Here is a 57,280-nt window from a genome sequence, read left to right as displayed (position 1 = left end):
CCGCCTCCGCGATGGAGCCGGGCATGACGGCTGCGTTCTTCGGTTCGGCTGTGGGCTTCGAGGATTGCGCCATGGCGGGCGCCGCGGCGATGCCGGTCACCGCTGCCGCGGCTCCGGCGATGGCGGTGCGGTTGATGAAGTCACGGCGTGACAGGTGGTCGGTTCCGGTCGGGTGCCGGTTCGCCCCGGTCTCGGTCATTGCGGTCTCCTCCTCCTGTGTTGACGCTTTTAAGGCGAAAACAGTATCGGATTATGAGTCGTAATGAACCGCTTTCCGAGACGATCTACTCCAATGCGTTCCCACCGGCCCGCAGCGACTTCAGCCGCTCGGCCAGTTCGGACCAGCGGTAGGGTTTGGTGATGAAGGCGGCGTTGGCGAGGCCGGCGAGTTGGGGGGAGGTGGCGGGGATCGGGTAGCCGGAGGCGAGGATGACCTGGAGCCTTGGGCGCAGGCGGCAGGCTTCGCGCGCCAGATCCAGGCCGTTGATGCCGGCGGGCATGACGACGTCGGTGAACAGCACGTCGATGCTGTCCGGGCGCTTCAGCACATCCAGCGCTGCGGCACCGTCGGTGGCGGTCAGGACCGAATAGCCCAGCGCGTGGAACAGCTCCACGGCGATCTCCAGCACCTCCGGCTCGTCCTCCACCACCAGCACGGTGCCATAGCCCCCGAACGCGGCGCCGTGTTCGGGCGCGTCGTCGGCGTTCACGACCCCCTCGCCCAGCGGCAGGTAGAGGCTGACCGTGGTGCCCTGGCCAACGGTGCTGGCGATCTCCATCTGGCCGTTGGACTGGCGCACGAAGCCGTAGACCTGGCTGAGGCCGAGGCCGGTGCCGCGCCCCATCTCCTTGGTGGTGAAGAAGGGTTCCAGCACCCGCTCGACGATCTCGGGCGCGATGCCGGTGCCGCTGTCGGTGACATGGACGGCGACGAAGTGGCCGGGCTTCACTCCCCAGCCCTCGGCGCGCTCGGCGTCCACCTCCAAAAGGCCCGACGCGACCGTCAGCCGGCCGCCGTCGGGCATGGCGTCGCGGGCGTTGACCACGAGGTTGAGCAGGGCCGCCTCGAACTGCGGCGCGTCGATCTCCACCGGGGTGGGACGGTGGACGAGATCCACCCGCAAGGCCACCGCCTCGCCGCAGGCGCGGCGCAGGATCGGCTCGAAGCCGCGGATCAGCGTGTTGACGTCGTGGCTGGCTGGGGTCAGCGCCTGCCGGCGGGCGAAGGCGAGGAGCTGCTGGGTCAGCCTGGCGCCGCGCTCCGCCGCGCGGTGGGCGTTGTCCACCAGCCGCAGGTCGCGCGCATCCTTGGCGCGCCGGCGCAGCAGATCCAGGCTGTTGACGATCACCGTCAGAAGATTGTTGAAGTCGTGCGCGATGCCGCCGGTGAGCTGGCCCAGCGCCTCCATCTTCTGCGACTGGAACAGCGCGATGCGCGCCTCCTCCAGCGCCTCCCGGGTGCGGCGCTGCTCGGTGATGTCGCGGGTGATCTTCGCGAAGCCGATCAGGTCGCCGCTCTCGTTGCGGATCGCGTCGATGACGACGCTGGCGTAGAAGCGGGTGCCGTCCTTGCGGACGCGCCAGCCCTCGGTCTCGTAGCGGCCCTCGCGGCGCGCGGTGTCGAGGCTGTGGGCGGGGGCGCCGGCCGCGCGGTCCTCTTCCGGGTAGAAGCGGGAGAAATGCTGGCCGACGATCTCGTCGGCCGTGTAACCTTTCATGCGCTCCGCGCCGGCGTTCCAGTTGGTGACCCGGCCATCGGTGTCCAGCAGATAGATGGAATAGTCGATCACCCCCTGCACCAGCAGCCGGAACCGCTCCTCGCTCAGGCGCAGCGCCGCCTCGGCCTCAAACCGCTCGGTGATGTCGCGGGTGATCTTGGCGAAGCCGAGATGCGCGCCGTTCTCGTCGCGGATGGTGTCGACCACCACGCTGGCACGGAAGCGGCTGCCGTCCTTGCGGACGCGCCAGCCCTCCGTCTGGTAGCGCCCTTCCTTGAAGGCCTTCGCCAGCATGCGCTGCGGCAGCCCGTCGCGCCGGTCCTCCGCCGGGAAGAAATGGGAGAAGTGTTCGCCGATGATCTCGTCGGGGCTGTAACCCTTCAGTCGTTGCGCGCCAGGGTTCCAGCTGACCACGTAACCTTGCGGATCCAGCATGTAGATGGCGTAGTCGTGGATGCTATCGACGAGAAGCTGGAACCGCCTTTCGCCGGACAACTGGATTGGAGCGGCACCGGCGGGCAAAGTATCCAAAACTGATCTCCGGAAGGCCGCGCTGTCGGCACGACGCAGACATCGAATAGTTGACCCGGCGATTGCAGAACGTCAATCGCCCAAAGGATTTATTCGGATCGGCGTTCCGGGGAACTGTGCCGATGCGCCGGCACGCCCCTTCGTTGACAGGGGAGCCGCGACCGGACCAGACTGTCTGAAAATCCGCGCCGCGGCGGGTCCCGCCCGGCTGACGACAAGCCGACAACAGGGGGTAACGGCGATGACGATCGCACGCTGGATCGCGACGGGGATTCTGCTGGCGGGAACCGTGCTGCAACCGCTGGCCACGCAGGCGGCAACGCCGCGCGACACGGTGGTCATGGCCAAGCAGATCGACGACATCATCACCTTCGATCCGGCCGAGTCCTTCGAATTCTCGGGCAGCGAGGCTGTCGGCAACATCTACGACAAGCTGCTGACCTTCGATCCCGGCAACGTGGCGGACATCCGCGGGCAATTGGCCGAACGCTGGACCGTGTCGGAGGACGGGAAGACCTACACATTCACCCTGCGCGACGGCGTGAAGTTCCATTCCGGCAACCCGGTCACGGCGGAGGATGCGGCCTTCTCGCTCCAGCGCGCGGTGCTGCTGGACAAGCAGCCGGCCTTCATCATCGCCCAGTTCGGCTTTACCAAGGATAATGTGCGCGAGCGCATCCGGGCGACGGACGGGCGCACGCTGGTGATCACCACCGACAAGCCCTACGCCCCGACCTTCTTCTTCTACTGCCTGACCGCGTCGGTCGGCGGCATCGTCGACAAGGCGACGGTCCTGAAGAACGAGAAGGACGGCGACCTGGGCAACGGCTGGATGAAGAGCAACTCCGCCGCCTCCGGCCCCTACCGGCTGCGGCGCTGGGAGCCCAAGGAAAGCTACACGCTGGAGGCCAACGCCGATTACTGGGATGGTGCTCCGAAGAACAAGCGGGTGGTGGTGCGCCATGTGGCGGAGGCGGCGGCGCAGCGGCTGCTGCTGGAAAAGGGCGACGTGGACTTCGCCCGCAATCTGGAGAAGGACCAGATCGCCGGCATCGCCGGCAACGCCGACCTCGCCGTGCAGGAGGGGGTGAAGGGCACGATCTTCTATCTGGGCCTGAACCAGAAGAACGAGACGCTGCGCAAGCCCGAGGTGCGGGAGGCGCTGAAATGGCTGGTCGATTACCAGGGCATCCAGGACAATTTGCTGAAGGGCAAGTACCAGGTGCACCAGGCCTTCCTGCCCAAGGGCTTCATGGGCGCGATCGAGACCAAGCCCTACGGCTTCGACCTGGAGAAGGGCAAGGCGCTGCTCGCCAAGGCGGGCGTGCCCGACGGCTTCGCGGTGACCATGGATGTGCGCAACGTTTCGCCCTACACCGACGTGGCGCAGGCGATCCAGGCCAATTGGGCGAAGGCCGGCATCAAGCTCGACCTGATCCCCGGCGACGGCAAGCAGACGCTGACCAAGTACCGCGCCCGCAACCACGACATCTACATCGGCGAGTGGGGCCCCGACTATCAGGACCCGCACACCAACGCCCAGACCTTCGCCATGAACCCGGACAATGCGGACGAGGGCCGCACCAAGACCCTGGCGTGGCGCAACGCCTGGGACATCCCGGCGATGACGAAGGAGACCGAGGCCGCGGTGGTCGAGCGCGATGCCGCCAAGCGCGCCGCCGTCTACGAGGACATCCAGCGCCGCCACCAGACGGAGTCGCCCTTCGTCATCATGTTCCAGCAGATCGAGGTGGCCGCCCGCCGCAAAGGCGTGGAGGGCTTCATCCTCGGCCCCAGCTTCGACAACAACTACTACCGCGGCATCGAGAAGAAGTGAGTTCGCCGGAGTTCCTCCACCCGATCGGCCGTCTGCTGCTCCGCGTCACCGCCACCCTGGCCGGGGTGGGGGTGACGCTGTTCGGGCTGCTGCTGGTCACCTTCGTCATCGCACGGGTGGTGCCGGTGGACCCGGTTCTGGCGGTGGTGGGGGACAACGCCGGGCCGGATCTGTACGATCGAACGCGCGTCGAGCTGGGGTTGGACCGGCCGCTGTACGTGCAGTTCGGGCTGTACGTGTCGCAGGTGGCGCGGGGCGATTTCGGCATGTCGGTGCTAACGTCGCGCCCGGTGACGGAGGACATCGCGCGCTATTTCCCGGCGACGCTGGAACTGGCGACGGCGGCGACGCTGATCGGGGTCCTGCTGGGCGTGCCCATGGGGGTGCTGGCGGCGGTGCGGCAGGGGCATTGGATCGACCACCTCGTGCGGGTGATCGGGCTGGCCGGCTATTCGATCCCGGTGTTCTGGCTGGGGCTGATGGGGCTGCTGCTGTTCTACGCCGAGCTGGGCTGGGTGGCCGGGCCGGGGCGGCTGTCCATCGGCTATGAGGACATCGTGGAGCCGGTGACGGGGCTGCTGCTGCTCGACGCCGCACTCGCGCGGGAATGGGAGGTGTTCGGCAACGCCGTCAGCCATCTGGTGCTGCCGGCCGGGGTGCTGGGCGTCTTCTCGCTGGCCTACATCGGCCGCATGACGCGCAGCTTCATGCTCGACCAGTTGCGGCAGGAGTACATCATCACGGCGCGGGTCAAGGGGGTGAGCGAGGCGCGCATCGTCTGGCGCCACGCGCTGGGCAACATCATGGTGCCGTTGGTGACGGTGATCGCGCTGTCCTACGCCCATCTGCTGGAGGGCTCCGTGCTGACGGAGACGGTGTTCGCGTGGCCGGGGCTGGGGTCCTACATCACCAGCTCCCTGCTGAACGTGGACATGAACGCGGTGCTGGGCGGCACGCTGGTGGTGGGGGTGGTGTTCGTGGGGGTGAACCTGCTGTCGGACCTGCTCTACCGCCTGTTCGACCCGAGGGCGCGATGAGCCTGACCGCGTGGCTTCTGGAGGAGGCGCCGCGCTCGCGGCTCCAGGCCCGGCTGGGGCAGGGCTACGCCGGCTGGCGGCTGTTCAGCCGGAACCCGCTGGCGATGGCGGGGCTGGCGATCGTCGCCGGGCTGGTGCTGGTGGCCGCCGCCGCACCCCTGTTGGCGACCCATTCGCCGGTGGCGCAGGATCTGGCGGCGCGGCTGACCCCGCCGGGGGCGGCGGGGCACTGGCTCGGCACCGACGATCTGGGGCGGGACATCTGGTCCCGGCTGGTGCATGGCGCGCGGATCACGCTGGCGGTGGTGGCGTTGACCATGGTGCTGGTGGCGCCGGTGGGGCTGGCTGTCGGCTGCGTCGCCGGCTACCGCGGCGGCTGGGTGGACGCGGTGCTGATGCGCGTCACCGACGTGTTCCTGGCCTTCCCCCGGCTGATCCTGGCGCTGGCCTTCGTCGCGGCGCTGGGGCCGGGCATCGAGAACGCGGTGATCGCCATCGCCGTCACGAGCTGGCCGCCCTACGCCCGCATCGCGCGGGCCGAGACCATGACCATCCGCAACAGCGACTTCATCGCCGCCGCAAGGCTGCAGGGGGCGTCGGCCGCGCGCATCCTTTGGGGGCATGTGGTGCCGCTGACCCTGTCGTCGGTGATCGTGCGGGTGACGCTGGACATGGCGGGCATCATCCTGATCGCGGCGGGTCTGGGCTTTCTGGGGCTGGGGGCGCAGCCACCCTCGCCGGAGTGGGGGGCGATGATCGCCGGCGGGCGCAAATACATCCTCGACCAGTGGTGGGTTGCCGCCATGCCTGGGGTGGCCATTTGCGTGGTCAGCCTGGGCTTCAACCTGCTGGGCGACGGCCTGCGCGACGTGCTGGACCCCAAGCAGCGATGACCGGTGCCCCCCTGCTGACTGTGGAGGATCTGCGCATCCGCTTCCGCACCGAACGGCGGACGGTGGAGGCGGTGCGCGGCGTGGGCTTCACGCTGGGGCGGGAGCGGCTGGGCATCGTCGGCGAGTCGGGGTCCGGCAAGTCGCTGACCGGGCGGGCGCTGCTGCGGCTGACGCCGCCGGCCGCCGAGGTGACGGCGCAGCGGCTGGCGTTCGACGGCATCGACCTGATGGCCGCGGACGCACGCACGCTGCGGAGGTTGCGCGGGCGGCGCATCTCCATGGTCATGCAGGACCCGAAATTCTCCCTCAACCCGGTGATGACGGTGGGGGCGCAGATCGCCGAGGCGTTGCGGGTGCACGGCGGCGTCGGCCGGCGCGAGGCGCGGGAGCGGGCGCTGGCGATGCTGGAGGCGGTGCGCATCCGCGAGCCGGCGCGTGTCTACGGCCTTTACCCCCACGAGGTGTCGGGCGGCATGGGGCAGCGGGTGATGATCGCGATGATGCTGGCCCCCGACCCCGACCTTCTGATCGCCGACGAGCCGACCTCGGCGCTCGACGTGTCGGTGCAGGCGCAGGTGCTGTCCATCCTGGACGACCTCGTGTCCAGCCGCGGCATGGCGCTGATCTTCATCAGCCACGACCTCGACCTTGTGGCGTCCTTCTGCGACCGCGTGCTGGTGATGTATGGCGGCCGGGTGGTGGAGACCTGTCGGGCCGCGGATCTGGCCCAGGCCAGCCACCCCTACACCCGCGGCCTGCTGGCCGCCCGCCCGCGCATCGAGGCGGAGCCGGCCGACCTGCCGGTGCTGCGGCGCGACCCGGCCTGGCTGGAGGAGGGGTCGTGATCGACGTGCGGGACCTCACCGTCCGCTTCGGCGGCGGGCGGAGTGCCGTCACCGCGGTGGCGGGCGTGTCCTTCCGCGTGGCGGAGGGGGAGTCCTTCGCGCTGGTGGGTGAGTCCGGGTCCGGCAAGTCCACGGTGCTGCGCGCCATATCCGGGTTGAACCCGGACTGGACAGGCCGCGTGCTGGTCGGCGGGGCGGAGCAGGGGCGGCGGCGCACGGCGGCCTTCCACAAGGCTGTGCAGATGGTGTTCCAGGACCCCTACGGCTCCCTGCACCCGCGCCACACGGTCGACCGCATCCTGGCCGAGCCGGTCGCCATCCAGCGGCTGGGCGACGCCGAGCGGCGCATCGAACGCGCGCTGGAGGAGGTCGGGCTAGGCGGCGGCTTCCGCTTCCGTTATCCGCACCAGCTCAGCGGCGGGCAGAGGCAGCGCATCGCCATCGCCCGCGCGCTGATCCTGGAGCCGCGGGTGCTGCTGCTGGACGAGCCGACCTCCGCGCTCGACCTGTCGGTGCAGGCGGAGATCCTGAACCTGCTGCGCCGGCTGCGGGCGGAGCGAGGGCTGACGCTGCTGCTGGTCACCCACAACCTCGCCATCGTCTCGCTGATGTGCGAGCGGCTGGCGGTGATGCAGGCCGGGCGCATCGTCGAGACGATGGACGTTGCCGATCTCCGCCGCGGCGAGGCGGCCGACGGCTACACGCGGCACCTCATCGAGGCCAGCCGTGGTTACCGGCGCGTGACGTCAGCCTGACGGCTTCGGTCCCCACAGCTCCTCCAGCCGCTTGTCGCGCCCGCACGCGTAGCGGTAGTAGGTGTAGCGGACCGGATTGTTCTGGTAGTAGTTCTGGTGGTAGTCCTCGGCCGGGTAGAAGGTCTCGGCCGGGCCGATGGTGACGGCGATCGGCTTGGCGAAGCGGCCGTCCAGCGCCTTCTTGGATTCTTCGGCAAGCCGGCGCTGCTCCTCGTCGTGGACGAAGATGGCCGGGCGGTACTGGCTGCCGCGGTCGCAGAACTGGCCGCCGCCGTCCACCGCATCGACGTTGTGCCAGTAGGTGTCGAGCAGCGTCTGGAAGGACACCCGTTTCGGGTCGTAGCGGATCTCCACCGCTTCCGTGTGGCCGGTGCCGCCGGCCGACACCTGCTTGTAGCTGGGATTCACCACCGATCCGCCGGTGTAGCCGGAGATGGTGGAGACCACACCGTCCAGCTTGTCGAAGGGCGGCTCCATGCACCAGAAGCAGCCGCCGGCGAAGGTCGCCACCGCCAGTCCGTCGGCCGCCGGCTTCGTATCCTGGGCCAGCGCCGGGGCGGCCAGGGCGGTCATCGCGGCCAGGGCCGCCGCAAGGGTTGCCGTTCGCAGCATGCGCATCTCCCATTGTCGGTGGTCGACACGATAGTCGCCCTGTGCGCCCCGCGGTGTCACGGGCGCGTGAGGGGCGGGTCACGTTGCGGTGAGCGGCGGTCGGCGCTACCCTCGCCCGGCGAACGAGGAGGAAACGACCATGGACTGTTTCGCGGCGCCCGGACCCGCCCCGCAGACGCTCGACGAGGCGCTGGCTCGGGTGATGCGCGACTACGGCCCGGTGACGGGAACGGAGACGGTGCCGCTCCCCCGCGCGCTGGGACGCGTGCTGGCCGTGCCGGTGGAGGCGCCGGGCGATGTGCCGCCGTGCGCGGTGTCGGCGATGGACGGCTACGGGCTGAATGCGGGCGGCGCGGATGCCGAGGCCGGCGCGCGCTTCACGGTGATCGGGCGGGTGCCGGCGGGGTCGGTGTTCGACGGCAACGTCGGGCCGGGGCAGGCGGTGCGCATCTTCACCGGGGCCGCGGTGCCGGCGGGCGTGGACACGGTGGCGATGCAGGAGGACTGCGAGGCGGCGGACGGCGCGGTGACGCTGCGCGAGGCCGTCCGCTGCGGCGCCAACATCCGCCCGGCGGGGGAGGACATGCGGGCCGGCACGCGGGTCCTGGCGCCGGGCCGTCGGCTTCGCGCGCAGGAGGTGGGGATGGCCGCCTCCTGCGGGCGGGCGGAGCTGCTGGTGCGCCGCCCGCTGCGCGTCGTGCTGCTGTCCACCGGCGACGAGCTGCGCGAGCCGGGCGGGCCGAAGCCGGCCGGCACCATCTACGACAGCAACCGCTACACGGTCGGCGCGCAGTTGACGGCGCTGGGGGTGGAGCTGCGCGACCTCGGCATCCTGCCCGACCGGCTGGACGCGGTGCGCGACGCGCTGGCCGGTGCGGCCGGGGAGGCCGACCTGATCGTCACCTCCGGCGGTGCCTCGGTGGGGGAGGAGGACCATGTGAAGGCGGCCGTCACCGCGCTGGGGTCCATCGATTTGTGGAAGCTGGCGCTGCGGCCGGGAAAGCCGCTGGCGCTCGGCCGCGTCGGCGATGCGGTGGTGTTGGGGTTGCCCGGCAACCCGGTGTCGGCCATGGTGACCTTCATGCTGGTCGGCCGGCCGCTGGTGCTGCGGCTGAGCGGTGCCGACCGCGTCTTCACCCCGCGCGCGCTGGCGGTGTCCGGTTTCCGCTTCCGCAAGAAGGCGGGGCGGCGGGAATTCCTGCGCGTGACGCTGGAGATGGGGGAGGACGGCCGTCCCGTTGCCCGCAAATTCCCCAACGACAGCTCCGGCGTGCTGACCTCCATGGTGGAGTCCGACGCGCTGGTCGATGTGCCGGCCGAGGCGACGGCGATCGAGCCCGGCGACATGGTGACCGTCATCCCCTTCACGGGGCTGTTCGGGTAAGCGGTTGCTCCCTCGCCCGCCTCCGGCGGGAGAGGGAAGGGGACCACGCCTCCGGCGTGGGAAGGGTGAGGGCTAGGTTTGCCGGGAAGACCCAGCCCTCACCCTCCCGCTTCGCGGGTCCCTCCCTCTCCCGCCGGAGGCGGGAGAGGGTTTCAGCAGCGTTACTTCTTCACATGCCCGCTGATTTCGGCGTGCAGGGGCTTGGTTTCCTCGAAGACCTTCATCTGCTCCGGCGTGGCCTCGGCCTGGTGCAGGGTCTTCCATTCCGAATAAGGCATGCCGTAGACGGCCTCCTTGGCTTGGTCGTCGGTCATGGACAGGCCGCGCTCCAGCGCCGCGGCGCGGTACCATTTGGACAGGCAGTTGCGACAGAAGCCGGCGAGGTTCATCAGGTCGATGTTCTGCACGTCGGTGCGCTTCTGCAGATGCGCGACGAGTCCGCGGAAGGCGGCGGCCTCCAGCTCCGTGCGCGTGCGGTCGTCCATGGTGGGTCCTCGTTCGGTTCAGGATGGTCGTGCTGGAAGGTGAGGGCGCTGACGGCGCCACTCAAGGGGTACGGAGCGTCACCATGCGGCCAAGGGGATGGAACTGGCGCGAGGAGCCGCCGCCGAGGATGACGCCGGCCACCCCCTCCCGGTCGGTGGCGACGAAGCCGCACAGCGCGTCGATGCCATAGGCGAACAGCCGCGGCGTCAGCGGCGTGCCGGGGCCGACCAGGGCCAGCCGGCCATGCGGGGCGGCGGTGATCAGGCGGGGCAGGCTGCGGTTCATCAGCGCGGACGCGGTGGCGATCACGCCGCCGGCCGCGGGGATCAGCCAGTCGGCGGCGGTGTCCGGATACTCGCCGGGCTTCGGGTCCATCTCGATCACCCGCGCGTCGGGGCGGCGCTCGCGGATCTGGGGGAAGCCGCCGACCACCACCAGCGGCCCGTCGGCCGCGTCGAACAGGTCGAGCCCGTTGACCGCCGGCCCCTCGACGCCCGCGTGGTTGTAATGGGCGTTCAGCGCGGCCACGGCGACCGCCACCTCCAGCGCGTCCCAGCCGGCGGCGGCCGGGGCGGCGAGGTCGCGCAAGCTCCGGCCGGCCCAGAATTCCGGCGGCGGCAGCGCCCGCCCGCGGGTCTGCGGCGGGCGCGACGCGAGGCCCATGGCGCGGCCGGTCTCCACGAACACCCAATGCTCGCCGATGCCGACGCGGTGCACCCCGGCGTCCTCGATCCCCTGCAGCAGGTCGGGGTAGAGGCGGTGCGGCCCCCACCAGCGCCACAGCGCGGCCATGGACGGCGCCAGAAGGTCGGTGTGCCCGCCGGTGGCGGTCAGCCAATCGTCGGTGTAGCGGCTGCCGACGCTGGTCAGCACCGGCACCCCCTCCGCCATGGCGGCCAGCAGTTCCTGCACCAGCCCGCCGCCGCCGGCCTCCAGCCCGCCGAACTTGTTGACCACCAGCAGATCGACCCGCTCCGCCACGCCGCGGCGCACCGCCTCGCTCGCCTCGGCCACGCCAGTGGGATCGACGCGGCAGGACTGCGAGCCGGGGCCGAGCTTCTGGGTGATGTCGTAGACCCGGCCGCTGCCGAGGTCGACCAGCGTCATCAGCTCGGCGCAGCCCTCCCGCGGGGCCTCGTTGCGCTGGATGACGCCGCCGACGCGGAAGCCGCGGGCTGTCAGTTCGCGGGCGAAGCCCTCCAGCAGCGCGTCGGTGGCGGCGGAGCCGGGGCCGTGCAGCACCGCACCGGGGCGCAGCGGCGGCGGGACCGCGGGGTGCCGGCTGTCCATGGACGGTTCCTCACGCACCGCGGCGGATGCGGTAGACGAACACGCCATCGCGCGTCTCATAGGCCAGCAGCTCGTTGCTGGTGATGTTGCAGAAATGGCGGAAGTCGATGACCGACGCGGGGTCGGTCACATAGACCACCAGCTCCTCCCCCACCGCCATGAGGTCGAGCGTCTTGCGGGTCCGCAGGATCGGCAGCGGACAGTGGAGACCCTTGACGTCCAGTTCACGCGCCGACACGCCCATCCGCTCCTTCGCACCGCAGCATCCGCCGGCGACGACTGTAGCGCGGGACGGGGGCCGGAATGAAGGGGATCCTGCGCTTCCGTGGCAGGCGGGACCTTCCCGGCGGCGGCCTTGTTGTAGGACCGGGACGAACAACGCGACGGATCGTCAGTCATGGCCGAAGAGCTTCGGGACAAGGTGGTCGTCATCACCGGCGCGTCGAGCGGGATCGGGCGCGCCACGGCGCTGGCCTTCGCCGCCGAGGGGGCGGCCGTGGTGCTGGCGGCGCGGCGTCAGGCGGCGCTGCACGAGGTGGCGGAGGACTGCATCGACGCCGGCGGACGGGCCATGGTGGTGCCCTGCGACGTCACCGACAGCGAACAGGTGGAGCGTCTTGCCCGGCGCGCCGTCGAGGCGTTCGGCTGCATCGACGTTTGGGTGAACAACGCCGGGGTGATCGCCTTCGGCCGCTTCGAGGAGACGCCGCCCGACGTGTTCGGGCGGGTGGTGCAGACCGACCTGTTCGGGGTGGTCAACGGCTGCCGGGCCGTGCTGCCGTACTTCCTGGATCGCGGGGAGGGGGTGATCGTCAACGTCGCCTCGATCGTCTCGCAGACCGGGCAGCGCTACGCCACCGCCTACGCTGCCGCCAAGCACGCGGTGCGCGGCTTCACCGAATCGCTGCGGCAGGAGCTGGTGGACGAGCCGGACGTCCATGTCTGCACCGTCATGCCGGGCGCCATCGACACGCCGCTGTGGCAGCACGCCGCCAACTACACCGGTCGCGCCATCAAGCCGCCGGCGTCCCTTTCCGCACCGGAGGAGGTGGCGCGCTGCATCGTGGCGCTGGCGCTCGATCCCAAGCGGGAGGTGCATGTGGGCGGCATCGGGCGGCTCGCCGCCATCCAGCAGGCGATCGCCCCCGGCCTGACCGAGAAGGCAAGTGCGCGCATGTTCGAGCGCGGCATGTTCGACAACAAGCCGGCCCCGGACAGCTCCGGCTCCACGCTGCGGCCGATGGCGGAATACAACGGAGCGTCGGGCGGCTGGATGGAGCGGGAACCGGACGACCGTGGCCCGGCCGGATCGGAGCGGCGTTTCTCCTGGACCAACCTGGCGCTGTTCCTGCTGCCCATCGGGCTGATGAGCCGGCTTCCCGCCGGCGCCCCCTGGCGCTGACGAGGGACATGGCATGGGCTTTTTCAGTCGCGGCAAACCGGTTCCCGTGATCGGGCTGCGCAAGGATTCCGACACGCCCATGGGCGCCATCTGGAGCCTGATCTGCACCGACGCCGACTGCGAGCACCGGCTGGCGGGAGGCGAACTGGTGGATGTGGAGCGGGTGCTGGGGGCGGGCGACATCATCAACGTGAGGCCCAGGAACGGCGGTGCCCGCCGTTTCGCGTTGCGTGTGACGGGGCGGGAGGACGATGTGGTCCACTGCACGCGAGTGGATCGGTAGGGGGCGTTGTCGCGCTGCGATTGCTCCCACGCGCCCGCTGGCGCGGGCAACCTCCCCCGCTTCGCAAGGGAGGTTTTTCTCCCTCCCCTGCGAAGCGGAGGAGGGTCGGGGTGGGTGCCCTGCGCTTTACGCGCCCCCGATGCCCTCCGTGAAGCGTTCCCCGGTCTTGGGATCGATGTTCTCGCCGGTGCCGGGGGTGCCGGGATCGGCCTCGTCGCGGGGGCTTTTCGGTTTGGTGGTGGGAGGCTTGCCCGGAGCCTTGTCGTCGCGCTTGTCGGGGTCGGCCATGACGGTTCATCCCTGGATGGTTGCGGTTGTCATGGTCAACAGGGACGGTGAGGGGTTGTCGCGCCCGGCCCCCACCCCGACCCTCCCCCGTCTTGCGACGGGGGAGGGAGAAACAAAAAGCCCTCTCCCGCGCCGTGGGGGAGGGTTGGGCGGGGGCCCGACGCGAGAACGCCTCACGCCACCGCCTTCTCCGCGAACAGGCGGTCGATGGCGGCCTCGTCGAAGCCGTGCTCGGCCAGGATGGCGCGGCTGTGCTGGCCGAGCGTCGGGGCGCCGGTCTCCACCGAGCCGGGTGTGCGGGAGAATTTGACGGGCAGGCCGATGGCCCTCGTGGGGCCGACGCGGGCGTGATCCACCTCCACCACCATGTCGCGGGCGATGGTGTGGGGGTGGTCGTGCATCTCGCCGATGGACAGCACCGGGCCGGCCGGCACGCCGGCGCGCTCCAGCAGCGCCAGCCACTCGGCGGTCGGGCGGGCGCGGAAGATGTCGGACAGGACCGGCTCCAGCGCGGCCAGATGCGCCATGCGCGACGCGTTGTCGGCGAAGCGCGGGTCGTCCTTCAGGTGCGCCGCCCCGATGGCGTCGAGCAGCCGCAGCCAGTTGTTCTGGTTGGCGGCGCCGATGTTGATCCAGCCGTCGGCGGTGGGGAAGGCCTGGTAGGGCGCGTTTAGCGGGTGGGCGGAGCCCATGGGGCCGGGGTCGTTGCCGGTGGCGAAACGGATCGCCGACTGCCAGTAGGTGTGGACGATCCCCGCCTCGAACAGGGAGGTGTCGACGCCCTGGCCCTCACCGGTGCGGTTGCGCTCCACCAGGGCCGCCAGCACGCCCATGGCGGCGAGCAGGCCGGCGGTGATGTCGGTGACGGGGGCGCCGACCTTCACCGGCGGGCGGCCGGGGCCTTCGCCGGTGATGCTCATCAGGCCGCTCATGCCCTGGGCGATCAGGTCGAAACCACCCTGGTCGGCGAGCGGGCCGCTGCGCCCGAAGCCGCTGATGGCGCAGTAGACGAGCCGCGGGTTCAGCGCCTTCAGGGCAGCCTCCCCGAAGCCCAGCTTCTCCATGGTGCCCATGCGGTAGTTCTCGACCGCCACGTCGGCGGACGCCAGCAGGCGGCGCAGCACCGCCTTGCCGCCCTCGGTCTTGAGGTCGAGCGCGATGCCGCGCTTGTTGCGGTTCATCATCATGTAGGCGGCGGATTCGCCGTCCACGGTCGGCGGCACCATGCGGCGGCTGTCGTCGCCGCCGGGCAGCTTCTCCACCTTGATGACGTCGGCGCCCATGTCGGCCAGCATCATGCCGCAGACCGGGCCGGCCATGATGTGGGCCAGCTCGATCACCGTCACGCCGGCCAGCGGTCCCTTGCGCTCCGTCATCTCAGCGCCCCTCGAACGCGGGCTTCTCCTTCGCCAGGAAGGCGCGGTAGCCGATGCGGAAATCCTCCGTGCCGAAGCAGGCGTAGCCCTCCTCCAGCTCGGCGGCGGTGAGCGGCGTGCCCTGCTCCAGCCGGTCGAGGAAACGCTTGTGCCAGCGGGCGACCAGCGGGGCGCCGTCGGCGATGCGGGTGGCGGCGGCGTAGGCTTCCTCCTCCACCCGGTCGTCGGAGACGACGCGGGTGACGAGGCCCTTCTCCTTCGCCTCCGCCGCGCCGAAGATGCGGCCTTCCAGCAGGATCTCCAGCGTGGTCGCGCGCCCCGCCAGCCGCAGCAGCGCGTCGATCTCCGGATAGGCCATGACGAGGCCGAGCCGGTTGATCGGCGCGCCGAAGCGGCTGGACTCGCCGCAGATCCGCAGGTCGCAGGAGCCGGCGATCTCCAGCCCACCACCGACGCAGATGCCCTCGATCAGCGCGACCGACGGATGGCGGCAGTCGCGCATGGCGGCCAGCGTCTCGTGCATCACCGTGCCGTAGGCGCGGGCCTGCTCGATGTTGGAGCGCTCCGTCTCGAACTCGGCGATGTCGTTGCCAGGGCTGAAGGCCTTGCTCCCGGCCCCGCGCAGGACGATGCAGCGCACCGTGTCGTCCTCGTGCAGGCTGCGGAACGCCTCGCCCAGCGCGCGCCACAGCGGCTTGGTCATGGCGTTCAGCTTGTGCGGCCGGTTGAGGACGAGGGTGACGATCCCCCCGTCCCGCCGCGTCAGCAGCTCGTCGGTCATGGGATGCCTCAATAGAACAGGTCGACCAGCGCCAGCGACACGGCCGGCACGTAGGTGCAGATCATCAGCACGACCAGCAGGGCGCCGATGAAGGGCAGGTTGACCTTCGTCGTCTCCCAGATGTCGGACTTGGCGATGGAGCAGGCGGCGATGAGCACGCTGGCCACCGGAGGCGTCTGCTGCCCGATGGCGAGGTTGAGCGTGACCACCAGCCCGAAATGCACGGGATCGATGCCGACCTCCGTCACCAGCGGCATGACGATCGGCACCACCAGGATGATGGCGGCGGCCGAATGCAGGAACATGCCGAGGATCAGGAAGGCGACGTTGAGCAGCGCCAGCACGGCGTAGGGGTTGGTCGTCACGCTGGCGATGGAGCCGGCGAGCTTCTGCGGAAGCTGCGCCTCCGTCAGGAAGGTGCCGATCAGCGCCGACGCGGCCACCAGCAGCATCACCACCGCGGTCTGCAGGCCGCCGTCAAGGGCGGCCTTGCTCAGATCCTTCCAGGTCAGCTCGCGGTAGATCACCACGCTGATGAACAGCGCCGCGATCACCGCCAGACCCGCACCCTCGGTCGCGGTGACGAAGCCGCCGAAGATGCCGCCCAGGATGATGACCGGCAGCAGGAAGGCCCAGGCCGCCTCGCGCGCCGCCTCCCACACGCGGCTGATGCGGAACCGTTCCTCGACCGGGAAATTGTACCGCACCGCCTGGATGTAGGCGGCGACCGCCAGACCGACCGCGCCGATGATGCCCGGCAGGATGCCGGCCACGAACATCTTGACGACCGAGGTCTGCGCCATCACGGCGTAGAGGATCATCGGGATCGAGGGCGGGATGATGATGGCGAGGCTTGAGGCCGACGAGCAGATCGCCGCCGCGAACTCCTTCGAGTAGCCCTTGCGCTGCATCGCCGGGATCAGGATGGTGCCAAGCGCCGCCACCCCCGCCACGGCGGAGCCGGAGATCTCCGCGAAGAACATCGAGGCGCCGATCACCACCATCGACAGCCCGCCGCGCACGAAGCCCAGCAGCGCCGAGGCGAAGGCCACCAGCCGGCGGGAGATGCTGGACGCGTTCATGATGGCGCCGGCCAGGATGAACAGCGGGATCGCGAGCAGCGGGAAGTTGGTGGCGCCCTCGAACATCACCAGCGCCACGTTGGGCAGCATGTCCGTGCCCTGGGTGGTGACGATGGCGGCCATGGCGACGAGGCCCAGCGCCACCGCGATGGGCACGTTGAGCAGGACGAGGGCCATCAGGCCGCTCAGCATGAAACCGATGGTCATGCCCGGCGCCCTCCCTGCACGGCGGCGGTCCCCATCGGGGCGGCGGCCGGGGCCGGATCGTGCGACACGCTGCGGCTGTCGCTCAGCGCGTCCTCCAGCTCATGGTCCTTGAAGCCGGAGCTGCGCGCCTCGTGCAGAAGCTTGGGCAGGCGCAGCGCCTCGCACAGCATGAACAGCACCGCACCCACCGGGATGACGGACTGGGTGAGTTGCAGGGGAATGTTCGGCAGACTGGTCAGCGTCATGCCTTCCAGGATCACCAGCACCTCCCATCCCATCCAGGCGAGCACACCGAAGAACAGGAAGACGCAGGCCTCGGAAAAGATCGCGGCGGCGACGCGCAGGCCGGGGGGCAGCGCGTTGACCAGGCCGGGAAAGCCGATGTGAGCGCCCTTCAACGCCGCGAGCGCGGCGCCGTAATAGGTCAGCCAGGCCAGCCCGACCGACGCCACCTCGTCGTACCAGGTGAGCGAGTGGCCGGAATACCGGAAGACGAAGCCGGCGACGATCAGCAGTGTGAGCGCCCCGACCAGGAGAATCAGGAAAGCCTCGAGCAGGCGCTCGAGCCCCGAGCGCAGCAGGTCCAACACGGGCGGGCTCCTTGTTGCGGGCGGCCGTGAACGGGAAACCCCTCCCCGGCGGGCGGGGAGGGGCCGTTCCTCACGACTTCTTGGCGAGCGCCAGCGCGCGGTCGACCAGGGGCTTGCCGTCCGGCACTTCGGTGGCGAAGGCCTTGTAGATGCCGTCGCTGGCCTTGACGAAGGCGGCCTTGTCCACCTCGTTCACCTGCATGCCGGCGGCCTTCAGCTTGGCCAGCAGATCGTCGTCCATCTCGGCGGCCAGCTTGTAGACGGTCGGCTGGACGGCGACGGCGGCTTCGGTCAGCACCTTGCGCACGTCTTCGGGCAGGCGGCTCCAGCTCCGCCCCGCGGTCAGATAGGCGGGGGTGTAGACGTGGCCGGTGAGGGACAGGTACTTCTGCACCTCCTGGAAGCGGGCCGGGTAGATCTGCGCGAAGGGGTTCTCCTGCCCGTCCATGACGCCGGTCTGGAGCGCCACGAACACCTCCGACAGGGCCATCGGGCTGGGGTTGGCGCCGTAGGTCTCGAACATCTTCACGCGCCACACGCCCTGCGGCACCCGCAGCTTGATGCCCTGCAGATCCTCGGGCTTGGCGATCGGGCGCTTGCTGTTGGTGATGTGGCGGAACCCGTTCTCCCACACGCCCAGGATCTTCAGGCCCTTCTTCTCGGCCTCCGGGTACAGGGAGGGGGTGACGATCTCGTCGCGGATGCGGGCCATGTGCTCGCGGTCCTGGACGAGGTAGGGCATCTCGAACATGCCGAAGACCGGCACCTCGGTCGACATCACGGTCGAGGGAAGCGACAGGTCGATGGTGCCGAGCTTCAGCTTCTTCATCATCTCGGAGTCGCCGCCGAGCTGGCTGGAGCCGTAGACGACGACCTTCGCCTTGCCGCCCAGCTTCTCGTTGGCGATGCGCGCGAATTCCTGCGAGGACCGGTCGAAGAGCGAGCCCGGCTCGCCGACATGGCCCAGCTTGATCTCGGTCTGCGCGGCCGCGGTGCCGGTGGCGAGCCCGCCGGCGACCAGCGCCGCCGCGATTGTCCTGCCCAGATAGCTCATCGTTCGTTCCCTCCCGTTTTTGTGATGAGTGGCCGGCGTCAGTCCGCCGCCATCTGCTTCGCGTCGCCGGCCTCCAGATACGCCATGGCGGCCTCGACGCCGCCCTTGCGGTGCGGCACGCCGGCCGCCGACAGCCCCATCTCGACGCCGGTCAGCGTGCCGAGCAGGGCGAGGTCGTTGAAGTCGCCGAGGTGGCCGATGCGGAAGACCTTGCCGGCCAGCCGGCCGAGCCCGGCGCCGAGCGACATGTCGAAGCGCTCCAGGATCACCCGGCGCAGCGCGTCGGCGTCGTGCCCGTCCGGCATCATCACGGCGGTCAGCGAGCCGGAATACTCGGCCGGCTCGGCGCACAGCACCTCCAGCCCCCAGCCGCGCACGGCGCGGCGGGTCGCTTCCGCATGGCGGTCGTGGCGGGCGAAGACGTTCTCCAGCCCCTCCTCCATCAGCATCGCCACGGCCTCCTTCAGGCCGTAGAGCAGGTTGGTGGCGGGGGTGTAGGGGAAGAAGCCGGTGGCGTTCGGCTTCAGCATGTCCTCCCAGTCCCAGTAGGAGCGGGGCAGGCGGTTGGTCTTGCTGGCGGCCAGCGCCTTGTCGGAAATGGCGTTGAAGCTGAGGCCCGGCGGCAGCATCAGGCCCTTCTGCGAGCCGGCGACGGTGACGTCGACACCCCACTCGTCGTGGCGGTAGTCGATGGAGCCCAGCGACGAGATGGTATCGACCAGAAGCAGCGCCGGGTGGCCGGCGGCGTCGATGGCGCGGCGGACCAGCGGCACCCGGCTGGTGACGCCGGTCGAGGTCTCGTTGTGGACGACCATGACAGCCTTGATCGTGTGGTCGCGGTCCTCGCGCAGGTGCTGCTCCACCGCGTCGGGCGGCACACCGTGGCGCCAGTCGCCCGGCACGAACACGCACTCGATCCCGAAGCGCTGGGCGAGGTTGCGCCAGAGCGTGGCGAAATGGCCGGTCTCGAACATCAGCACGCGGTCGCCGGGCGACAGCGTGTTGACGATCGCCGCCTCCCACGCGCCGGTGCCGGACGCGGGGTAGATGATCACCGATCCGGCGGTGCCGAACACCGGCTTCACGCCCTCCAGCACCTCGCGGCCGAGCGTCTGGAACTCCGGCCCGCGGTGGTCGATCGTCGGGCGGTCCATCGCCCTCAGCACGCGGTCGGGAACATTCGTCGGTCCGGGGATTTGCAGGAAATGCCGTCCGCTGCGATGCGCCATGGACGCGGTCCCTCCCAACTCGGATTGTTTTGTAGGCCAGCGGAATTATGCATGCAAAATGGATCGGCGCAAGCGATTATCTCCCTCGCCCGCCTCCAGCGGGAGAGGGAAGGGGCCGATGCGCCGCATGGGAAGGGTGAGGGCTAGGACTTTCGGCGAATCCTAGCCCTCACCCACCCGCTTCGCGGGCCCCTCCCTCTCCCACCGGGGGCGTACTAGGGGATTGAGGTGCGTGCGGGTCTTTGCATCTTGCATGCAAAACGTTAGACTGAAGCCAACAAGACCGTGGGGAGGAAGCCATGCCACTGGACGCCAACACGCGGCGCGCGGGGCGCGCGCGGATCGGGGACAGCGCGCTTGCCGGGCGGCTGAAGGCCGCCGTCGAGGGCGAGGTGCTGTTCGACGCCTTCTCGCGTGGGCGCTACAGCACGGACGCGTCCATCTACCAGATCGAGCCGGTCGGCGTGGTCGTGCCGAAGACCGACGAGGACGTGACCGCGGCGTTGACCATCGCGCGGGAGGAGGGGGTGCCCGTGCTGCCGCGTGGCGGCGGAACCTCCCAGTGCGGGCAGACGGTGGGCGAGGCGTTGGTCATCGACTGTTCCAAGCATCTGAACGGTGTGCTGGCGCTCGATGCGGAGTCGCGGGTGGCGGTGGTGCGGCCGGGCATCGTGCTGGACCATCTGAACGCCGGTCTGAAGAAGCACGGTCTGTGGTTCCCGGTGGATGTCTCGACCTCGGCGCAGGCGACCATCGGCGGTATGACGGGCAACAACTCCTGCGGCACACGCTCCCTGCGCTACGGCAACATGGTGCACAATGTCCGCGCCATCGAGGCGGTGCTGGCCGACGGCACCGAGCTGCGGCTGGACGGCGGCCCGCCGGAGAGCGACCGCCACCGCGACCTGCTCGCCCGCATGACGGCGCTGCACGCCCGCGAGGCGGACGAGATCGCGGCCCGCTTCCCGCCGGTGCAGCGCAAGGTCGGCGGCTACAACATCGAGCGGCTGGGCGGCGACACCCCCAACCTCGCCAAGCTGATGGTGGGGTCGGAGGGGACGCTGGGCTTCTTCCGGCGCATCACGCTCGACCTGTCGCCGCTGCCCCGGCACAAGACGCTGGGCGTCTGCCACTTCCCGACCTTCCGCAGCGCCATGGAATCGGCGCAGCACATCGTGGCGCTGAAGCCGGCGGCGGTGGAGCTGGTCGACCGCACCATGATCGAGCTGGGTCGAGGCATTCCACTGTTCCGCGCCACCATGGACAAGTTCATCCGCGGCGAGCCGGAGGCGCTGCTGCTGGTGGAGTTCGCCGGTGAGGATCACGCGGAGGAGGTGGCGAACCTCGCCCGGCTGGTCGAGCTGATGGGCGACCTGGGGCTGCCGGACAGTGTGGTCGAGGCCATCGACCCCGCCTTCCAGTCGGCGATCTGGGAGGTGCGCAAGGCCGGACTGAACATCATGATGTCGATGCGGACGGAGGGGAAGCCGGTCTCCTTCATCGAGGATTGCGCGGTGCCGCTGGAGCATCTGGCCGACTACACCGAGCGGCTGACCGCGGTCTTCCACAAGCACGGCACCGAGGGCACCTGGTACGCCCACGCGTCGGAGGGCTGCCTGCACGTGCGTCCCGTCCTGAACCTCAAGCAGGAGATGGAGGTGCACAAGATGCGCGCCATCGCGGAGGAGGCCTTCGCGATGGTGCGGGAGTACAAGGGCTCCCACTCCGGCGAGCATGGCGACGGGCTGGTGCGGTCGGAGTTCCACGAGTCCATGTACGGGCCGCGCATCGTCAACGCCTTCCGCGAGGTCAAGCGGGCCTTCGACCCGGCCGGGTTGATGAACCCCGGCAAGATCGTCGATCCCCCGCGCATGGATGACCGCACCCTGCTGCGCTACAAGCCCGACTACGCGCCGGTGCCGGTTGAGACGGCGCTGGACTGGTCGGCGTGGCCGGGCGGATTCCTCGGTGCGGCCGAGATGTGCAACAACAACGGCACCTGCCGGAAGTCCGACCCCAACGTGATGTGCCCGTCCTACCGCGCCACCAAGGACGAGATGCACGTCACGCGCGGTCGGGCCAACACGCTGCGATTGGCGCTGTCCGGCCAGCTCGGACCCGACGCGCTGGCGTCGGACGGTGTGCATGCCGCACTCGACCTCTGCGTCTCCTGCAAGGGCTGCAAGCGCGAATGCCCCACCGGCGTGGACATGGCGCGCATGAAGATCGAGGCGCTGCACCAGCGCCGCAAGACCCACCCGCTGCCGCTGCGCGAGCGGCTGGTGGCGTGGCTGCCGCGCTACGCGCCCTGGGCGTCGCGCGTGGGCGCGCTGCTGGGCCTGCGCGAGCGCATCCCCGGCCTGCCGGCGCTGATGGAACGGGTGTCGGGCTTCAGCCGTCACCGCGCGCTGCCGCGCTGGCACCCGAGCCCCTATCGCGACGAGGGGCGCGACGAGAGCCGCACCGGCACGGCCGGGGAGGTCGTGCTGTTCGTGGACAGCTTCAACCGCTGGTTCGAGGCGGACAACGCCCGCGCGGCGCGCCGCGTGCTGGAGGCGGCCGGCTACACGGTGCACGCCGCGGTCCCGCCGGGCGGCGGTCGTCCGCTCTGCTGCGGTCGCACCTTCCTGGCCTCGGGGCTGGTGGAGGAGGCGCGGGAGGAGCAGCGGCGGCTGGTGGCGGCGCTGTTGCCCTTCGCCGAGCGCGGCGTGCCGATCGTCGGGCTGGAACCGTCCTGCCTGCTGACGCTGCGCGACGAGCTGCTGGCGGTGCTGCCGGGTGCCGACAGCGCGACGATCGCCGGGCAGGCGCTGCTGTTCGAGGAGTTCCTGGACCGCGAGCGGGCGGCCGGGCGGCTGAAGCTTCCGCTCAAGCCGCTGGCGTACAAACGCGCGGTGTTGCATGGTCACTGCCACCAGAAGGCGTTCGGGGCGGTGCCGCCCATCGAGCGCGTGCTGCGGCTGGTGCCGGGGCTGGAGGTGACGACCATCCAATCGACCTGCTGCGGGATGGCCGGCTCCTTCGGCTACCACGCCGAGCATTACGAGGTGTCGATGCGGATGGGCGAGCTGGGGGTGCTGCCGGCGGCGCGGGCCGCCGGGCCGGACGAGGTGCTGGTGGCCGACGGCACGAGCTGCCGCCACCAGATCAAGGACGGGACGGAGCGGACGGCGGTGCACGCCGCGGTGCTGCTGGCCGAGGCACTCGACGGGAAGGACGGGGGGCGGTGAACAAGATCCTGCGGGGCAGCCTGCACGACGAGGTCGTCTCCCGCCTGCGCGACATGATCGTGGAGGGCGACCTGCGTCCCGGCGAGCGGCTGAACGAGCGCGAGCTGTGCGAACGGCTGGGCGTGTCGCGCACGCCGCTCCGCGAGGCGTTCAAGGTGCTGGCCAGCGAGGGGCTGGTGATGCTGCTGCCGAACCGCGGCGCCCGCGTCACCCGGCTGACCCGCCGCGACATCGAGGACATGTTCCACGTGATGGGGGCGCTGGAGGCGCTGTCCGGCGAGCTTGCCTGCACCCGCATCGCCGACGACGCGGTCGCCGAGATCCGGGCGCTGCATTACGAGATGCTGGCCCACTACGCGCGGCGGAACCTGCGCGAGTATTTCCGGCTGAACGAGCAGATCCACCGGGCCATCCTCGGTGCCGCCGAGAACCCGGTGCTGACCGCCATGTACAACAGCCTCGCAGGCCGGGTGCGCCGTGTCCGCTTCATGGCGAACATGTCGTCGGAGCGCTGGGACGAGGCGGTGCGCGAGCACGAGCGCATCCTCGACGCGCTGGTCCGCCGCGATGGCGCCGCCCTCGCCGTCATCCTGCGCGCGCATCTGGAGCACAAATGCGCGGTGGTGCTGGAGTCAGACTGCATCGACGCGGAGGAGACGGCGGAGGCGGTCGCCGGGTGACCGCCCACCGTCAGAGCATGTGCCGGCCGAAGGCGTAGCCGGCGACGTAGTAGACCTTCAGCAAGCTCGGAAAATCGGTGTTGGGCATGCCCTCGACGTCCAGGGCGCCGAGCGCCTGCAGGTCCATGGGCACCGACGGGATTTGGTAGTCCCGGCCGATCTCGCGGTTGGCGATCACGTCGGAATAGCCCTGGTAGAACTGCCGGCGGAGCATCCAGCGCCGGGTCAGCCGCTCCGGGTGGACATGGTGGAACGTCACCGCCCGCGGCTCCCACCACGCCGTCGCCCCCTCCTGGCGCAGCTTGCTGAAGACGATGCCCTCGTTGGTCATCAGCGATTCGGCCCGGCGGCCGAGCGCGGGGTTGAAGCCGCGGTCGGCGAGGAGGGCGCGGCGGAAGGCGCAGTTCCCCTCGCCGAACCATTCCTGCGGCCTGAGGAGCCGCGGCTGGTCGCTCCAGCGCCAGCGGCAGGACAGCAGTTGGACGACATCGCCGGTCAGCCAGTCCGGCGGCTCCACGTCGGCGAAGTCCGGCTCCACCTCGCCGGCGACGATGTCGATCGCCTCACCCTGCTCGTGGAAGGGGGCGATCAGGCGCGCCAGCCAGCCGGGAGCCGCCCGCTCGTCGTCATCGATGTAGGCGATGATCGGGTGGCGTGCCGCCACGAGGCTGCGGTTGCGGGCGTGGGCGACGCCGGGCCGCGGCTCGTGCTCGTAGCGCAGCTCCACCCCGCGCCGGCGGAACGCCGGCGCCGCCGCCCGCGTCACCGGTTCGGCACCGCGGTCGGGGTCGTTGTCGATCACCAGGATGTCCCGGCGGCCGAAGGGGTTGTCCTGGCCTTCCAGGCTGGCGAGGCAGGCGGCGAGAAGTGCCGGGCGGCGGTGCGTGCAGACGGCGACGCTGACGTCGATGGGATCGTGCATGGTCGGCTTTCGGCTTGCGCGTCAGACGGCGGCGTGCACGATGCGGAGGTCCGGCATGCCCCAGCAGCCGACACCCATGTCGGCCGCCATGGCGGCCAGACCCTCCGTCTCGATGTAGCCGCGGTGCGGGTAGGGCGGAAAGCACAGCCCCTCCCGGTGCAGGTCGGCGCGGACCAGCAGCGCCGTGCCGCCGACCCCGTTCACCGGAACGATCCCGCCGCCGCTGAAGGCGTCGAGATAGAGGCGGCCGGCCCCTCGCGGCGGCTGGTAGATGCCGTCGATCATGTGGCGGGAATCCTCCACCGGCCCGTGACCGGGCGCGATGCGGAAGGTGTTGAGGTCGAAGGTGCGGCCGTCGGGCAGCACGCAGTGCGGCACCACCACGTCGCGCCGCGCGGCGAGCATCCGGCGCAGCAGATCCTCCGGATAATCGACCAGATCGGCGTCCAGCCACAGCACCCACGCCTCGTCCGCCAGGGCGCCGCTGAGCAGACGGTTGCGGGCGCGGGCCAGGATGGCGCGCCGCTGGCGCTGGATGCGCGCGTCCCAACGCGGCACGGTCGGGCGGAAGCCGAAGTCGTGGTGCAGCAGTGTGACGCGGCGGTAGCGGACGCGCAGTTCGGGCAGGCGGGCTTCCAGCAGCGCGCGCGTGCCGTCGCCGCTGTCGCTTTCCAGGATCCCCAGCGACAGGCGGGCGGGGTCGTAGGACAGGCGGTCGAGAAGCTGGAAATAGCGGGGCAGGTGCCGGGCCGCGTCCTTGGCGGGGGTCAGCACCAGCACCGCCGGATCGGGCTCCGCTGCGGCAGCGGCTGGCGCCGCGGACGCCGGGAGAGGCGGCGGCAGCTCCAGCATCGGCAGGCGGGAGGCCAGCTCCTCCAGCACCGCGCGGGCGCGCTCCCCCTCGAAGCGGGCGGTGGCGTGCCGCCAATGCACGTCGAAATGCGCCGCGTCGAAGGTGTTGGCGCCGTGCACCACGTAGGTGTAGAGCCGCGGCAGATCGAGGGCGGCCATCCGCACCGTGCGGCGCAGCCGTTCCACGACCGGCGTGTCCTCGCCCCGCCGCAGCGCCGGGTAGCGCGGCATCGCCGCCGCCTCGCAGAGCAGCGAGCCTTCCCAGTCCCGCACCGGCGACACCGCGACACGCCCCGCCGTCGGCCACCACATCATCCAGCGCGCCAGCACGCAGGCGCGCGCACCGGTCAGGGACAGCACCGCGAGTTGGTATTCCAGCCGCTGCGGGTCGTAAAGGTCGTCGTCGTCCCACTGGCAGATGTAGGCGCCGGCGGCGTGGTCGAGTGCGGTGTTGCGCAGCTCGCCCAGGCTCCGCCCCTCGTCGGGCAGGCGCAGCATGCGGATCTCCGGCCGGGCGAGGCCGCGGACGATGTCCGCCAGCGTGTCGTCGGGTCCGTCATCGACGATGACCAGCTCCCGGTTCGGCCAAGTCTGCGCCAGGAACGCGTCGATGGCGCGGCGCGCAAGGGCCGGCCGGTCGCGGGTCACCATCAGGCAGGAGATCAGCGGCTGTCCGCCCGGCGACGGTCCGGCCGGTGGGGCGGGCTCGGTCGGGTCGTTCACCTGCACCCGCACGTCGGTCGGCAGGCGCCCGTGGGCCGCATCGCCGCGGAACCAGGTTCCGTCCCAGTGATGCAGGACATAGGCGTCGCGGGTCGCGCGCTCCCAGAACTCCAGGTCGAAGACGCGGCCGTTCCAGCAGTCGTCCTTGTCCACCGGGTAGAAGCGGTGCGGCGGCAGAAGCATCACCCGGTCCCGCTCGGGGAAGCTGTCCCAGGCGCGCGTCAGCAGGAAGGGGCCGGTGGCGTCCAGCACATCCTCCTCGTTCCGCGCCTCGACGATGCGCGCGAGGATGTGGCGCCAGAAGGGATGACCGGGCACGGAGGCGATCACCGACGGGCACAGGATGCGGGCGAGCCGGCGCTGCACCGCCTTGTCGAGCGCCAGATGGCTGTCCGGCTCCGTCCCGATCACGAATTCCGCACCATCCAGCAGCGGATCCATCGGGCGCAGGCAGTCGCAGTCGAGATCGGCGTAGACGCCGCCATGCTTGAGCAGGATCAGGTAACGACCGAGGTCCACGCGGCAGATGGCCGTGTGGTAGCCCGCATAGACCGGCAACAGCTCCGGAAACTCCTCCGCGACCAGCCGGTCGATGTCGGCGTCGGTCCACAGGCGATAGGCATGGTCCGGATGGTGCCTCTTCCAGTTTCTCTGGAAGCCACGATAAGCGGCTGGAATGTCGACGGTTTTCCACGTCTGGTGGATGATGCGGGGGATGGTCATGCGCTGTTCCGGAACCCGCGGCTGCCGCCCCGCGGAGGGTGGGCGACCGTTCGTTGCCCTTCCCCGCAAGCAGAATACCGCCGTATGCAGCGCCCTTCTTAGCGCAGGGCGCGGAGCACTGCATCCCAGAAATCGGCGCGGCGGTGGCGTGACAAGGAATGGCGGTTGCGGCACTTCGGCCGCGCTTGTTCCGGTGCGGTGGATGCCGTACATAGCGTCGATGTACACGTCGGTCACCCTGTCCCGCTACATCGGGCGGCAGTTCCTCACCTGGTTCTGCCTGCTGCTGATGATCCTGCTGGCGGTCATCCTGCTGCTCGACACGGTCGAGCTGCTGCGCCGCGCCGGCAGCAAGCCCGGCATCACCTTCTGGCTGGTGCTGCAGATGGCGCTGCTGAAGCTGCCGGAGATCGGCCAGCAGATCTTTCCCTTCGTGGTGCTGTTCGCGGGCATGTTCACTTTCTGGCGGCTGACGCGGAGCGCGGAGCTGGTGGTGGCGCGCGCGGTCGGCGTGTCGGCATGGCAGTTCCTGATGCCGGTGCTGATCGGCGCCGCGATGATCGGGGTGGTCAAGGTGTCGGTGATCAACCCCGTCGGTTCGGTCTTCATCGCCAAATACGACCAGCTCGAAGAGCGCTACCTGAAGTTGAAATCCAGCGCGCTCGACCTGTCGAAGGCCGGATTGTGGCTGCGGCAGTCGGACGACCGCGAGCAGTATTTCATCCACGCCGAGGGGGTGAAGCCGGAGACGTTGGAGCTGACCGACGTGATCGTCTTCCGCCTCGACTCCGCCGGCACGCTGCTGGACCGGGTGGACGCGCCGCGCGCGACGCTGCGCGCCGGCCGCTGGGACCTGCAGAACGCCATGCTCTACAAGGGCAAGCAGGAGCCGGTGGCGCTGGGGGTGCATTCCATCCCCACCGGGCTGGACATGGCGGCGATCGAGGAGAGCTTCGCGCCACCGGAGACGATCTCCTTCTGGGCGCTGCCGCGCTTCATCCAGACGTTGGAATCGACGGGCTTCCCGGCGGTGCGCCACCGCATCCATTATCAGGCGCTGCTGGCGCAGCCGCTGCTGTTCTGCGCCATGGTGCTGTTCGCCGCCGCCTTCTCGCTGCGCATGCCGCGGCGCGGCGGCACCATGCTGATCGTGTCGGGCGGCGTGCTGACCGGTTTCGTCGTGTTCGTGTTGACCGACATCATCCGCACGCTTGGCATGTCGGAGACCATCCCGGTCGCCATGGCGGCCTGGAGCCCGTCGATCATCAGCATCCTGTTGGGCGTCGGCGCGCTGCTGCATCTTGAGGATGGTTGAGGTGGGCGGGATGCACCGCGCCTCATTGTCGCCAAGGACGAGGGTTTACATCGAAAGGAAGGGGGCCGTATAACGGCCACCGTTTCAGGAGCAGGAGCACCATGCCGAGTTTGCGAGCCGTGCGGTCCCTTCTTGCCGCCACGACCGCCGTCCTAGTGGCCGGCATGGTCGCCCAGCCGGCCGCCGCCCAGCAGCGCGCCGCGACCCAGCCGGCCGCCGCCCGTCCGGCTGCCGGCCCCGGCACGCAGTCGGAGCGCATCGCCGCGGTGGTGAACGAGGATGTGGTGTCCATGTCGGACGTCTACGCCCGCATCCGGCTGGCCCTGCTCAACGCCGGCCTTCCCGACAGCCAGGAATCGCGCCAGCGGCTGGTGCCGCAGGTGATGCGGCAGCTCGTGGACGAGCGGTTGCAGGTGCAGGAGGCCAAGCGCATCGGCATCACCGTCACCGACAAGGAGGTGGACGAGTCCGTCGGCCGCATCGCCGAGCAGAACGGCATGAACCGCCAGCAGCTCCAGAAGGTGCTGAGCGACCGCGGCACGCCGATGTCCACCCTGCGCGACCAGCTCCGCTCCACGCTGGCCTGGCAGAAGCTGCTCCAGCGCAAGATCCGCCAGGAGGTGGTGATCGGTGACGACGAGATCGACGCGGCACTCGAACGGATGAAGGAGAACATCGGCAAGCCGGAGTATCTGGTCGCCGAGATCTTCCTGTCGGTCGACAACCCCGCGCAGGAGGACGAGGTCCGCCGCGTCGCCGAGCGTCTGAGCGACGAGATCCGTCGCGGCGGCAACTTCGCCGCCGTCGCCCGCCAGTTCTCGCAGTCGGCCGGCGCCGCCACCGGCGGCGACATGGGCTGGATCCGCCAGGGCGAGCTGCGGCCGGAGCTGGACGAGGCGCTGCGCAAGATGCGCCCCGGCACCCTGTCCCCGCCGGTGCGCACCGCCGACGGCTACCACGTGCTGCTGGTGCGCAGCCAGCGCACGGTCGGCTCCAACGCGCCGCCGGAAATGCCGCGCCCGCAGCCCGCCGCCGCCCCGCGGCCGGAGCCGCGGCCCGACATCAACCGGACCAAGGTCCAACTCGCCCAGATGATCTTCCCGGTGCTGGAGCCGACCGATGCCGGCCGCAAGGCCGCCAAGGACCGCGCCGAGGCGGCCCGCAAGAGCATCAGGAGCTGCGGCGACTTCATCGAGAAGGCGCGGGCCAGCGGCATTCCCGAAGCCGGCGACATGGGCATGCTCAACGCCAAGGACCTGCCGAAGCCGTTGCAGCAACTCGTCGTCAACATTCCCGTCGGGCAGCCGAGCCCGGTGCTGAACAGCGCCGCCGCCTCGATCCTGCTGATCGTCTGCAAGCGCGACATGCCGATGATCGAGCCGCCGGCCCCCGCCGCGGCCCCGCCGCCCCCGCCTCCGCCGCCGCCCGTGCAGCCGGCCAAGACCACGCTTCCCACCCGCGACGAGATCGAGCGGGAGCTGGTGAACGAACGGGCGGAGATGCTGTCGCGCCGCTACCTGCGCGACCTGCGCCGCTCCGCCTTCATCGAGTACCGGACGTGACCGCCCTCCCGCCGCTCGCCGTGACCATGGGCGAGCCGGCCGGGATCGGCGGCGACATCGTGCTGAAGGCCTGGGCGGCCCGCCGGACGGACGGCGTGCCGCCCTTCGTGATTCTGGACAGCCCCGCCCGTCTGTCGGACCTCGCCCGCCGCATCGGGCTGGAGGTGCCGGTGCGCGCGGTGGAGCGGCCGGAGGACGCCGCGGCCGTCTTCGCCGACGCGCTGCCGGTGCTGCCGCTGGAGCTGCCGGCCCCGGTGGTGCCGGGGCGCCCTGATCCCGCCAACGGCGCCGCCGTGATCGCCGCCATCGACCTTGCCGTGGAGCTGGTGCAGGCCGGGCGCGCCGCAGCGGTGGTGACCAACCCGATCCAGAAATCGGCGCTCTACGCCGCCGGCTTCCGCCACCCCGGCCACACCGAGTATCTGGCCCACCTCGCCGGCATGGCCGAGGAGCCGGTGATGATGCTGGAGGGCGGGGGCCTGCGGGTGGTGCTCGCCACCATCCATCTGCCGCTGGCGGCGGTGCCGGGCGCCCTGACCACCGACGCGATCGTGCATGTGGGGCGGGTGACCGCGGCGGCGCTGGCGCGCGATTTCGCCATCCCCCGGCCGCGGCTGGCCGTCGCGGCGCTCAACCCGCACGCGGGCGAGGAGGGCACCATGGGCCGCGAGGAGATCGAGGTGATCGCCCCGGCCGTCGCCGCGCTGCGTGAGGCGGGCATCGACGCCGACGGGCCGCGCCCCGCGGACACGCTGTTCCACGCCGGCGCCCGCGCGCGCTGGGACGCGGTGCTGTGCATGTATCATGACCAGGGCCTGATCCCGCTGAAGACGCTGGATTTCGAGACGGGCGTCAACGTGACGCTGGGCCTGCCCTTCGTCCGCACCTCCCCCGACCACGGCACGGCGCTGGACATCGCCGGAACGGGACGGGCGAGCGCCTCCAGCCTGCTCGCCGCGCTACGCACGGCGGCGCGGATGGCCGCGGGGCGGAGCGGCGCTTAGCCCCGATCCCCCGTCGAAGCGTGTATTGCCGCCGCACCCCGTCCATTTCGCTGGCGTCGGCTGGGCTGCGGCGCTAGATAGGGGGTCCCCGGTTCGCCCGTGATCTTCCAACCGCAGCCCGCGGACCGGTCTGGTTCCCGGAGCGTCCATGAGCGAGTCTGATTTCCACCGGATCAAGCGCCTTCCGCCCTACGTCTTCGCCGAGGTGAACGCCATGAAGGCGCGAGCCCGCGCGGCCGGTGAGGACATCATCGACCTGGGCATGGGCAATCCCGACCAGCCGACACCGCAGCACATCGTGGACAAGCTGTGCGAGGCGGTGCAGAACCCGAAGACCCACCGCTATTCGAACAGCCGCGGCATTCCGGGCCTGCGCCGGGCGCATGCCGGCTATTACAAGCGCCGCTTCAACGTGGACATCGACCCGGAGACGGAGTGCATCGTCACCATCGGGTCGAAGGAGGGTCTGGCCAACCTCGCCCAGGCGATCACCAGCCCGGGCGACATCATCCTGGTGCCGAACCCCAGCTACCCGATCCACCCCTTCGGATTCATCCTGGCCGGCGCCTCCATCCGCCACCTGCCGGTGGGTGCGGAGAACGGGACGGGGACGGACGTCGCCAGCTTCCTTGACATGCTGGAGCGCGCCGTCCGCCACAGCGTGCCGAAGCCGCTGGCGCTGGTTCTGAACTACCCGTCCAACCCGACGGCGCAGGTGGTCGGCCTCGACTTCTACAAGCCGATCGTCGAGTTCTGCCTCAAGCACGGCATCTACATCCTGTCGGACATCGCCTACGCCGAGATCTATTTCGGCGACGAGCCGCCGCCGTCGATCCTGCAGATCCCCGACGCGCGCGAGATCGCGGTCGAGTTCACCTCGATGAGCAAGACCTACAGCATGGCCGGCTGGCGGATCGGCTTCGCCACCGGCAACCGCAAGCTGATCACCGCGCTGGCGCGCATCAAGTCCTACCTGGATTACGGCGCCTTCACGCCGATCCAGGTGGCCGCCGCCGCCGCGCTGAACGGCCCGCAGGAGTGCGTGGACGTCATCCGCAACACCTACAAGCAGCGCCGCGACGTGCTGATCGAGGGGCTGGCCGCCGCCGGCTGGCAGGTCCCGACCCCGCCCGCGAGCATGTTCGCCTGGGCGCCGATCCCGCCGCAGTTCGCCCATATGGGCTCGCTGGAATTCTCCAAGCTGCTGCTGCAGGAGGCGCAGGTGGCCTGCGCGCCCGGCATCGGCTTCGGCGAGTACGGCGACGGGCATGTCCGGCTGGGGCTGGTGGAGAACGTCCACCGCATCCGTCAGGCCACCCGCAACATCAAGGACTTCTTCCGCTCCAACGCGGCGGGTGCGGCGGCCAGCCACGACCCGGCGGCGCGGGCGGCCCTCCTGCAACCGGTGAAGGCGAAAGCGTCGTGACGGAGCCCCTGAAGATCGCCGTTGCCGGCCTGGGCACGGTCGGCGCCTCCACGGTCAAGCTGCTGACGGAGAAGGCGGAGCTGATCCGCCAGCGGACCGGCCGCCGCGTCGAGGTGGTGGCCGTCAGCGCCCGCTCCCGCGGCAAGGACCGCGGGGTGGACCTGTCCACCTTCCGCTGGTTCGACGATCCCGTCGCCATGGCCGCCGACGGCGGCGCCGACGTGGTGGTGGAACTGATCGGAGGCTCGGAGGGGCCGGCCCGCCGCACGGTGGAGACGGCGCTGGAGACCGGCCGCCATGTGGTCACCGCCAACAAGGCGCTGATCGCCCATCATGGCACCGCGCTGGCGAAGGCGGCCGAGGGCCGCGGCCTGTCGCTGGCCTTCGAGGCGTCGGTGGCCGGCGGCATCCCCATCATCAAGGGGCTGCGCGAGGGTTTGGCGGCCAACGACATCACCGAGGTGCACGGCATCCTGAACGGCACCTGCAACTACATCCTGACCGAGATGCGCCGCACCGGCCGCGACTTCGCCGACGTGCTGGCGGAGGCGCAGGCGCTGGGTTATGCCGAGGCCGATCCCAGCTTCGACATCGATGGGGTGGACGCGGCGCACAAGCTGGCGGTGCTGACCGCGGTCGCCTTCGGCTGCCCGGTCGACTTCGCCAACGTGCATGTGGAGGGCATCCGCCACGTCTCCGCGGTCGATTTCGACTACGCCGACCAGTTGGGATACCGCATCAAGCTGCTCGGCATCGCCCGGCGCCTGGACGGTGGAGTCGAGCAGCGGGTGCATCCCTGCATGGTGCCGAAGGACACGCCCATCGCGGCTGTCGATGGCGTGTTCAACGCCGTCGTGGCACAGGGCGACTTCGTGCAGCGCGTGGTCTTCGTCGGCCGCGGGGCCGGGGCCGGGCCGACCGCGTCCGCCGTGGTGGCCGACATCGTCGACATCGCCCGCGGCTGCCGCACCGCCACCTTCGGGGTGCCGGTCGATCGCCTGTCGCGGCTGGAGCCGTTGCCGATGAGCGCACGGCAGGGGGCTTACTACGTCCGCCTCATGGTCGTGGACCGCCCCGGCGTGATAGCGGACATCGCGGCGGCCATGCGCGACGAGAACGTGTCGATGGAACAGATGCTTCAGCGGGGACGGGCACCCGACGAGGGTGTGCCGGTGGTGCTGACCACCCACGACACCGACGAGGCGTCCATGCAGCGGGCGCTGGCGGTCATCGCCGCCCAGCAATCGGTGCTGGAGCCGCCGCGGATGATCCGCATCGAATCCTTCTGAACCAGAACCGGGCAAATCAAGGAATCGGGAGATAACAACAATGGAACACCGTGTCGACCTGTCCGGGATGGACCGCAACCTGGCGCTGGAGGCCGTGCGCGTGACCGAGGCGGCGGCGCTCTCCGCCTCGCTGCTGATGGGCCGCGGCAACGAGAAGCTGGCCGACCAGGCCGCCGTCGATGCCATGCGCCAGGCACTCAACACCCTGACCATCGACGGCACCGTGGTGATCGGCGAGGGCGAGCGCGACGAGGCGCCGATGCTCTACATCGGCGAGAAGGTCGGCACCGGCGTCGGGCCGAAGGTGGACATCGCGCTCGACCCGCTGGAGGGCACCACCATCACCGCCAAGGGCGGCCCCAACGCGCTGGCCGTGGTGGCGATGGCCGACGAGGGCGGCTTCCTGAACGCCCCCGACGTCTACATGGACAAGATCGCGGTCGGCGCCGGCTTGCCCGAGGGCGTGGTTGATCTGGACGAGAGCCCGGCCACCAACCTGAAGAACCTTGCCAAGGCCAAGGGCACCGAGGTGGAGGAGCTGCTGGTCTGCATCCTCGACCGCCCGCGCCACGCCGAGCTGATCGCCCGGGTGCGTGAGGCGGGGGCGCGGATCATGCTGATCTCCGACGGCGACGTGTCGGGCGTGATCGCCACCAGCCAGATCGGCGCCGGGGTGGACATGTATGTCGGCTCGGGCGGCGCTCCCGAGGGCGTGCTGGCCGCGGCGGCGCTGCGGTGCATCGGCGGCCAGTTCCAGGGCCGGCTGCTGTTCCGCAACGACGACGAGCGGGGTCGTGCCGAGCGCTGGGGCATCAAGGACCTGAACAAGAAGTACAGCATGATCGAGCTGGCCAGCGGCAACGTCATGTTCGCCGCCACCGGCGTGACCGACGGCGCCATGCTGCGCGGCGTCCGCCGCTTCGGCGGCGGGGCCATCACGCATTCGGTGATCATGCGCTCCAAGAGCGGCACCGTCCGCTACATCGAGGCGCACCACAACTTCAAGAGCAAGCCCGGCCTGCCGAAGTAAGGGCTGGTCTTCCGGTTGCGGAGCGGCGGTTCAGCCGCCGCTCCAGCGCGCCCGCAAGGACTCCATCGCGCCGGTGATATCAAGCTCCTCGTCCACGAGTTGGGCGAGCGTGAAAGGGCATTCGGCGGGGAGCTTGGGAATGGGTTCGCCGTAGTCCTCGAATGACTCTGTGACCCGCTTTATCGTGTATCGCCACAGCCGCTCCATGTCGATTTCTTTGCGCATCGACCGGCGGTACTCGATGACGATCTCCTGATGGAAGTTGCGGCACTCGTTCCGCCAGTGTCCGATTACCTCCGAGTTGCGCGTGCATGCCGCCTTGGTTAGGTGGGCCATCAGGTTGATGAGCTGGCTCTTCACCTTTGCGAGCATGGCGTGTGCCGAATCCTCCAAGAATTCCAACATCCCGTCACGGTCGAACCCGGCGGTGTCAGCCGGCAGGCCGCGTATCGCCTCGATCTGGGCCAGCGCCCAGCCGTAAGGGTCGTCGCGGGGGGTGAGCTTGCCGTAACCATCGGGCATGGCATGTCACTCGGGAGAATTGGTCCGTTCTCACAGTATAGGAGCACATGGCGACAATAAAAAGGGCGCGCGGATCGCCCCGCGCGCCCTTCCGCAGGTATGGCCCAACGGTTACCGGAGCGCCTTCCGCCGCCGCCCTTCCGCATCCGCCGCCTTCAGCGCCGCCAGAACACGGTGGGGGGTGACCTCGTAGGGCTCGTTGTGGATGGTTTCGCCCTCCGCGCAGGCGCGCTCGGCGGCGAGCAGCAACCGATCGTCGGTCACGGCGCCGAGCCCGATGTCGGCGAGCGTGGTCGGCAGGCCGATGCTCTCGCAGAAGCCGTAGACCTCGTCGATCACCGCGGCCGGGCGGCCGGTCAGCATCAGCATGGCGAGCGTGCCGATGGCGACCTTCTCCCCGTGCCAGTAACGGTGGGTTTCCTCCAGCGCGGTCAGGCCGTTGTGGATGGCGTGCGCCGCCGCCAGCCCGCCGCTTTCGAAGCCGAGCCCGCTCAGCAGCGTGTTCGCCTCGACGATGCGCTCCAGGGCGGGGGTGACCACCTTCTGCTCGCAGGCGCCGCGGGCGAGCACGCCGTACTCCAGCAGCGTGTCGTAGCAGAGCCGGGCCAGCCCGAAGGCCGTCATCGGCCCCATGCGGCCGGTCATGTTGCCGCCGCGCTTGACGCGGCAATCCTCCGCCTCGAACCAGGTGGACAGCGCGTCGCCCATGCCGGCGACCAGGAAGCGGACGGGGGCGTGCGCGACGACGCCGGTGTCCACCAGCACCAGATCCGGGTTGCGGGGCAGCACGAGGTAGCGCTTGAACGCCCCTTCGGCGGTGTAGATGACGGACAGGGCGCTGCACGGGGCATCGGTGCTGGCGAGCGTGGGAACGACGGCGCAGCGGGCGCCCAGCGCGTGGGCGACCGCCTTCGCGGTGTCCAGTGCCTTGCCGCCGCCGATGCCGACGACGACGTCGGCCTTGCCGGTGCGCGCGATGGCGGTCAGCCGGTCGATCTCCTCGTCGGAGCATTCGCCGCCGAAGGCCTGGATATCGACCGTCAGACCGCCGGCCGCGGCGTCGGCGATGCGGCCCTTCAGGTCCGGAAGCACGAACGGGTCAACGACCGCCAGGGCGGTCCCGCCGAGACGGCCGAGCTCCTCTCCCAGGCTCTCCAGGGCGCCCTCGCCCTGCACGTAACGGGCCGGGAATATCGCGGTGGTGATCATTCTGTCTCCTCCTCCGCGGGATGATCAGCGGAGTATGCAGGATCGGCGCAGGTCGCGCCTTGATGTGGCTCAAGTCGATGGTGGCCAGCACTTTGCCTTTGCGGCGTTCGTGGAAATTTGAGACAAACAGGTGGTAAGAATTCGGAGGCGATGGGGATGGCGGGCAAGGCCGATTTATTCACCAAGGTCCTGGTCGTTCCGCTCGCCAAGGGCTTGCTCCGCCGGGCGGGGCTGGAGGATCTGGCGGAAAGCGGCGCCGCCCTGCTGAACGACGCCGCCCGCCGCACCGACGCCGAGCAGGCCCGGCAGGAGGCGGCCCGGCTGGCCGAGGATCTGGTCTCCTCCATCGTGTCCCGCCATGCCGCCACATTCGAGGCAGACGGTACGCCGGTGCGGGTCGAGGCGGTGGCCGAGGCGTTGGGCGCCGTGATCGCAGAGGCGGCGACTCCGGAGGGGCTCCTCGCCCGCAACCTGGATCCGCGGCGACTGGTGGAGGAGCTGGCAAAGGAACCGCCGTCCGCTGATTTCGGCGTGGCCGAGCGGGAGTTGTACGAGTCCGCGCTTACCGACCTTGCCGCGGGGTTGGTTGACAGGGCCGCGGATCTGAAGGGGTTCGACCGGGCGTTCCAGCGGGAGGTGCTGGAGCGGCTGCCAACCGAGCAGGAGCGCCGGAAGCGGCGCGATCAGGTGCGGCTGGAGTATGAGCACCGTTACGCCGCCCATGTTCAGCGAGCAAACAACCGCCTTGAGCTCTTCGGATCGGATCTGCCGGCTGAGGCCAGAGAACAGGCGCTATCCGCTGCCTATACCACTCTCTGCCTGAATCGAAACGCGGCCACGGCGGAAGAATTTGAAAGAATATTTGCAAGCCATTTGTTCGCCACTGTTGATACGGAAAACCGCCGGCTCCTGGTGCGCGGAGAGGCTGGCGGCGGTAAAACTACTCTGCTGCGTTGGGCTGCCATGGAGATGACAGAACCGCGCAGCCACTTGGGCAGTGCGGTGAGTGAGCTCTTCAACGGTAGCTGGCAGCGACAGCGGTCGTTGTTCGACATAGTCTTGCGCTGGCGCCGTTGCCTGCCCGTATTGATCCGGCTGCGTGATTGCCCCGATGGAATCCCACCGGTCCACCAGTTCATCGCGCATGTGGAGCGGGTGATCGGGCCGGCGCCCGAGGGCTGGATGGTGGAGGCGCTGACCGGCGGCGGCGTGTTCGTGATGCTGGACGGCGTGGACGAGGTCGCGCATTTCGACCGGCCAAGGGTGGCCGAGGCGATCGGCCAGCTTGTCGCCGCCTATCCCAAGGCGCGCTTCGTGGTCACCACCCGGCCGGCGGCGGTGCCAGCGGGATGGCTCGCGCGCTACGGCTTCGCCGAGGCGACCATCGCCCCGCTGACCGCGCGGGACCAGGGGGAGCTGATCGGGCGCTGGCATCACGCCATGGCCGCCGCGGTTCCAGTGGAGCGCCGCGGCACACTTTACGCCAAGGAACAGCGGTTGCGTGACCGGCTGGACGACACGCCGTCGCTGGCGCGGCTGGGCAGCAACCCGCTGATGCTGGCGATGCTGTGCGCGCTGAACTACCGCATCGAAAGCGACGTTCCCGACCGCGCCTTCGAGCTGTGCGACAAGCTCTGCACCCTGCTGGTGGACGAGAAGGACCGGGAAAGCCGTCTGCGGCGGGACGTGATGCACCCCGTCTGGGCCGGGCTGGATGGCAAGCGCAAGCGCGCGCTGATGCGGGAACTGGCCTTCTACCTTGTGGACGGTCCCGGCAGCGCCATCGGGTCAAGCATCCGGGTGGAAACCGCCGACCGCATCCTCTCCGGCATGCTGGAGTCCTTCGGCCATGCCGGCGAGGCGGTGGAGCCGTTCCGCCGCGCCGTGGTCGAGCGCTGCGGCCTGCTGCGCGATTCCTCGCCCGGCCGGCTGGACTTCCTGCACAACACGCTGAAGGAGTTTCTGGCCGCCCAGCATTTCATCGAGATGCGGCTGGAGGACAAGCTGGCCGCCCGCGCGCGCAATCCGGAATGGCGCAACGTCCTGCTGTTCGCCGCCGGCGGCGGTCCGCGCCCCTTCGTGGACAGCCTGTTCACCCAGATCGCCGAAGCCGCTGACACAGAACCCGCGGGCAAAGTGAAGCGCCGTCTGCAAGTGATGGCCTGGGCCGTGGGCACGGTGGCGGTCGCCCTGTCACCCGCGCTGCGCGCGCGCCATGCCGAGCTGGAAACCACCCTCATCCCGCCGAAGACGGTCGAAGAGGCGGAACTGCTGGCCGAGGCCGGCGAACAAGTGCTCGACCCGCTGATCGCCGCCAAGCCCCGCAACGTCCGTTCCACGGCCGCAACGGTGCGCGCGCTTCTGCGCATCGGCTCCGGCCGCGCCAAGACGGCGGCCCTCGGTCGTTACGGATCCGATCTGCGCAAGGCCGTCATTGATGAGCTGGTCGGGTCCTTCAACCCGCTGGACCTTCCGTCGGTCCAAAAGCTCCTGCTGGACGGTTTGCCGCTGGAAAACGGATGGCGGCGGATGGTGACGGACGTGTCGCCGCTGGCGACGTTGACGGGCCTGCAAACGTTGGATCTTTCGGATAGCTTGGTCAGCGACCTTCGCCCGTTGGCGTCACTTCCCTGTCTGGAGGCGCTGTTCCTCGGAAGAACGCCTGTGAAGAACATCCAGCCGCTGTCCGCGCTGGACGGGTTGACCAATCTCGACATCAGCGACACTCCGGTCGCGGACATTTCCGCGCTCGCCGATCTGGTGGAACTGTGTCGGCTCAACCTGTCGGGTCTTTCGAACCTGCACGATATCTCGACGTTGGCGGGTTTTCGTTCCCTTCAAATGGTTGAGCTGTATGGGACCGCAATAATCGACCTGTCACCCTTGGCCGGCTTGGAGAAATTGGAGATCCTAGGATTGGGCGCGATCCGCGAGGTCGATCTCCGCTCCTTGAGCGGGCTCACGTCCCTGAAGCAACTGAGTCTCAGGTCGTCGGGCATCACCGACCTGTCGCCGCTCGCGACGCTGACCGGTTTGGAGATCATCGAACTCGCCGGGATCGCCCCCACCGACCTCTCCCCCCTCGATTCCCTTCCCAACCTGCGCACCGTCATCCTCCCCGACGGCACGATGCAGACACGCTCCATTCCCGGTTCACTCGTTTCAGGATCGTAGCAAGCCATACGATTCATGCTTGGATGCGATACCGGAATGGCTTTGAGATGGGCAGATTTCATGGGCGTCGCGTACGGGGGCGGCAAGGACGGACAGGCGACGCCGCTGCGCCGCAAACCGACGGCGCGGGAGGGGGGCTGACGGGCAGGGCCGCCGTCTGCTAAGCAAGCGCTTTCCGCCGCACGCGAAGGACCACCGCCCCGGATGACCGACGCTCCACGCCCGTTCCTCAACGTCGCCCGCTCCGTGACCGGCAAGCGCTGGCAGGCGCGGCCTTTCGATGAACGGCTGGCCTGGGGGCTGGCGCAGGGCCGGGGCTTGCCGGAGATCGTCGGGCGGGTGCTGGCCTCGCGCGGGGTGGGGGAGGACGGGTGCGATGTCTTCCTCAACCCGACCTTGCGCTCCTGCCTGCCCGACCCGTCGCGCTTCGTGGATATGGACAAGGCCGCGTCGCGCATCGCCGCCGCGATCATGGATGGCGAACCGGTGGCGGTCTTCGGTGACTATGACGTGGACGGCGCCACGTCAGCCGCCCTGTGGCGCCGCTTTTTCCGGGCGCTCGGCACCGACCTGCGCGTCTATGTCCCCGACCGCGTGAAGGAGGGGTACGGCCCCAACGCCCAAGCTCTGGTGCGCCTGCGGAACGAAGGCGTGCGGCTGGTGGTGACGGTGGATTGCGGGGTGTCTGCCTTCGCTGCCCTCGAAGCGGCGGCGGAGGCCGGGCTGGAGGTGGTGGTGCTCGACCACCACGCGGCCGAGCCGCGGCTGCCGCCGGCCGTCGCCGTGGTCAACCCCAACCGGCTGGACGAGGACGGCGCCTTCCGCACGCTGTGCGCAGCGGGGGTCTGCTTCCTGACCGTGGTCGCCGTCAACCGCGAATTGCGCCGTGCCGGCTTCTACGCCGACCGCCCGGAACCGCCGCTGATGGATTGGCTGGATCTGGTCGCGCTCGGCACCGTATGCGACGTGGTGCCTCTGGTCGGGCTGAACCGGGCGCTGGTGGCGCAGGGGCTGAAGGTGATGGCCCGCCGCAGCAACCCCGGCCTTGCCGCCCTGGCCGACGTGGCTGGCGTGAAGGACCGGCCGGACGCCTACCACGCCGGCTATATCCTGGGGCCGCGGGTCAACGCCGGCGGCCGTGTGGGGGAAGCGGACATGGGCGCCCGCCTGCTCTCCACCGATGATCCGGTCGAGGCCATGGACCTCGCCCGCCGGCTGGACGCCCACAACGGCGAACGGAGGCAGATCGAGCAGGTAGTCCTCGACGACGCCATGGCCCTGGTCGAGCGTCACGCGGAGGAGGACACCGGCCTCGTCTTCGTGTCGGGGGAGGGCTGGCACCCCGGCGTGATCGGCATCGTCGCCAGCCGGCTCAAGGAGCGTTTCGGTCGCCCCGCTTGCGTCGTCGCGCTCGTCCCCGGCGACGGCGGCATGATGGTGGGCAAGGCCTCCGGCCGTTCCGTGCGCGGCGTCGATCTGGGGGCCGCGGTGATCGCGGCGCGACAGGAGGGGCTGCTGCTGGCCGGCGGCGGCCATCGCATGGCCGCCGGCTTCACCGTGCGCGGCGACCGGCTGGACGACCTCCGCCGCTTCCTGGGTGAGCGGGTGGCCGAGCAGGTGGGGTCCGCCCCGTTGGTGCCGACGCTCGACCTCGACGGTGCGCTGGCCGTGGGCGGCGCCACCGCCACGCTGGTGGAGACTCTGGCGAAGCTCGGTCCTTTCGGCACCGGAAACGCCGAGCCGCGCTTTGCGCTGGCCGACGCGCGGGTGGTCCGTGCCGATGTGGTTGGAGCGAATCACGTGCGCGTCATCCTGGCCGGCAACGACGGCGCGCGCCTGAAGGGCATCGCGTTCCGGGCGCTGGACGGCGCGCTTGGGCAGGCACTTCTCCGTTCCGGCTCCGCAACGCTGCACCTGGCGGGCGTGCTGCGGGTGGATCGCTGGAACGGCAACGAGGCCGTCCAGCTCCTCATCGACGACGTCGCCCACCCGCATGGCGGCTGAGCGCCTCCCCGCAACGAAAATGCCTTGATTTCCCCCGCCGCCCCCGCTAATTCTCCGCCCGTCCACGCGGTCCCCATCGTCTAGAGGCCTAGGACACCGCCCTTTCACGGCGGCGACAGGGGTTCGAATCCCCTTGGGGACGCCAACCTTTCCAAGAACTTGGCGGAAAGCGCCTGCCCACCCCGGACAAATCCCCAACAAGCATGGGGCGGTTCGTCACGGCTCCGGCATGGCCCGCGGGAACACGACCATTGCGGCGGCATCATGAACGCTGCAGCAGGACCCCGGTCCGCCGTCCGAGCGAGAGATCAGGCCACGCAACCCGGCGTCCAGACGTTCGGGAGACCATCCCGGAAGGATGCGACGGTGCCGACGTTGAATCCGGCGAAGCGACCGGGGTGGTAGGGGCGCGGATCGACGATGGGCGACTGGTCCGTGATCAGGTCGGCGATCAGATGGCCGGCGCCGGGGCCGATGCCGAAGCCGTGACCGCTGAATCCCGCGGCGAGGATGAAGCCCGGAAGCGATGACACCTCGCCGATGGCCGGAACGCCATCGGGCGTGCTGTCGATGTAACCGGCCCAGGCGCCGGTGACCGTCGTTTCCTTCAGAGCCGGGAGCAGTTCCAGGGCCCGCCTGTGTGTCAAGCGGATGGTGCTCCGGTCGGGGGCGGGGTCCAGGATGCGGACGCGCTCCATCGGGGTCGGACCGTCCAGGGTCCATCGGTGCAGCGTCTCGTGGCCCGATCTCAGTCCGTCGATTCCGCCGGGGAGCAGACTGCGCCAACGGCGCCGGAACATCGGGAGGAATTGCGGCGCGAAGCGAAGCTGCTGCAGCGTCGGGTCGAGCCGCCCGCGCCCGCTGATCGCCAGCGTGTGGCCGCCGTCGCCGCGCCGGGTGACGGACACCGCGGCGGTGTGCAGCGCGTCGGGCAGCCCGGCGGCGGCCGACACCGACAGCACCGACGACCGGATCGATGCCAACGGGAAGCGGATGCCCAGCTGATGGCAGAAGGAGGAGGCCCAGGCGCCGCCGGCCATGACGGCGACGGAGGTCCGGATGGCTCCCTGTTCCGTGACCACCCCGCGGACCCGCCCGCCGGCGATGTCGAGGCCGCGCGCCGCGCACATCTGGTGGACCGTGCCGCCGCTCTTCATCACCGCGCGGGCCACGGCCGCTGCGGCACGGGCGGGATCGGCGATCCCGTCGGTCGGGGAGAACACGCCGCCCTTCCAGCTCCGGCCGGTGGCCCGTCCGCGTTCGGTCGCCTCGGCGCCGTTGAGCATGTGGGTGGTGACGCCGACCGAACGGGCGAAGTCGCCCCAGCGCGCCCAGCCGGCCAGCTCCTGCTCGTCGTTGCTCAGATAGAACAGGCCGCAGCGGGCGAAGCCGGTGTCCTCGCCGCTTTCGGCGGCGAAACGCTGCCAGAGATCCAGGCTCCTGGTCGCCATCGGCAACTCGCGCGCGTCTCGGTTCTGCTGACGGCACCAGCCCCAGTTGCGGCTGGACTGTTCGGCGCCGATCCGGCCCTTCTCCACCAGCGCCACCGACAAACCGCGGCGCGACAGGAAATAGGCCGTCCAGACGCCGACGATACCGCCGCCGATCACGACGGCGTCGGCGCTTTCGGGGAGACGCGGGCTGGTCTCGATGAGGTGCAGGGGAACGGGCATGAAGGCTTCTCTCCACGGACGACGCCGGGACTCTAGCGCCCTCTCGCGGCCGCGTGGGACCGGATTGGCGGGCTTGGCGGCATTTCATTCTGCCGGGACGGCGCCGGCCGATGCTTTGTTCTGCCGCGGAATACCGCTCGATCATGGACAGAATGCGGCGTCGTGCTAAGCTCCGACGACGACGGGCGTGGAATTTTGTGCTGCCGACCGGCTTTCTCCACGCCGTCCCTCGAACCGGATGGATCGTCGATGAAGCTGGACCGGATCGACATCAAGATCCTGCATCAGTTGCAGAAGAACGGGCGGATCACCAACGTCGAGCTGGCCGAGCTGGTCAACCTGTCGCCCAGCCCCTGTCTGATGCGGGTGAAGAAGCTGCAGGCGGAAGGTTACATCGAGGGGTATTCGGCCCAGATCAACGTCAGCAAGCTCGGCCAGACCTTGACGGTGTTCACCGAGATCACTTTGAAAAACCACCGCCAGGTGGACTTCGCGCGCTTCCTTGCCGCGGTCAAGAACGTCGATCAATTGCTCGAATGTCACCTGGTGTCCGGGGGCTACGACTACATGCTGAAGTTCGTAACCTCCGGCATCAGCGAGTATCAGGAGATCATGGAACGGCTGACCGATATGGACATCGGCATCGACAAGTATTTCAGTTTCGTCGTCCTGAAATCGCCCATCGTTCGGGCGCACATGCCGCTGACCAGCCTTTTCCCGCTGTAGCGGTCAGCCGCCGGACGCCGCCTGCATGCGTTCGGATTGGGGATCCAGCCCGTCGAGCCAGGTCGGATCCAGCTTCGGCACCGATGAGAAGAGCAGGCGGGTGTAGGGATGCTTGGGCTGCTGACGGGCGGACGGCGTGATCGCCTCGACCATCCGCCCGCGGTGCATCACGATGATCTCGTCACAGATCGCCTCGATCACCGACAGGTCGTGGCTGATGAAGACGTAGGACAGTCCGAGCTCCCGCTGAAGCTCCTTCAGCAGATCGACCACCGCCGCCGCCACCACGGTGTCGAGCGCCGAGGTGATCTCGTCGCACAGGATCAGCTTCGGCTCGGCGGCAAGGGCACGGGCGACGTTCACCCGCTGCTTCTGGCCACCCGACAGCTCGCCGGGGCGCCGGTGACGAAGCGCCCGCGGCAGATGGACCATGTCGAGCAGCGAGTCGATGCGGGCGTCGCGCGCCTTGCCGCGCAAACCATGGTAGAAGGTCAGGGGCCGCCCCAAAATCTGCTCGATCGATTTCGCCGGGTTCAGGGCGGTGTCGGCATGCTGGAAGACGATCTGGAGCTGGCGCAGCTGGTCGCGGCTGCGTTTGCGCGCGCTGTCCCAAAGCTCCCGGCCGTCGAACAGGATGTCGCCGCCGCAGGCCGGCAGTATGCCGGCGATGGCCCGGGCCAGGGTCGACTTTCCGCTGCCGGACTCCCCGATGATGCCGACGTTGGTGCCCTGCCTGACCGTCAGGCTCACGGATTCGACCGCGAGCACCAGCGGTTTGCCGTTGGCACCCGGTGGTCCATAGCCGACACTCAACCCATTGACGTGCAGCAGCGGGGCGTCATCGGTGAGCACCGCGCGGGCGTGTGGCGCGGGACGGAACGCATCGAGCAGCTGCCGGGTGTAGGGATGCTGCGGCCGTTCCAGGATGTCCGTGGTGGTTCCGCATTCCTGGATCTCGCCGCCCTTCAGCACGGTGATCCGGTCGGCGATCTGGGCGACCACCGCGAGATCGTGGGACACGTAGACGCAGGCGATCCGGTGTTTCCGGGTGACCGTCTTGAAGGCGCGCAGCACCTCCACCTGCGTGGTGACGTCCAGCGCCGTGGTGGGCTCGTCGAAGACGACGACCTTGGGGTCGCCGATCAGCGCCATCGCGGCGGCAAGGCGCTGGAGCTGGCCACCCGACACCTGATGCGGGTAGCGGTCGCCGATGTGATCGGGATCGGGCAGGGACAGGGCGCGGAACAGCTCGACGGCCTTGCGGCGCGCCTCCTCCGGCGGCATCAGGCGGTGGATGCGGGTCACCTCGATGACCTGCTCCATGATCGGGATGGCCGGGTTGAAGGCGGCGGCGGCGCTCTGCGGCACATAGGCGACCTTGGTGCCGCGGATGCGCGCGCGCTCCTTTTCCGGCAGTGCGGCCATATCGACGCCGTCCACCCGCACCTCGCCGCCCGCGATCCAGCAGCCCGGACGGGCGTAGCCGAGCAGGGTCATGGCGACCGTGGTCTTTCCCGAGCCGCTTTCGCCGATGAAGGCCATGACCTCGCCTTCCGCGACATCCAGGCTGACGCCCTTGATGATCGCCACCCGCCGGCCGGAATCCGTTCTCGCCTCGACCTTCAGGTCGCGGATTTGCACGATGGGGCTCATGGGGAAACGCTCCGGTCGCGGACCTTCTGGGGCAGATTGTCGATCAGCAGGTTGATGCTGATGGTCAGCGTGGCGATGGCGATCGACGGGACGATCACCGCCGGTGCCGCGAAGGCCAGGCCGCCGATGTTCTCGCGCACCAGGGCACCCCAGTCGGCGTAGGGCGGCTGCACGCCGAGCCCGAGGAAGGACAAGCCCGACAGCAGGAGCACGATGAAGACGAAGCGCAGGCCGAGGTCGGCAAGCACCGGCCCCACGATGTTGGGCAGGATCTCGGCGCCGATGAGGTAGGGCAGTCGCTCACCGCGGATGCGGGCGACCATCATGAAGTCCATGGTGTCGATGTTCACCGCCAGCGCCCGGCTGAAGCGGAAGGCGCCCGGCGTGTAGATGACCGAGAGGGTCAGGATCAGCACCGGGATCGAGGAGCCGACGGCGGCCACCACCATCAGTCCGAACAGCTTGCTGGGGATCGAATTCAGCGCGTCGAACAGGCGGCTCATCACGGTGTCCAGCGTGCCGCCGACGACCGCGGCGGTCATCCCCAACACGACGCCGGAGAAGCAGGCGATGGTCACCGCCGCCAGCGAGATGCCGACCGTGTAGCGGGCGCCCAGCAGGATGCGCGACAGCATGTCCCGGCCGAGATAGTCGGAGCCCAGCCAGAGGCCCGCGCGCATGGGGCCGAAGAAGTCGTTGTCGATGATCTCCCCCACCGGATGGGGGGCGAGGCTGTCCGCGAACAGGGCGACCACCGCCCAGAACAGGATGACCGAAAAGGCGACCAGCCCGACCGGGTTGATCCGGTAGCCGAGCCGCGACGCGAGTGGGACGGAGGCTGGTCTGGTCGTCATCGGAGCCTCGGGTTGGACAGGATGGCGATCACGTCGGCGGCGGTGACCAGGAGCAGATACCCCACGCAGAAGATCATGGCACAGGACTGGATCAACGGCAGGTCGCGGGTGGAGACCGCATCGACCATCAGCTTGGCGACACCCGGATAGTTGAAGATGGTTTCCACGATGATCACCCCGCCCAGGAGGTAGGACAGCGACAGGGCCACGGCGTTGACGATGGGGCCGAGCGCGTTCGGCAGGGCGTGGCGAAGCACGAGGCGCGATTGCGACGCTCCCTTCAACAGGGCCATTTCCACATAGGGTGTGTTCAGTGTTTCGATGACCGCGGCCCGGCTCATCCGGATCATCTGCGCCGAGACGCCGAAGGTCAGCGTGATCACCGGCATGGCGTAGACACGCAGCATCCCCATCAGCCCGTGGGCGTCACCGGTCAGGGACAGGGCCGGAAGCCAGCGCAGATAGACGGCGAACAGCAGGACCGCGGATGTCGCGATCACGAATTCCGGCACCGAGATGACGCCGACGGTCGCCACGGTGACGATCCGGTCGTAGAGCGTGCCGCGCCGCATGGCCGAGGTGATCCCCAGCGTGAGCGCCAGCGGCACCGCGATGATGGTCGTGAGCCCGGCGAGCTTGAGGGTGTTGAGCAGCCGGTCACCGATCAGGGCGGCGACCGGCATGTTGTTGGCGTAGGAGGTGCCCAACTCGCCGCGGAACAGCCCGCCGATCCATTTCAGGAAACGGAGGATCGCCGGCTCGTCGAGATTCATGGCCTTGCGCAGGCCGGCGATCGCCTCCGGGGTCGCGGACTGGCCGAGGAGGATGGTGGCCGTGTCGCCGGGGAGCATGGAGGTCGCGAAATAGACGGCGAAGGACACGATCAACAACGTGAGCGCCGCGATGAGCAGGCGGTGCAGGATCAGGGACGGGACACGAGCTTTCACGCCTCGACTCCACGGTGTGCGCGCCGCCCGGCCGGGGCGGGTGGAAAGGGCGGATGGCCGGCCGGACACCCGGACCCGAGGCCCGGGCGTCCGGTCATGGACTCAGGCGGTCAGCCAGACATACTCCGCGAACGCATACCCCATCATGCCGCCAAGCGGGTTCGGTTCAAGGCCCTTCAGCTTGTTGGTGATCGCATCGACGTTGGAGATGTAGGCGGGGATGATGGTGCCGGCCTCCTCGGCGATCATCACCTGCATGGCGTCGTAGATCTCCTTGCGCTTGGTCTGGTCGAGCGAGGCGCGGGCTTCCAGCATCATCCGGTCGAAGGCGTCCGACTTGAAGCGGCTCTCGTTCCATGGTGCGTCGGAGGCGTAGAGCAGCGAGAAGAGGATGTCGGGGGTCGGGCGCGGGTTGATGTTGCCGAAATGGATCGGCGCCTTCAGCCAGTAGTTGCTCCAGTAGCCGTCCGACGGCACCCGCTGGACGTCCAGCTTCATGCCGATGGAGGCACCCGTCGCCTGGATGATCATCGCCATGTCGATGCCGGACGCCGGGGCCTCGGAAGTGACGACGGGGATCGACTGGCCCAGCACGCCGGCCTTGTTGAACAGGAACTTGGCCTTGTCGGGGTCGAAGGGCTTGGGCTTGAGGGCGGCGTTGTGGAAGAAGTTGGCCGGGGAGACCGGCTGGTCGTTGCCGACCTCGCCAAGCCCGCGCAGGGCGGACTTCACGATCTGCTCGCGGTTGACGAGATACTTCATCCCGTCCACGAAGTCCTTCTGGTGCCCCGGCGCCATGTCCATGCGGATGTTCAGGTTGGTGTAGTTGCCCGCGGTGGTCTTGGACAACGTGAAACCATCCTTGCCTTCCACCAGCCGCAGGGAGCGCGGGTTGATCGCGGCGGCCAGGTGGATATCACCGGACAACAACGCGTTGACGCGCGCGTTGTCGTCGCTGATGGCGATGAACTCGAAGGAGTCGACGTTCGGACCCGACTTCCAGTAATTGCCGTTGCGCACACCGATCGAGCGCACGCCCGGCTCGAAGGTCTTGCAGGCGAAGGCGCCGGTGCCGTTGCCCTTGGAGAAGTCGGTCGTGCCGGCGGCCACGATCATGAAGTGGTGCATGGACAGGATGGTCGGCAGATCGGCGTTGGGGCCCATCAGCGTGACCTCGACGGTGGTCGGGTCGACCGCCTTGAAACCGGTCATCTGTGCCGCGATCTTGGCGACCTTGGACCCCACCGCCGGGTCGAGGTGGCGCTTCAGCGAGAAGACGACGTCGTCGGCGGTCAGCGTCTTGCCGTCATGGAAGGTCACGCCCTTGCGCAGCTTGATCGTCCAGGTCTTGGCGTCCTTGGTCTCGATGGACTCGGCCAGCTCCATCTGCGGCAGGCCCTTCTGGTCGAGGAAGGTCAACCGGTTGTAGAAGGAGCAGCAGCGGACATAGTCGGTGGACAGCGACGCCTTGGCGGGATCGAGCGTGTCGGCCGTGGAGGAGGACCAGCCGGAGGCCTTCAGCGCACCACCCTTCACCGGGGTTGCGGCCAGCGCCGACGAGGCGCGGCCGAACGCGACGTTGGCGGCGGCCAGCGAGGCACCGCCGGCCAGCAGCATGGTGAGCAGCTCGCGCCGGGTGGCGCCGCGCCGGATGGCGGTCTCCACCATCAGGTCGTCGCGCTTGCTCCAGTTGTGGATGCCGTTGTTCATGTCTGCCTCTCTCTGTTCGACGTTGTTTGTTGTTCGTGCCACGAGGAGTATTCCGCCGGGTCAGGCGGGAACGACCTGTCCCGCCGCCGCATCGACCGCGTCGGCCAGCCCGGCCAGCGACGTGAAGTGGTGGTCCGGGACGGTGAATTCCGCCGGTTCGATGGTGCCGCCATAGCCCGCCACGGCGTGGCGCCGCTGAATCCAGCAGTTGGTCATGCCCAGGGACCGCGACACCCCGATGTCGTGGTACTGGCTCTGGGCCACATGCAGGATGTCGTCCTTGCCGTGACCCTCACGTCCGACGAAAGCGAACACCTGCTGGAAGAAGGCGGGGTCGGGCTTCTCGGTGCCGGTATCGTCGGCGGTGAAGGCGGCGTGGAAGGGATCGCCGAGTTCACGCGAGAAATGCTCGAAGGCCCAGCGCCGGGCGTTGGTCATGGCGATCAGCCGGTAACGCTGCGCCAGCCGGGCCAGCGCCGCCTTGCTGTCGGGAAAGCCCGACCAGGACGCGGCGGAATCGCGCAGCCGTTCACCGTACCGGCGGTCGGCGGGCAGGCCGAGCCCGGGGGCGATGACGCCGTAGACCCGGACGAGATCATCGGGAAAAAGCCCGGCGTCCGTGTCGTAGCGGGCCTTGCGATAGAGGGCCAGGGCGGTTTCGCCGTCCACGGTCGTTCCCGTCTCCGCTGCGATGCCGGCAAGGCATCCCGTGATCCCACCCTCGAAATCGATCAGCGTACCGACCACGTCGAAGGTCAGGTATTTGAAGGACAACAGGCTCTTGCTCAACGCTCTGCCCCCTTGTCTTGGCGACCCCATCGGGTCCTGATCAGGTCAGGTTCAAAATCAGGCAGATGCTTCTGCCAACCTTTGATGCCTGTGCCGGCTCGGTGCCGGCCGGTCTGCCGGAGCTGGGCGGCTGTCTCCGTCCCTTGTCCGTTACAGTGTCGCTCCATGGTTTCGGGGGAGTCTCCGAAACGGATGGTTGGCACGGCAGAAAATTCCGAATCGGAGCGGGTCCACGGTATTTCGGAGCGATCGCCGGAAAGTCTCAGCGCAGCGCCCGCCGCACGTCCGGATCATCCAGCGTCTGGTCCAGCGTCCGCGCCGTTCGCTCCAGGATGGCGTCGATGTCGTCGTCGGTGCAGCAGAGCGGCGGGGCATACCCCATGACCCCGTTGCCGAACGCCCGGATCACCAGCCCGTTGTCCCACGCCCGGTCGAAGATGCGGCGCGACGGCTCGGCCTCGGCCGGCAGCGGCGTCTTGCGTTCCTTGTCGGTGACCAGCTCGATCGCGGCCAGCATGCCGCGCCCGCGCACGTGCCCGACCAGCGGATGGTCCGCCAGGGCCCGCAGACCGGCCATCAGCCGGGCGCCCGCCCGAACCCCGTTCTCCAGCAGCCCGCCCTCGTAGAGCCGCAGCGCCGCCAGCCCGACCGCGGCGCTGACGGGGTGGGCGGAATAGGTCTGGCCGTGCCCGACGGCCGCCGCTCCTGCGCCGTCCGCGATGGTGTCGTAGACCGCGTCCGACAGGAAGACGGCACCCATCGGCACATAGCCGGAGGTCAGCCCCTTGGCGGTGGTCATCAGGTCGGGGACGATATCCTCGTCGGTGCAGGCGAACAGGGGGCCGGTGCGGCCGAAACCGGTGATCACCTCGTCGGCGACGAACAGGATGCCGTGGCTGCGGCACCGCTCGCGCATGGCCTTCATCCAGCCCGGCGGCGGCACCAGCACCCCGCCCGATCCCTGGATCGGCTCGGCGTAGAAGGCGGCCACACGCTCCGGCCCGCCGACCTCGGCGATCTTGCTCTCCAGCGCGTCGAGCGAGGCGGCGATGATCGCCGCGGCGTCGGGGCCGGCCGGATTGCGGTAGACGTCGTGCGACGGAATCTTGTGCTGCCACGCGAAGGGGAGGCCGAAGCCGGCATGGAAGACGGGCAGCGCCGTCAGCCCGGCCCCCACCGCGCTGGAGCCGTGATAGCCCTGCTCGATGGAGATGAACTGGTCGCGCTGCGGCTCGCCCCGGGCGTTCCAGTAATAGCGGATGAAACGGATGGTGCTGTCGACCGCGTCGGAGCCGCCGAGCGTGAAGTAGACGTGGTTCAGGTCTCCCGGCGCGCGCTCCGCCAGCTCCGCCGCCAGCCGGATCGCCGGCTCGGAGCCGAGGCCGAAATAGCCGGTGGCGTAGGGCAGCTCCTGCAACTGCCGGGTGGCCGCGGCGATCAGGCTCTCCTGCCCGTATCCGGCGTTCACGCACCACAGGCCGGCGAAGCCGTCGACCAGCCGGTGACCGGAGGCGTCGGTGACCGCCGCCCCCTTGGCGGACGCCAGCACCCGCACACCGGCGCGCTCGTGGCCGCGGTAGGAGGCGACGGGATGCACCAGATGGGCGCGATCGAGTTCGATCAGGGAATTGCTGAGCATGGTCCTCTCCGGATCAGCCGAATGCCTGGCTGGCGAGCGCGAAAGTCGAAACGGGCGTGGCGAGCGGTGTCACGACGGGCCGCTGCATGGCCACGCCGCCACCGACATGGTCGAGGCCGCATTCGGCGAGCCACGGGGCAAGCCCGGTCGCGGCGGTGGTATCGACGCGCAGGAAGGTGCCGGCGCATTCGGTCATGAAGGGCGCCATCAGGCGTTTGGCAGCGTCGAGGTCCGGTGCCACCACCGGGCCGATCACCCGACCCCGGCCAAAGTCCCGGAGGGCTGCGAAGCCGGTGACGGCGCCGTCGGTGCGCAGCACAAGAAAGCGCCCAACCTCCGCGAACCGGTCGATCAGCTCGCCGCGGTCGGCACCGACGGCGAGCCGGTCCAGCCCGGCGATGGCGGTCCTGTCCTCCGCCGCGGCCGGCGTGACATCGGTCGGCAGCGGTGCGGGCAGCGGGCGGCATACGCCCTGGTGCTGGAGAACCCGCCCCGTCTCGCGGAAGCCGAGCCGCTCGTAGAGCGGCAGCCCGTCACGCGTGGCGACGAGCCGCAGGGGGCGTTCCCCCGCCAGCGCCATCGCGCCATCCATCAGCCGGCGGCCGAGCCCCTTTCCGCGCCAGGCCGGATCAACGATGACCATGTTGATGGTGGCGGCCTCGTCGCTGTAGGGCGTCATCAGCACCGTGCCGACCACCCGCGACCGGTCGTCCACCGCCACCAGCCCATGGCTGAGGGACAGCGCCATCGTCCAGTCTTCCGGACGGTGCGGCCATTGCTCGTGCCGGGACAGGCGCTGGGCCCCCTCCCGGTGCTCCGGTTCGAACGTCTGGAGTTCCACCGTCATTCCCTCGACGGACTGTGTGCTCATCGGCAACCCTTTCACCCGCTCCCCCAAGAGTGACGCCGTAGGCTCCGGAGGTTCGGCTGAAGGCGGTGCCGGCGGCGACATCTTCCGCCGTCGCGGTCGCGGCCCACCGCATCAAATGCCGTTACGGCCCTCGGGAGGCGCCGGCGGAGGCCGGTTGCCGGCATCAAAGCCCCAACCCTGTGCTGAACGGTGTCGAGGAAACGGAACATTCTGCTTTGCCGCCGGGCAATTCGGTCGGGGCCGCTCATCACGCGGGGCTAGGATCGTGGTGGAACGATCGATCACGCTCCCCGAAGGAAGGTCCCATGAGCCAGTTCCGTCCCAAATACGTCACCTTCGATTGCCACGGCACCCTGATCCGCTACGAAATGGCGGAGGCCGCGCGCGATCTGTACGGTTCCCGGCTCGACGAGCCGCGCATGGCGGAGTTCATCAAGAACTTCTCCGCCTACCGCCTCGACGAGATCATGGGCGACTGGAAGCCCTACGCCGAGGTCGTGCACAACGCGCTGGAGCGGACCTGCAAGCGCAACGGCGTGACCTTCCGTCCCGAGGACGCGCGGATGGTCTACGAGCGCGTGCCCACCTGGGGTCCGCATCCGGACGTGCCGGCGGGGCTCGCCAAGGTGGCCAAGGAGATTCCGCTGGTCATCCTGTCCAACGCCATGAACGACCAGATCCCGTCGAACGTCGCCAAGCTCGGCGCTCCCTTCCACGCGGTCTACACCGCCGAGCAGGCGCGTGCCTACAAGCCGCGCTTCCAGGCGTTCGAGTACATGTTCGACATGCTCGGCTGTGGGCCGGAGGACATCCTCCACTGCTCCTCGTCCTTCCGCTACGACCTGATGTCGGCCCACGATCTGGGGATCACCAACAAGGTGTGGGTCAACCGCGGGCACGAGCCGGCCAACCCCTATTACGGCTATGTCGAGATCGCGGGCATCTCCGGCCTGCCCGACGTCGTCGGCCTTTGAGGATCGACGGGTGACGAAAGGATTTCCGCGATGAAGTTCGTGTCCTATTGGCACGACACGGCCCCCGCCTTCACCGGCGGGGCCGAGGGGGACGCCTCCGGCCATTACGACGTCGCGGTCATCGGCGGCGGGTTCACCGGGCTGGGCGCCGCGCGCCAGCTGGCGAAGGCCGGCGCGCGGGTCGTCGTTCTGGAGGCCGGGACGGTCGGCAGCGGCGCCTCCGGGCGCAACGGCGGCCATCTCAACAACGGCCTCGCGCACAGCTTCCTGGCCGCCAAGGCGGAGCTGGGCACGGAGCGGGCCATCGCGCTCTACCGGGCGCTGGACCAGTCCATCGACACGCTGGAAGCGTTGATCGCCGAGGAGGGCATCGACTGCAACTTCCGCCGCGCCGGCAAGCTGAAGCTGGCCTCCAAGCCGAGGCATTTCGACGCCATCGCCCGCAACTTCGAAGCGGTGAACCGCGAGGTCGATCCCGACACCGCGCTGCTCACGCCCGAGGCGTTGAAGGCCGAGATCGGCTCGCCCTTCTTCGGGGCCATGCTGTCGCGCAAGAGCGCCATGATGCACATGGGCCGCTACGCCGCCGGACTGGCCGGGGCGGCACGGCGCCACGGTGCCGTGGTCTACGAACGGGCGCCGGTCACCGAACAGACCCGCAACGGCGACCGGCACCGGCTGGTGTCGGGCCGCGGCACCGTCACCGCCAACCAGGTCCTTGTCGCCACCGGCGCCTACACCACGCCGAATTTCGGCTATTTCCGGCGCCGGATCGTTCCGGTCGGCAGCTTCATCATCGCCACCCGGCCGCTCACCGATCAGGAGATCGCGGCGGTGGTGCCGGGCAACCGCACCTACGTCACCTCGATGAACATCGGCAACTATTTCCGCCTGTCGCCCGACCGACGGCTGATCTTCGGCGGCCGGGCGCGCTTCTCGGCGACCTCCGACCAGACATCGGATGCGATCAGCGGCGCCATCCTGCGGGCGAACCTCGCCCGCCTCTTCCCGCAGCTCGCCGGAGTCGACATCGACTATTGCTGGGGCGGGCTGGTGGACATGACAAAGGACCGCTACCCGCGCGCCGGCTATCACGACGGCGTCTGGTTCGCCATGGGCTATTCCGGCCATGGCGCCCAGCTTTCCACCCATCTCGGCATGACGCTGGCCGACGCGATCCTCGGGCGCGGCGACGCCAACCCGATGAAGGGCATGCCCTGGCCCGCGGTGCCCGGCCATTTCGGCAAGCCCTGGTTCCTGCCGCTGGTGGGTCTCTATTACAGCCTGCTCGACCGCATCCGGTAAGCCTTGCGGGGTGCGGCGCCGGCCACCGGGCCGCGCCGCGTCCCCAATCGGCCAGCGTCAGTCCAGGCCGCCGATGTGGAAGGTCTTCACCTCCAGATACTCCTCGATGCCGAGCTGCGACCCTTCGCGGCCGAGCCCCGATTGCTTGACGCCGCCGAAGGGGGCGACCTCGGTCGAGATGGCGCCGGTGTTGAGCCCGATCATGCCCGCCTCCAGCGCCTCCGCCACCCGCCAGGACCGCTTCAGGCTCTGGGTGTAGAAATAGGCGGCCAGCCCGAAGGGCGTGGCGTTGGCGATGGCGATGGCCTCCTCCTCGGTGTCGAAGCGGAACAGGGGGGCGACCGGCCCGAACGTCTCCTCGCTGGCCAGAAGCATGTCCGTGGTGACCTCGGTCAGCACCACGGGCGCCACGAACTGCCCCTCCGGCGCCGGCGTGGCGGCGGAGGCGACGCGGGCCCCCTTGGCGAGCGCATCCTCGATGTGGCGGTGGATCTTGGCGATGGCCGCATCGTTGATCATCGGCCCGATGGCCACCCCCGGCCGCAGCCCCGGCCCCACCGTCATGGCGTTGACGCGGGCGACCAGCTTGTCCCGGAACGCCTCGTACACCCCGGCCTGGACCAGGATGCGGTTGGCGCAGACGCAGGTCTGGCCGCCGTTGCGGAACTTGGACGCGATGGCGCCCTCGACCGCGGCGTCGAGATCGGCGTCGTCGAACACGATGAAGGGCGCGTTGCCGCCCAGCTCCAGGCTCAGCCGCTTGATGCCGTCGGCGGCGCCCCGCATCAGCAGGGAACCGACCCGCGTGGAGCCGGTGAAGGAGATCTTGCGGACGCTGTCGTTCGCCAGCAGTTCCTGGCCGATGGCGTCCGGCCGCCCGGTGACGATGTTGACGACGCCGGCGGGAATGCCGGCGCGTTCGGCCAGCACGCCCAGCGCCAGCGCGGAGTAGGGCGTGAAGTCCGACGGCTTGATCACCACGGTGCAGCCGGCGGCCAGCGCCGGGGCCACCTTGCGGGTGATCATGGCGTTGGGGAAGTTCCAGGGCGTGATGATCCCGCAGACGCCCACCGGCTCCTTCAGCACGACGATGCGGCGGTCGGCGGTGGGCGAGGGGATGGTGCCGCCGCCGATGCGCCGCGCCTCCTCGGCGAACCACTTCACGAAGGAGGCACCGTAGCGGATTTCGCCGCGCGCCTCGTCGAGCGGCTTGCCCTGCTCGACCGTCAGGATGCGCGCGAGATCCTCCAGATGCGCGATCATCAGGCCGTGCCAGGCTTCCAGCAGCGCCGCGCGTTCGGCGTGGGTGCGGCGGCGCCAGGCGGGGAAGGCGGCGGCGGCGGCGTCGATGGCGGCGCGGGTGTCGGCGCCGTCCATGTCGGGCACGGTGCCGATGGTCGAGCGCGTCGCCGGGTCGGTCACCGGCATGGTCCGGCCGGCGGCGGCGGCGCACCAGCGCCCGTCGATCAGCCCCTGTTCGACGAACAGCGTCGGATCGGTCAGTTCCTGTTTCATGATGCTCCGGTCTTCGGTCGTGGTGCGTCGAGGCCGCGGGTCAGGACAGCGCCGACAGCACGGCGGCGGTGATGGCGTTCGTGCGGTCCTTGCCAGGGATCGTGCCGATGCCGCGCGCCGTGGTGGCGGCGAGCGCCGCCATGACCCGCTCGGCGGCGGCCGTCTCGCCCAGATGCTCCAGCATCATGGCGCCCGACCAGATGGCGGCGATGGGGTTGGCGATGCCGAGCGGGGCGATGTCGGGGGCCGAGCCGTGCACCGGCTCGAACATCGACGGGGCGCCGCGCTCGGGGTTGAGGTTGGCGGAGGCGGCGAAGCCCAGGCCACCCTGGATGGCCGCCCCCAGGTCGGTCAGGATGTCGCCGAACAGGTTGGAGGCGACCACCACGTCCAGGCTTTCCGGCGCCGTCACCATGCGCGCCGCCATGGCATCGACATGGTAGGAGGTCACCTCCACATCCGGGTGCTCGGCGGCGAGCTGCCGGGTGATCTCGTCCCAGAAGACCATGGAGTGCTTCTGCGCGTTCGACTTGGTGACCGAGGCCAGCTTGCCGCGCCGCTTCCGCGCCTGGGTGAAGGCGAAACGCAGGATCCGCTCCACGCCCCGGCGGGTGAAGATCCCGGTCTCCACCGCCACCTCGTGCGGAGTGCCCACATGGATGCGCCCGCCGGCCCCGGCGTATTCGCCCTCGGTGTTCTCGCGGACGCACAGGATGTCGAACCGGTCCGTCCGCAGCGGCCCCTGCACACCCGGCAGCAGCCGGTGCGGGCGCACGTTGGCGTACTGGTCGAAGGCCTTGCGGATCGGCAGCAGCAGCCCGTGCAGCGACACCGCGTCCGGCACCTTCGCCGGCCAGCCGACGGCGCCCAGCAGGATCGCGTCGAAGCGGCGCAGCGTGTCGATGCCGTCCGCCGGCATCATGGCGCCGGTCTCCAGATAATGGTCGCAGGACCACGGGAAGGCGGTGTCGTGCAGCGCGAAGCCCGACCCCTTGGCGACGGCTTGCAACACCTCCCACGCGGCGTCGATGACCGCGGCACCGATGCCGTCACCCTTGATCACGGCGATGGAATGGCTCGTCATGGTGTCCTTCCTCCCTTGGCCCGGTCACAGGCCGATCAGCACGCTCTTGCTGCGCCGGTTGGCGTGGTACGCCTCGCGGCCGAGATCCTTGCCGATGCCGGAGCGCTTGTAGCCGCCGGTCGGCAGGATGTGGTCGCGCGAACGGCCGTAGCGGTTCACCCACACGGTGCCGGTCTGGAGCCGGCGGGTGATGCG

General features: G+C 69.6%; 49 protein-coding genes and 1 tRNA gene (2 of these 50 cut by a window edge). 22 read left to right on the top strand and 28 right to left on the bottom strand.

From position 1 onward, the window contains the following. Both HL658_RS07140 and HL658_RS07135 read right to left on the bottom strand, forming a co-directional pair. A protein-coding gene (locus tag HL658_RS07140) for an amidase (protein ID WP_180281218.1) crosses the window boundary here: on the bottom strand, positions 1-199 show its 5' portion. The gene continues 1,376 nt to the left of window position 1, outside the view; only the first 199 of its 1,575 coding nucleotides appear in the window; it begins with the start codon at positions 197-199; its stop codon lies beyond the left edge, outside the window. A gap of 85 nt (positions 200-284) precedes the next feature. After that, the gene (locus tag HL658_RS07135) at positions 285-2,213 is read right to left on the bottom strand and encodes a hybrid sensor histidine kinase/response regulator (RefSeq protein WP_211109670.1); all 1,929 of its coding nucleotides are present in this window, start codon (positions 2,211-2,213) and stop codon (positions 285-287) included. 277 nt (positions 2,214-2,490) lie between these two features. Here HL658_RS07135 and HL658_RS36940 point away from each other — a divergent pair, with 277 nt between their 5' ends. Genes HL658_RS36940 through HL658_RS07115 form a run of 5 tightly spaced genes read left to right on the top strand, consistent with a single transcriptional unit; the run spans position 2,491 to position 7,616 of the window. Beyond that, positions 2,491-4,086, top strand: a complete 1,596-nt coding sequence (locus HL658_RS36940) for an ABC transporter substrate-binding protein (protein ID WP_246337355.1) — start codon at positions 2,491-2,493, stop codon at positions 4,084-4,086. Continuing rightward, complete coding sequence (locus HL658_RS36935; RefSeq protein WP_425485322.1) at positions 4,083-5,123, top strand: ABC transporter permease; 1,041 nt, start codon at positions 4,083-4,085, stop codon at positions 5,121-5,123. The genes HL658_RS36940 and HL658_RS36935 overlap by 4 nt, the downstream gene beginning before the upstream one ends. Next, positions 5,120-6,016 carry a nickel transporter permease gene (nikC, locus tag HL658_RS07125; RefSeq protein ID WP_180281216.1) on the top strand — a complete coding sequence of 299 codons (897 nt, stop codon included), beginning with the start codon at positions 5,120-5,122 and terminating at the stop codon, positions 6,014-6,016. Before HL658_RS36935 ends, nikC begins: the two co-directional genes overlap by 4 nt. Next, the gene (locus HL658_RS07120; RefSeq protein WP_180281215.1) at positions 6,013-6,861 is read left to right on the top strand and encodes an ABC transporter ATP-binding protein; all 849 of its coding nucleotides are present in this window, start codon (positions 6,013-6,015) and stop codon (positions 6,859-6,861) included. The genes nikC and HL658_RS07120 overlap by 4 nt, the downstream gene beginning before the upstream one ends. Beyond that, complete coding sequence (locus tag HL658_RS07115) at positions 6,858-7,616, top strand: ATP-binding cassette domain-containing protein (RefSeq protein ID WP_180281214.1); 759 nt, start codon at positions 6,858-6,860, stop codon at positions 7,614-7,616. Before HL658_RS07120 ends, HL658_RS07115 begins: the two co-directional genes overlap by 4 nt. On the opposite strand, the gene msrA is transcribed toward HL658_RS07115, so the two are convergent. After that, positions 7,608-8,228 carry a peptide-methionine (S)-S-oxide reductase MsrA gene (gene msrA / locus HL658_RS07110; RefSeq protein WP_246337354.1) on the bottom strand — a complete coding sequence of 207 codons (621 nt, stop codon included), beginning with the start codon at positions 8,226-8,228 and terminating at the stop codon, positions 7,608-7,610. The genes HL658_RS07115 and msrA overlap by 9 nt on opposite strands. A gap of 139 nt (positions 8,229-8,367) precedes the next feature. On the opposite strand from msrA, the gene HL658_RS07105 reads away from it, so the two are divergent. Continuing rightward, the gene (locus tag HL658_RS07105) at positions 8,368-9,612 is read left to right on the top strand and encodes a molybdopterin molybdotransferase MoeA (protein ID WP_180281212.1); all 1,245 of its coding nucleotides are present in this window, start codon (positions 8,368-8,370) and stop codon (positions 9,610-9,612) included. A gap of 161 nt (positions 9,613-9,773) precedes the next feature. On the opposite strand, the gene HL658_RS07100 is transcribed toward HL658_RS07105, so the two are convergent. From HL658_RS07100 to HL658_RS07090, 3 genes are all read right to left on the bottom strand, one after another. Beyond that, positions 9,774-10,097: a DUF1244 domain-containing protein gene (locus tag HL658_RS07100; protein ID WP_180281211.1), complete on the bottom strand. Its 324-nt coding sequence runs from the start codon at positions 10,095-10,097 to the stop codon at positions 9,774-9,776. Positions 10,098-10,158: 61 nt separating this feature from the next. Continuing rightward, positions 10,159-11,388: a DUF2478 domain-containing protein gene (locus HL658_RS07095; RefSeq protein ID WP_180281210.1), complete on the bottom strand. Its 1,230-nt coding sequence runs from the start codon at positions 11,386-11,388 to the stop codon at positions 10,159-10,161. 10 nt (positions 11,389-11,398) lie between these two features. Next, complete coding sequence (locus HL658_RS07090; RefSeq protein WP_425485321.1) at positions 11,399-11,626, bottom strand: sulfurtransferase TusA family protein; 228 nt, start codon at positions 11,624-11,626, stop codon at positions 11,399-11,401. A gap of 159 nt (positions 11,627-11,785) precedes the next feature. Between HL658_RS07090 and HL658_RS07085 the strand changes: the two genes are divergently transcribed. Then, entirely contained in the window at positions 11,786-12,790 is a 1,005-nt protein-coding gene (locus HL658_RS07085) for an SDR family oxidoreductase (RefSeq protein WP_180281208.1), read from the top strand. Positions 12,791-12,803: 13 nt separating this feature from the next. Beyond that, complete coding sequence (locus tag HL658_RS07080) at positions 12,804-13,073, top strand: hypothetical protein (protein ID WP_180281207.1); 270 nt, start codon at positions 12,804-12,806, stop codon at positions 13,071-13,073. 126 nt (positions 13,074-13,199) lie between these two features. Here HL658_RS07080 and HL658_RS07075 read toward each other — a convergent pair whose 3' ends face one another. The 7 genes from HL658_RS07075 to HL658_RS07045 all read right to left on the bottom strand — a co-directional run bounded on the left by HL658_RS07075 (position 13,200) and on the right by HL658_RS07045 (position 19,680). Beyond that, positions 13,200-13,361: a hypothetical protein gene (locus HL658_RS07075; RefSeq protein WP_180281206.1), complete on the bottom strand. Its 162-nt coding sequence runs from the start codon at positions 13,359-13,361 to the stop codon at positions 13,200-13,202. A gap of 173 nt (positions 13,362-13,534) precedes the next feature. Beyond that, positions 13,535-14,737 carry a CaiB/BaiF CoA transferase family protein gene (locus HL658_RS07070; protein WP_180281205.1) on the bottom strand — a complete coding sequence of 401 codons (1,203 nt, stop codon included), beginning with the start codon at positions 14,735-14,737 and terminating at the stop codon, positions 13,535-13,537. Between the two features lies 1 nt (position 14,738). Beyond that, positions 14,739-15,518 (bottom strand): enoyl-CoA hydratase/isomerase family protein, encoded by a 780-nt coding sequence (locus HL658_RS07065; RefSeq protein ID WP_180281204.1) that lies wholly within the window; start codon positions 15,516-15,518, stop codon positions 14,739-14,741. Positions 15,519-15,526: 8 nt separating this feature from the next. Next, complete coding sequence (locus HL658_RS07060; protein ID WP_180281203.1) at positions 15,527-16,807, bottom strand: TRAP transporter large permease; 1,281 nt, start codon at positions 16,805-16,807, stop codon at positions 15,527-15,529. Next, entirely contained in the window at positions 16,804-17,397 is a 594-nt protein-coding gene (locus HL658_RS07055; RefSeq protein ID WP_180281202.1) for a TRAP transporter small permease subunit, read from the bottom strand. The genes HL658_RS07060 and HL658_RS07055 overlap by 4 nt, the downstream gene beginning before the upstream one ends. 70 nt (positions 17,398-17,467) lie before the next feature. After that, entirely contained in the window at positions 17,468-18,451 is a 984-nt protein-coding gene (locus HL658_RS07050) for a TRAP transporter substrate-binding protein (protein ID WP_180281201.1), read from the bottom strand. A gap of 38 nt (positions 18,452-18,489) precedes the next feature. Further along, the gene (locus HL658_RS07045; RefSeq protein ID WP_180281200.1) at positions 18,490-19,680 is read right to left on the bottom strand and encodes a pyridoxal-phosphate-dependent aminotransferase family protein; all 1,191 of its coding nucleotides are present in this window, start codon (positions 19,678-19,680) and stop codon (positions 18,490-18,492) included. A gap of 299 nt (positions 19,681-19,979) precedes the next feature. Between HL658_RS07045 and HL658_RS07040 the strand changes: the two genes are divergently transcribed. Together HL658_RS07040 and HL658_RS07035 are read left to right on the top strand one after the other, a co-directional pair. Continuing rightward, entirely contained in the window at positions 19,980-22,910 is a 2,931-nt protein-coding gene (locus tag HL658_RS07040) for an FAD-binding and (Fe-S)-binding domain-containing protein (protein WP_180281199.1), read from the top strand. Further along, the gene (locus tag HL658_RS07035) at positions 22,907-23,590 is read left to right on the top strand and encodes a GntR family transcriptional regulator (protein ID WP_343055028.1); all 684 of its coding nucleotides are present in this window, start codon (positions 22,907-22,909) and stop codon (positions 23,588-23,590) included. The genes HL658_RS07040 and HL658_RS07035 overlap by 4 nt, the downstream gene beginning before the upstream one ends. Positions 23,591-23,600: 10 nt before the next feature. Here the strand turns inward: HL658_RS07035 and HL658_RS07030 are convergent, their stop codons facing one another. After that, complete coding sequence (locus tag HL658_RS07030) at positions 23,601-24,512, bottom strand: glycosyltransferase (protein ID WP_180281198.1); 912 nt, start codon at positions 24,510-24,512, stop codon at positions 23,601-23,603. Between the two features lie 21 nt (positions 24,513-24,533). Continuing rightward, the gene (locus HL658_RS07025; protein ID WP_180281197.1) at positions 24,534-26,810 is read right to left on the bottom strand and encodes a glycosyltransferase; all 2,277 of its coding nucleotides are present in this window, start codon (positions 26,808-26,810) and stop codon (positions 24,534-24,536) included. Positions 26,811-27,012: 202 nt separating this feature from the next. Between HL658_RS07025 and lptG the strand changes: the two genes are divergently transcribed. From lptG to glpX, 6 genes are all read left to right on the top strand, one after another. Beyond that, positions 27,013-28,125 carry an LPS export ABC transporter permease LptG gene (gene lptG / locus HL658_RS07020; RefSeq protein ID WP_246337353.1) on the top strand — a complete coding sequence of 371 codons (1,113 nt, stop codon included), beginning with the start codon at positions 27,013-27,015 and terminating at the stop codon, positions 28,123-28,125. Between the two features lie 101 nt (positions 28,126-28,226). Beyond that, a complete protein-coding gene (locus HL658_RS07015) occupies positions 28,227-29,687 on the top strand; it encodes a peptidylprolyl isomerase (protein ID WP_180281196.1) in 1,461 nt (486 codons plus the stop codon). Further along, the gene (pdxA, locus tag HL658_RS07010) at positions 29,684-30,691 is read left to right on the top strand and encodes a 4-hydroxythreonine-4-phosphate dehydrogenase PdxA (protein WP_180281195.1); all 1,008 of its coding nucleotides are present in this window, start codon (positions 29,684-29,686) and stop codon (positions 30,689-30,691) included. The genes HL658_RS07015 and pdxA overlap by 4 nt, the downstream gene beginning before the upstream one ends. A gap of 148 nt (positions 30,692-30,839) precedes the next feature. Next, on the top strand, positions 30,840-32,117 hold the full coding sequence (locus tag HL658_RS07005; protein ID WP_180281194.1) for an LL-diaminopimelate aminotransferase: 1,278 nt from the start codon (positions 30,840-30,842) through the stop codon (positions 32,115-32,117). Then, positions 32,114-33,406: a homoserine dehydrogenase gene (locus HL658_RS07000; RefSeq protein WP_180281193.1), complete on the top strand. Its 1,293-nt coding sequence runs from the start codon at positions 32,114-32,116 to the stop codon at positions 33,404-33,406. Before HL658_RS07005 ends, HL658_RS07000 begins: the two co-directional genes overlap by 4 nt. 40 nt (positions 33,407-33,446) lie before the next feature. Then, positions 33,447-34,436 carry a class II fructose-bisphosphatase gene (glpX, locus tag HL658_RS06995; RefSeq protein ID WP_180281192.1) on the top strand — a complete coding sequence of 330 codons (990 nt, stop codon included), beginning with the start codon at positions 33,447-33,449 and terminating at the stop codon, positions 34,434-34,436. Positions 34,437-34,466: 30 nt separating this feature from the next. On the opposite strand, the gene HL658_RS06990 is transcribed toward glpX, so the two are convergent. Beyond that, positions 34,467-34,958, bottom strand: a complete 492-nt coding sequence (locus HL658_RS06990; RefSeq protein ID WP_180281191.1) for a DUF29 family protein — start codon at positions 34,956-34,958, stop codon at positions 34,467-34,469. A gap of 111 nt (positions 34,959-35,069) precedes the next feature. Then, positions 35,070-36,167, bottom strand: a complete 1,098-nt coding sequence (locus HL658_RS06985) for a glycerol dehydrogenase (RefSeq protein WP_180281190.1) — start codon at positions 36,165-36,167, stop codon at positions 35,070-35,072. Positions 36,168-36,323: 156 nt separating this feature from the next. Between HL658_RS06985 and HL658_RS06980 the strand changes: the two genes are divergently transcribed. From HL658_RS06980 to HL658_RS06970, 3 genes are all read left to right on the top strand, one after another. Then, on the top strand, positions 36,324-39,341 hold the full coding sequence (locus HL658_RS06980; protein ID WP_180281189.1) for an NACHT domain-containing protein: 3,018 nt from the start codon (positions 36,324-36,326) through the stop codon (positions 39,339-39,341). Positions 39,342-39,545: 204 nt separating this feature from the next. After that, positions 39,546-41,345, top strand: a complete 1,800-nt coding sequence (gene recJ, locus HL658_RS06975) for a single-stranded-DNA-specific exonuclease RecJ (protein ID WP_180281188.1) — start codon at positions 39,546-39,548, stop codon at positions 41,343-41,345. Between the two features lie 69 nt (positions 41,346-41,414). Beyond that, positions 41,415-41,490, top strand: a tRNA-Glu gene (locus HL658_RS06970). A gap of 163 nt (positions 41,491-41,653) precedes the next feature. Here HL658_RS06970 and HL658_RS06965 read toward each other — a convergent pair. Beyond that, complete coding sequence (locus HL658_RS06965) at positions 41,654-43,018, bottom strand: NAD(P)/FAD-dependent oxidoreductase (protein WP_180281187.1); 1,365 nt, start codon at positions 43,016-43,018, stop codon at positions 41,654-41,656. Between the two features lie 249 nt (positions 43,019-43,267). Between HL658_RS06965 and HL658_RS06960 the strand changes: the two genes are divergently transcribed. Beyond that, complete coding sequence (locus tag HL658_RS06960; RefSeq protein WP_180281186.1) at positions 43,268-43,744, top strand: Lrp/AsnC family transcriptional regulator; 477 nt, start codon at positions 43,268-43,270, stop codon at positions 43,742-43,744. 3 nt (positions 43,745-43,747) lie between these two features. Here HL658_RS06960 and HL658_RS06955 read toward each other — a convergent pair whose 3' ends face one another. The 7 genes from HL658_RS06955 to HL658_RS06925 form a co-directional block, all read right to left on the bottom strand. Continuing rightward, positions 43,748-45,397, bottom strand: coding sequence for an ABC transporter ATP-binding protein (locus tag HL658_RS06955; protein ID WP_180281185.1), 1,650 nt, complete (start codon positions 45,395-45,397; stop codon positions 43,748-43,750). Continuing rightward, positions 45,394-46,251, bottom strand: a complete 858-nt coding sequence (locus tag HL658_RS06950; RefSeq protein WP_180281184.1) for an ABC transporter permease — start codon at positions 46,249-46,251, stop codon at positions 45,394-45,396. Before HL658_RS06950 ends, HL658_RS06955 begins: the two co-directional genes overlap by 4 nt. After that, on the bottom strand, positions 46,248-47,198 hold the full coding sequence (locus HL658_RS06945; protein ID WP_180281183.1) for an ABC transporter permease subunit: 951 nt from the start codon (positions 47,196-47,198) through the stop codon (positions 46,248-46,250). Before HL658_RS06945 ends, HL658_RS06950 begins: the two co-directional genes overlap by 4 nt. A gap of 102 nt (positions 47,199-47,300) precedes the next feature. Beyond that, a complete protein-coding gene (locus tag HL658_RS06940) occupies positions 47,301-48,908 on the bottom strand; it encodes an ABC transporter substrate-binding protein (protein WP_180281182.1) in 1,608 nt (535 codons plus the stop codon). A 60-nt stretch (positions 48,909-48,968) separates the two neighbouring features. Beyond that, on the bottom strand, positions 48,969-49,697 hold the full coding sequence (locus HL658_RS06935) for an HAD-IA family hydrolase (protein WP_211109669.1): 729 nt from the start codon (positions 49,695-49,697) through the stop codon (positions 48,969-48,971). A 262-nt stretch (positions 49,698-49,959) separates the two neighbouring features. Further along, positions 49,960-51,336 carry an aspartate aminotransferase family protein gene (locus HL658_RS06930; RefSeq protein WP_180281180.1) on the bottom strand — a complete coding sequence of 459 codons (1,377 nt, stop codon included), beginning with the start codon at positions 51,334-51,336 and terminating at the stop codon, positions 49,960-49,962. Positions 51,337-51,349: 13 nt separating this feature from the next. Next, entirely contained in the window at positions 51,350-52,207 is an 858-nt protein-coding gene (locus HL658_RS06925; RefSeq protein WP_180281179.1) for a GNAT family N-acetyltransferase, read from the bottom strand. 305 nt (positions 52,208-52,512) lie between these two features. Here HL658_RS06925 and HL658_RS06920 point away from each other — a divergent pair, with 305 nt between their 5' ends. Together HL658_RS06920 and HL658_RS06915 are read left to right on the top strand one after the other, a co-directional pair. Next, positions 52,513-53,181: a haloacid dehalogenase type II gene (locus tag HL658_RS06920; RefSeq protein ID WP_180281178.1), complete on the top strand. Its 669-nt coding sequence runs from the start codon at positions 52,513-52,515 to the stop codon at positions 53,179-53,181. 30 nt (positions 53,182-53,211) lie between these two features. Beyond that, positions 53,212-54,486 (top strand): NAD(P)/FAD-dependent oxidoreductase, encoded by a 1,275-nt coding sequence (locus HL658_RS06915; protein WP_180281177.1) that lies wholly within the window; start codon positions 53,212-53,214, stop codon positions 54,484-54,486. Between the two features lie 57 nt (positions 54,487-54,543). Here HL658_RS06915 and HL658_RS06910 read toward each other — a convergent pair whose 3' ends face one another. The 3 genes in view from HL658_RS06910 to HL658_RS06900 are tightly spaced (at most 40 nt apart) and all read right to left on the bottom strand, a layout consistent with a single transcriptional unit that may run on beyond the window. After that, a complete protein-coding gene (locus HL658_RS06910) occupies positions 54,544-56,001 on the bottom strand; it encodes an NAD-dependent succinate-semialdehyde dehydrogenase (protein WP_180281176.1) in 1,458 nt (485 codons plus the stop codon). A gap of 40 nt (positions 56,002-56,041) precedes the next feature. After that, positions 56,042-57,085: a tartrate dehydrogenase gene (locus tag HL658_RS06905; protein WP_180281175.1), complete on the bottom strand. Its 1,044-nt coding sequence runs from the start codon at positions 57,083-57,085 to the stop codon at positions 56,042-56,044. A gap of 24 nt (positions 57,086-57,109) precedes the next feature. Beyond that, positions 57,110-57,280 carry the final stretch of an aldehyde dehydrogenase family protein gene (locus HL658_RS06900; protein WP_180281174.1) on the bottom strand. It continues 1,293 nt past the right edge of the window, so only the last 171 of its 1,464 coding nucleotides appear in the window; its start codon lies off the right edge, out of view; its stop codon occupies positions 57,110-57,112.

This window comes from Azospirillum oleiclasticum (genome assembly GCF_013423485.1).
GTDB lineage: Bacteria > Pseudomonadota > Alphaproteobacteria > Azospirillales > Azospirillaceae > Azospirillum > Azospirillum oleiclasticum.
This window is presented reverse-complemented; position numbering and strand designations above follow the sequence as displayed.

Excerpts from the sequence above, each read along its gene's own strand:
- HL658_RS07045 (WP_180281200.1), bottom strand. The coding sequence starts at position 19,680 with ATGGCGCATCGCAGCGGACGGCATTTCCTGCAAATCCCCGGACCGACG.
- HL658_RS06955 (WP_180281185.1), bottom strand. The coding sequence starts at position 45,397 with ATGAGCCCCATCGTGCAAATCCGCGACCTGAAGGTCGAGGCGAGAACG.
- HL658_RS07080 (WP_180281207.1), top strand. The coding sequence starts at position 12,804 with ATGGGCTTTTTCAGTCGCGGCAAACCGGTTCCCGTGATCGGGCTGCGC.
- HL658_RS07015 (WP_180281196.1), top strand. The coding sequence starts at position 28,227 with ATGCCGAGTTTGCGAGCCGTGCGGTCCCTTCTTGCCGCCACGACCGCC.
- HL658_RS07095 (WP_180281210.1), bottom strand. The coding sequence starts at position 11,388 with ATGGACAGCCGGCACCCCGCGGTCCCGCCGCCGCTGCGCCCCGGTGCG.
- HL658_RS06940 (WP_180281182.1), bottom strand. The coding sequence starts at position 48,908 with ATGAACAACGGCATCCACAACTGGAGCAAGCGCGACGACCTGATGGTG.
- HL658_RS06930 (WP_180281180.1), bottom strand. The coding sequence starts at position 51,336 with ATGCTCAGCAATTCCCTGATCGAACTCGATCGCGCCCATCTGGTGCAT.
- lptG (WP_246337353.1), top strand. The coding sequence starts at position 27,013 with ATGCCGTACATAGCGTCGATGTACACGTCGGTCACCCTGTCCCGCTAC.
- glpX (WP_180281192.1), top strand. The coding sequence starts at position 33,447 with ATGGAACACCGTGTCGACCTGTCCGGGATGGACCGCAACCTGGCGCTG.
- HL658_RS07050 (WP_180281201.1), bottom strand. The coding sequence starts at position 18,451 with ATGAGCTATCTGGGCAGGACAATCGCGGCGGCGCTGGTCGCCGGCGGG.
- HL658_RS06965 (WP_180281187.1), bottom strand. The coding sequence starts at position 43,018 with ATGCCCGTTCCCCTGCACCTCATCGAGACCAGCCCGCGTCTCCCCGAA.
- nikC (WP_180281216.1), top strand. The coding sequence starts at position 5,120 with ATGAGCCTGACCGCGTGGCTTCTGGAGGAGGCGCCGCGCTCGCGGCTC.
- HL658_RS07025 (WP_180281197.1), bottom strand. The coding sequence starts at position 26,810 with ATGACCATCCCCCGCATCATCCACCAGACGTGGAAAACCGTCGACATT.
- HL658_RS07100 (WP_180281211.1), bottom strand. The coding sequence starts at position 10,097 with ATGGACGACCGCACGCGCACGGAGCTGGAGGCCGCCGCCTTCCGCGGA.
- HL658_RS07005 (WP_180281194.1), top strand. The coding sequence starts at position 30,840 with ATGAGCGAGTCTGATTTCCACCGGATCAAGCGCCTTCCGCCCTACGTC.
- HL658_RS06915 (WP_180281177.1), top strand. The coding sequence starts at position 53,212 with ATGAAGTTCGTGTCCTATTGGCACGACACGGCCCCCGCCTTCACCGGC.
- HL658_RS06905 (WP_180281175.1), bottom strand. The coding sequence starts at position 57,085 with ATGACGAGCCATTCCATCGCCGTGATCAAGGGTGACGGCATCGGTGCC.
- HL658_RS07060 (WP_180281203.1), bottom strand. The coding sequence starts at position 16,807 with ATGACCATCGGTTTCATGCTGAGCGGCCTGATGGCCCTCGTCCTGCTC.
- HL658_RS07040 (WP_180281199.1), top strand. The coding sequence starts at position 19,980 with ATGCCACTGGACGCCAACACGCGGCGCGCGGGGCGCGCGCGGATCGGG.
- HL658_RS36940 (WP_246337355.1), top strand. The coding sequence starts at position 2,491 with ATGACGATCGCACGCTGGATCGCGACGGGGATTCTGCTGGCGGGAACC.
- HL658_RS07075 (WP_180281206.1), bottom strand. The coding sequence starts at position 13,361 with ATGGCCGACCCCGACAAGCGCGACGACAAGGCTCCGGGCAAGCCTCCC.
- HL658_RS07070 (WP_180281205.1), bottom strand. The coding sequence starts at position 14,737 with ATGACGGAGCGCAAGGGACCGCTGGCCGGCGTGACGGTGATCGAGCTG.
- HL658_RS06990 (WP_180281191.1), bottom strand. The coding sequence starts at position 34,958 with ATGCCCGATGGTTACGGCAAGCTCACCCCCCGCGACGACCCTTACGGC.
- HL658_RS06960 (WP_180281186.1), top strand. The coding sequence starts at position 43,268 with ATGAAGCTGGACCGGATCGACATCAAGATCCTGCATCAGTTGCAGAAG.
- HL658_RS06920 (WP_180281178.1), top strand. The coding sequence starts at position 52,513 with ATGAGCCAGTTCCGTCCCAAATACGTCACCTTCGATTGCCACGGCACC.
- HL658_RS06980 (WP_180281189.1), top strand. The coding sequence starts at position 36,324 with ATGGCGGGCAAGGCCGATTTATTCACCAAGGTCCTGGTCGTTCCGCTC.
- HL658_RS07105 (WP_180281212.1), top strand. The coding sequence starts at position 8,368 with ATGGACTGTTTCGCGGCGCCCGGACCCGCCCCGCAGACGCTCGACGAG.
- HL658_RS06985 (WP_180281190.1), bottom strand. The coding sequence starts at position 36,167 with ATGATCACCACCGCGATATTCCCGGCCCGTTACGTGCAGGGCGAGGGC.
- HL658_RS06950 (WP_180281184.1), bottom strand. The coding sequence starts at position 46,251 with ATGACGACCAGACCAGCCTCCGTCCCACTCGCGTCGCGGCTCGGCTAC.
- HL658_RS06910 (WP_180281176.1), bottom strand. The coding sequence starts at position 56,001 with ATGAAACAGGAACTGACCGATCCGACGCTGTTCGTCGAACAGGGGCTG.
- HL658_RS06925 (WP_180281179.1), bottom strand. The coding sequence starts at position 52,207 with ATGAGCACACAGTCCGTCGAGGGAATGACGGTGGAACTCCAGACGTTC.
- HL658_RS07065 (WP_180281204.1), bottom strand. The coding sequence starts at position 15,518 with ATGACCGACGAGCTGCTGACGCGGCGGGACGGGGGGATCGTCACCCTC.
- HL658_RS07120 (WP_180281215.1), top strand. The coding sequence starts at position 6,013 with ATGACCGGTGCCCCCCTGCTGACTGTGGAGGATCTGCGCATCCGCTTC.
- HL658_RS07030 (WP_180281198.1), bottom strand. The coding sequence starts at position 24,512 with ATGCACGATCCCATCGACGTCAGCGTCGCCGTCTGCACGCACCGCCGC.
- msrA (WP_246337354.1), bottom strand. The coding sequence starts at position 8,228 with ATGCTGCGAACGGCAACCCTTGCGGCGGCCCTGGCCGCGATGACCGCC.
- recJ (WP_180281188.1), top strand. The coding sequence starts at position 39,546 with ATGACCGACGCTCCACGCCCGTTCCTCAACGTCGCCCGCTCCGTGACC.
- HL658_RS07085 (WP_180281208.1), top strand. The coding sequence starts at position 11,786 with ATGGCCGAAGAGCTTCGGGACAAGGTGGTCGTCATCACCGGCGCGTCG.